Genomic DNA, 56518 nt, shown 5'->3' with positions numbered 1-56518 from the left:
AGCATACGTTTCAGGTAAGCCGATGCAGAAAGATGATCGGCGTGGGCATGGGTCTCAAGCAACCATTGCACCTTGAGACTATGCTCCTGAATAAATGCAATGATCCGGTCAGCCCCATGTGTGCTGGTTCGCCCGGCCTTGGCATCGTAATTCAATACCGAATCAATGATGGCGCATTCCGAACCATCCGCCTCGAATACCACATAGCTGATGGTAGCCGTGTCGGCATCGAAAAATGCCTGTACTAAAGGAGTCATGTCTATTACCTCTCCATCGATCTACCTTTTTACAATATATTGAATTATATATTGTATGAAAATAGACTGATTGGACGCATGACGAGGAAGGGACCAATGGCAACTCAGCTTTCTACCACCGAAGTCGCTCTGCTCAGGGCCTCTGCTTCAAAAGCCTGCACGCTGCTAAAAGCGCTGGCCAACGAAGACCGCCTCCTGCTGCTCTGTCAGCTGACTCAGGGTGAGCGCAATGTGGGCGAGCTGGAAGACCTGACGGGTATCCGCCAACCGACGCTTTCTCAACAGCTGAGCGTCCTTCGGGAAGAAGGACTGGTCAATACGCGTCGCGAAGGCAAGTACATCTATTACGCCCTTGCCAGTTTCGAGGTCGTTTCCGTCATGCAGACACTGTCCAGCCTGTACTGCGGTCAGGCCCTGAAAAGCGTGCAGTAAAGAGTCATCTCTACGTTCAACCTGTCTGCGCTAGCGCCATAGACTTTTTGTTGTTTCCTACGCTGTCTGGAGTTGCCCATGGACCACCCCATCAACCGACTCGATGAAACGTTCGCTACGTGCGGACAGCTACAGCTCGATGACTTGCCTGGCATCGCTCAGCAAGGCTACCGCAGCATCATCTGCAATCGACCGGATCATGAAGGTGGACCAGAACAGCCTCTTAGCGAACAACTTCGGCGCCATGCCGAAGCATTGGGCTTGAGCTTTGTCTATCTCCCTGTCATACCCAGCACCCTTCATGAGGGACAGGCCCAGCAGTTACAGGCGTTACTCAGCACGCTCCCCCATCCGATTCTGGCGTTCTGTCGCACAGGTAACCGCTCTACTCAGCTGTACCGAATGGCGTGCGAGAACGAAGCGGCAAGTAGCCAATACGACGTCGTCATCATGGGCGGTGGGTCAGCTGGTATCGGCGTCGCTGCCAGCCTGCTGCGCCGTGCCCCTGAGCTGAAACTCGCCGTGGTCGAGCCCAGCGATCATCATTACTATCAGCCCGCCTGGACGCTTGTAGGGGGTGGAGCCTACGACGCAGCGGACACGGTTCGCCCGATGGCCAGCGTCATGCCGCACGGTGTCACTTGGATTCAGGCATCGGTCAGCGCGTTCGCCCCGGAGCGCCAGAGCGTGCTGCTCAGCAACGGTAAGCAACTGGGTTATCAGCAACTGATCATCTGTCCCGGTCTGCAACTGGCGTGGGAGCGCATCACTGGGCTGGAAGACACGCTGGGCCAACATGGTGTGACGTCCAATTACCGGTATGACCTGGCCCCTTACACCTGGGAGCTGGTCCGAAACCTGAGGCATGGGAAGGCGCTATTCACTCAACCGGGGATGCCGATCAAATGTGCCGGTGCGCCCCAAAAAGCCATGTACCTATCCTGCGATCACTGGCTGCGACAAGGGGTGCTGAAGAACATCCAGGTCGAATTCAACCTGGCAGGCGCAGCGCTGTTTGGCGTACCGGCCTTTGTCCCACCTCTGATGGCGTATGTAGAGAAATATCAGGCATCACTGGCTTTTCAGTCCAATCTGGTCGCTGTCGACGGCCCTGGCAAAACCGCCTGGTTCGAAGTTACCGCCGATGACGGTAGCGTGAGCCGTCAAGCCAAAGCGTTCGACCTGCTGCATGTGGTGCCACCGCAACAGGCACCTGATGTAGTTCGGCGTAGTACGCTGGCCGATGCGGCGGGCTGGCTTGAGGTCGATCCGGCCACCCTTCAGCATCCTCGTCATCCAGACATATTTGCCTTGGGTGATGTGTGCGGTACCAGCAACGCCAAGACGGCGGCAGCGGCACGCAAGCAGATCGTAGTCGTAGCAGAAAATCTGCTGGCCTTGCGCAAGGGGCACCCCCTGCCAAGCCGATATGATGGTTACGGCTCCTGCCCACTTACCGTCGAAAAAGGCAAGGTGATCCTGGCCGAGTTTGGTTATGGTGGAAAGCTTTTGCCGACCTTTCCCTTTGATCCCAAAGTGCCGCGTAAATCCGCCTGGTTGCTGAAGGCCAGCGTACTGCCCCGCTTCTACTGGAACGGCATGCTCAAGGGCCGCGAGTGGCTTACCCGCTGCGCCCAGAATTAAGGGAACCCGCTTCGTGCTGCTGGCCTCTCTTCTCGGAATCGGTATCGGCCTTGTGTTAGGCCTGACAGGCGCAGGCGGAGGTATCCTGGCGATCCCGGCATTGACGCTTGGTCTGGGCTGGGCCCTCTCTCAGGCTGCTCCCGTTGCGCTGCTTGCAATCGGCACCGCGGCGACCCTGGGTGCGGTGGACGGGCTGCGCAAAGGTCTGGTGCGATATCGGGCGGCGCTACTCATGGCCGCGTTGGGACTTTGCTTTTCGCCACTTGGAAGTCAGCTGGCGCATCACTTACCCAATCGTACCCTCATGCTTTGCTTCTGCCTGATCATGTTGTTTGTTGCCATCCGCATGCTGCTTCAGAGTCGGGCTACGGTAGATCAAGCCTGTACGACTCACGGCCCGCTTCAAAAAAATTGCATGCTGGATCCAACGACCGGACGCCTGCATTGGAATGGCCGATGCCTGGCTACGCTTTCGATCATCGGAAGCCTGTCGGGCATGTTGACCGGTATGCTCGGTGTGGGGGGCGGCTTTCTGATCGTCCCGGCCTTGCGCCAATGCAGCGATATCCGCATGCAGGGCATCGTGGCCACTTCGCTGATGATGGTGGCGCTGATTTCCCTGGGTACCGCAGCCGGTGCGCTTTATCGCGGCGTCACGCTTGGCTTGCAGGCAGAGCTTTTCATAGGTGCCACGCTTGTAGGCATGCTTGCCGGGCGCCTGCTGTGCAAGCATTTACCGGCCCACCTCTTGCAGCGGTCGTTTGCGGTGCTTTGCCTGGGTGTCTGCGTTTACCTGTTCATGACTGTTTTCTAATCAGCTCCGATTAATCTGGTCCTTTAACCGCAAGAGAGGATTCAGTCGATCAAACTGATCTGGGTTTCAGACAGACCCTTACTACCGTAAGACCACGGGAACGCTTAGTACAGCAGACGACTATTTTAGCCAGCACACTTCCACGCTTCACCCATCATTGAGAGCAATAGTTGGCACCAGTAGGATCGATTTCACGCATAGTAGGCGTGTGCGATTCAATGACCTCATCGAAACCAACCACCCCATCGAAGAGGTCATTATCATGAAATACGCCATTGCTACTGCCCTGCTTGCCTCAGCCTTCGCTACCGGCGCGTTTGCTGCAGACTCTCGTTCAGCACAGGACAATATTCCGGTGGAACAGTATCACTACGGCATGAAGATTGATGTCGCCAAAGTCATTTCGATCGAAAAGGCCGACACGAACGACCTCAACAACGCCGAACCTGCCACCATGGTGTATCAGGATCATCAAGGCAACGTGCATAAATTGCAGTACCTGGAAAGCGTTGAACGGCAAAATACGAATGGTTGATACGACCAGTACAAAGCCCCGGCCACGCGGGGCTTTGAGACTTGGCCTGCACCAGCAGCACTCCTTGCTCCCGACTAAGCGCAACGTCCTTATCACACCTTCAGAGCAGATTTCCAGGCGGCTCTGACCTCCCGATCCGGCCATCGGACATCCGATGCTCATCCGCATGGCCTAGCGCTGCGCCCCTTGCGAGTACACACCGCAGCACGATCAACTTGACAGACCTCCCTACCACACCAAAGATTACACAGCGCGTAATCGATTTACGATTTCGACTGATATTTTAATTGATCTCCAGAACTGCCTTTCTCTGGCCGCTAGTTGATCCGCGCGCCCATTTTGCCTGCACAAATAAAAACAAAAGGTATTGGCAATGCAGAACCAAATAACCAGCTTTCGCGATGCTCTCGATTCACATCCCGTATCACGCTATCAATGGCAGATACTGGCGTTGCTGGCGCTCTTGCTCATCAGTGACGGTTATGACGCTCAGCTACTAGGCTACGTGGTGCCATCTATCGCCCAGGAATGGGGACTGGAGAAATCGGCCTTTGGACCGGTCTTCAGTGCAAACCTGATCGGCCTGACCGTTGGCTCTCTGCTCGTTACACCACTTGCGGACCGCGTAGGTATCCGGCGAGTGCTCATGAGCTGCGTTCTGCTGTATGCCTGCCTTACCTTCGTCACCGTCTATATCGACTCGTTGCAGGGACTGGCGATACTGCGCTTTTTTTGTGGCCTGGGGATGGGCGGCGCTATGCCCAGCGCAATGGCACTGATGTCGGACTACTCACCACCCAGGTTGCGTACCCTAATGGTCACATTGGCCGCCTGTGGGTTCTCGTTTGGCGGCGCAGCGGGCGGCTTCGTAGCAGTGGCGTTCATGGATCGTTTCGGCTGGCATGCCGTATTTGTCATAGGAAGTGTAGCCCCGCTGCTGCTCTTACCTTTCCTGCTCATGCTGCTACCTGAGTCTCTGCCACGTCTGCTAAGGGATGCCCCGCCCTACGCCCGGCTGACCGCTGTCACGTCCCGCATGGTTGCCGGTTGGCAGCCGCCAGCACCAACCGTTGACAGTCAACAGGAGCCTGCCTCTGCCATAGCCGTGGTGGATCTCTTTCGCAACGGATACGCGAGACCTACCCTGTTTCTCTGGGCGACGTTTTTTGTCAGCCTGATCCTGCTTTATTTCATGATCAGCTGGTTGCCCTCTCTCCTTCAGGAAAGCGGTATGCAGCGAAACTCGGCAAACCTTGCCACGTCGATGTTTTTGTTTGCCGGTACATTGGGTGCCATGCTCCTGGCATACTTCATGGACCGGGTGGCCAGCAAGGTTCGCTTGCTGAGCTGTATCCTGGCGGGCGCAGCCGCATTTACCGTGCTGCTTGGGCTGACACATCAGTATCAGGCCCTGCTGTTGGTGTTTGTATTTGCCGCAGGCTTTTGCACCATAGGCGGTCAACTGACCTTGAATGCCTTCGCAAGCAATTTCTACCCCGCGCAGGTACGCGCAACTGGCGCAGGTTGGGCGCTGGGCATTGGCCGCTTTGGCTCGATTCTCGGGCCTCTCCTAGGTAGTCTGCTGCTCGGCCTGCATTTGCCAGCCCAAACCATCATTGTGCTGGCTGCTATTCCAGCTATCCTGGCCGCCCTGCTGATTCTCAACGTTAAAACCCCCTCACACAACGCGACGCCCATTAGGCAACATGACCATGGTTCCTCCCTCGGGCCCTTCCAGCGCTCCAGGGATCAACCGCCGGCGCTCAAAGGTGAGGCGCGTCTGTAATCGATCACCTCAAGGTTCCGCTGGGCAGACGACCAACGTCCTGCCCCGCCTGACTTCAGAAAGGCCTTCTCCCCTCCATCCTTGAGTAAAAATCAAAAGTATTCTGAGGATTAAGGGCTTATTCAGATGATATCAACCGATCACACTGAGCTCCGAACCTTTTGCCTGGACGCAGCCGTGTCCCTCCAATCCTTTCGGAGAGCCCGTTATGAGTATTCCTTCCTTTGGCCTTGGTACCTTCCGCCTCACAGGACAGACCGTCATCAACTCGGTACGCCACGCTCTTGACTTGGGCTATCGTGCAATCGATACCGCACAGATCTACAACAACGAAGCAGACATTGGGCAAGCGATTGCCGAAAGCGGTATCGCACGCGACCAACTCTTTATCACGACGAAAATCTGGGTAGACCACTACGCCAAAGACAAACTGATTCCCAGCCTGCAGGAAAGCTTGAAAAAACTCCGGACCGACTTCGTGGATCTGACGTTGATCCACTGGCCCGCCCCGGGTAATGGTGTGGGGCTACCCGAATTTATGGAAGCACTGGCCCAGGCGCAGCACCAGGGCCTGACACGCCAGATCGGTATCTCCAACTTCAACATCGAACTGACCCGACAAGCCATCGACATTGCTGGTACGGATGCCATCGCCACCAACCAGATTGAACTTAGCCCTTACCTGCAGAACCGTAAGCTTGTTCAATATTTGCAGGAGCAGAATATTCCAGTGACCTCCTATATGACTCTGGCCTACGGGAAGGTACTCAAGGACCCTGTCATTAATGCCATTGCCCATAAGCATCAGGCAACGCCAGCGCAGGTTACCCTCTCTTGGGCGTTACAGCAGGGATATGCAGTCATCCCTTCCTCGACCAAGTTAGAGAATCTGGCCAGCAATCTGTTAGCCCAAGAGCTGCGTCTGGATCAGGAGGACATGGCAAAAATCGCCTTACTTGAGCGAAACGCTCGTGAAGTCAGCCCTGAAGGGCTTGCACCCGCTTGGGATTAATCACCTGCATGACCGTAACGTACGGTACTCTTCGAATGCCGTTCTATTGTCTTCAGGCCGTATGCTGACCTGCCCTGTTTCTTTCATGCTAGGAGAATCGCTGTGACCAACGCCTATGCTTCGATCAAGATCGATGTGGATGCTGATCAGATATGGCAACTTATGGGAGGCTTCGGCTCCCTGCCTGACTGGCTGCCGTTTGTAGTCGAAAGTCAGCTGAGTGAAGGGGGTCGGGTCCGACATCTGAAGGATATCGAAGGTAACGTCATCATTGAGCGGCTGTTAAGCTTTAACGAGGCTGAAAAAAGCTACCGCTACACCATCATCGAAGGACCTGCCCCGATCAAGGATTACGACTCTACGCTGCGTGTACTCACGGATGTATCAGGAAAGAGCGCCAAGGTTGAATGGTTCTGTACCTTTACAGCGACCCATATCAGCCAGGCGGAGGCTGAAAGTCTATTCACGCAGTTCTACCAAGATGGGTTGACGGCGCTCAAGCAGGCAGTCGAGGCTCGGTAGCCGCTTGAAAACATAAAAGCAACGATACGCCTGCTTTTGCAACCTCACGGCGGCCCTTCGAGGCCTGCCGTGATAAACCTGAACGGCCCGCTACTCCGCTTCGCTGAACTGCATTTCCGGCGGTTGAGTACGAAACCCGTGCGTGAGTTTGCCTAGGTAGATAACTCCGAGTGCGAGCCAGCTCAGCCCTAATAGAATGGCCATCGAGTCCAGGCTGATCATGAGGTAGAGATCTGCGCTGAGCCCCAGCAACGGGCAGATGAGAAACAACAGGATTTGACGTATACCGCGCTGAGTCGCACCAAGATAAAAGTGAAAGATTACTGCAAGGTTCACCAGGCTGAACGCTAGAAATGCGCCGAAGTTGATGAACGAGGTCGATGTCGCTACATCCAGCTTCAATGCTAGTAACGCAACAACGCCACACAGGGCGAGATTGTTGACTGGCGTACCGAAGCGCCTTGAAAGCTGACCGAAAAACGACTGGGGAAGCACACCGTCACGGCCCATGGCAAACAGTAGCCGTGAGACGCTGGCCTGCGCAGCCATACCAGACGTGAACTGCCCCACAATCAGCCCCATCAGAAACAGCGAAACAAAGATATCGCCGCCAATGTTACGGGCAATCTCATAAGCTGCAGAGTCGACATTGGCGAACGCCATGCCTGGGTGTACCCGCTGGACCCAATAAGATGCCAGGATAAACACCAGTCCGCCGACTAGAGTAACCAGCAGGATTGCCTTGGGTATCGTACGCTCCGCATTCCGGGTTTCCTCCGTCAGGGTACTTACGGCATCGAATCCAAGAAACGAATAGCAGGCTATTGCCGCGCCGCTCATGATCAGCGGCCACTGCAAATGACCGTCCGTAAACGGTGCCAGCGTGAACAACGGCTCGCCAGAGCCCTGTACATAATGGACGCACAGCACCACAAAGGCAGCCAGTACCAGGAATTGAACCAGCATCAAGGCTGTATTAATCGTACTGGCGAGCTTGAGCCCCACTACGTTGATCACCGTAGTAAGTGCGATGAAGCCCAATACCCAAACCGCTTGAGGGACAGCGGGAAATGCGGAACTCAGGTAGGCAGCGCCAATCAGCCAGATCGCCATAGGCAGAAACAGGTAGTCCAGAAGAACCGCCCAGCCGGCGATAAAGCCCAGCTTGGGGCTTATAGCCTTGCGTACATAGGTATACGCGGAACCTGAAACCGGAAACGCCGCCGCCATGCGACCATAACTGATGGCGGTAAACAACATGGCAACCAGCGCTACCAGGTAGGCGGAGGGCACATGCCCACCTGTGTTCTGGGCAAGAATTCCAAACGTGCCGAGCACAATGATGGGCGTCATGTAAGCGATGCCGAACAGCATCACCGCCCCTAACGAAAGGGTGCGTTGCAGATGGGCCATGAACAACTCCGTATAGTGATTGTTGATACCGCGCTTACGCGGTCGGGTGTTGTGGCAGTGCTGAATCAGCAAAAAAGATAATTGTTGTTATACGTTTATTGGCCTAGATAATAAGTTCGCGAATCCCTCCCGGTTGCTCGATCAGCTCTCCCGGCAAACTCAGGCGACGGTCATTGAGATACCGATAATCCTTGCGCACCGCCTGAAGCTGGCTCAGGTCCAGCGATGCGCTCAAGTGCGCCTCTTCCCGACCGGCCTCGACCAGCATGTTTCCAAAGGGATCGACTACCGCACTGCCTCCTGCAAAGGTGAGGTCGCCATCGCCTTCACCCACGCGGTTCACCATCACGGCAAACGCCTGATTTTCGATTGCGCGGGCCATGATCGCGGCTCGGTGTACAGGCCCATAAGGGTCCATGTTGCCGTTGGTTACGATAATGAGCTGTGCACCCAGTTGCGCCAGCGCGCGGGCGGTTTCGGGAAACTCGATGTCATAGCAGATCAGCAGACCGACCCGAACACCGTTCCACAGACAGGTCGCAAAGCGGTCACCAGGCGATAGCACTCCCTGATCCGACGACCACAAGTGCGTCTTCCGGTAACTCAGCGCAATTTCATTCGGGGTAATCAGAAGCGTGGTGTTGTAATAACGCTCGCCATCCGCTTCAGCAAAGCCGATGGCGACCGAGACCTGTCTGGCATGCGCAGCCTGACGAACCCGACTAATCGTCGGGCCATCAATGGGCTCGGCGACATCTGCCACGTTTTCATGGGTTGGAAAACCGCTGAGGTGCGTTTCTGGAAACACAATAAGCTGTGTATCCGGTGCACAGGCTTCGATAGCCGCCAATGCCGTCTGCAGGTTGTAAGCCTTGTCGCCATCACGGCCAGCCACCTGGGCCAGTTCAATCTTCATGAATGCTCCTTGATACATCAGCCGTATCGAACACATTGGTTTGGCAGTATGGTGCCCACGGTTTGGCATGATAATCACGCCGGTGGGTTAACCCTTTTGAGGTAGGCATGGGTATGGAACTAAAGGATATCGCCTGGCATCAGTCGGTTGGTCAACTGATTGATGCGCTCGATGCCCCCAACTTCTGGATCAGGCTGGTACGATTACTGGCGCGCTATCTGCCCTTCGACAGCTGGGTAGCACTGCTTTTCAGTGCTGGCAGGCCCATTGTACTGGCAGAAAGTCCGACCAGTGATGGTGGGCCTGATCCGCTGTTTCAGGACTACATCAACGGCCTGTATCTTCTGGACCCGTTCTACATCGCCTCTCGTGAGCGAGCCCACAATGGCCTGGTTCGGCTTGACGACGTCGCACCAGAATGTTTTGAGCAAACCGATTATTATCGTCTGTACTTTCGGTTGAACGTGGTCGCTGACGAAATCCAGATCAACTGCCAGATCGATGCTGATCAGACGCTTTGCCTGTCCCTTGGCTCGCGCCAGCGTTTCAAACCTGACCAGATAGCCCTGCTCGGTCTTATTCAACCCTGGATAATGGGTCTTATGCGTCAGCGCCTACGCTTCGAACAAGGCGCCACTACGCCCTCTGTTCCAGCGTGGCAACACCGGCTGGAGACAACCAGCCAACGCAGCGAAATGCCATTGACCAGCCGTGAGATGGACGTTGCACGCCTCGTACTGAGTGGCTGCTCCGGCAAGGAAATTGCGCGGAAGCTGGATATTTCTGTCGAGACCGTCAAGGTCCATCGAAAACACATCTATACCAAGCTCAACATCAAATCCCAATCCGAGCTGTTCGCGGTGTTCTTTCAAATCAACTGATGTATACCGGCTGGGTAGCTACCGTGCTGGTAATGCTGAGCCTCATAAACAACCGACAGGAATTACGACAGACGTCGTAATTCTGGAGACCTGTACGTATTCTCCACCCAAGGTTACTCCCAAGCAGAATTGCTATTGATATATGCCCTCGGCGCTTTTAACCGCCGAAGTCGTATCAGCCTGAATAGAGTTTTTGCAGAGGGTATTAGGGGTAAATAAACGTAAGCAGGAGGATTGATTGTACTCAGCCGAGCACGTGACCGGCTCGTTTCGCCCTGCTCCGGTCTGCTTCAATCAACGGTGTGCCAAAGGGCTCTGGCATGCCTCAGACAGCTCACTCTTTTTTCTAGTTATTTTCCTCAAGAAAACCAACGCTATACCGATAGCCTTCTAATGAAAGCCTCCAACTGGCAAACCATGAGACGCCAGGAAGGCACTGCACTCGGGTTGAAGTTTCCGGGCGCACATTCTCATTAGAGGCATTCAGGTCTTGGAAAGGCCTGCTCGAACAGAAGGTATAACGACACATGTCCACCTCAGCACTGGCGCTGATGTTTGTCAGCTGCATCCTTTTATTTTTATTCATGGCCTATGTGGACCAGGTTGCAGACCGTTATCAACTGGATAAGGCTCGTCTGCGAGCAGACCTGAATGACCGGATTTACCGTATCGGCACCTTGTCGGAAACCTTTCCAGCCCAGTTCATGACACCTGAACTCAAACAGCTTCTAGTCAGACTAGAACTCAACCTTATTCAGCGCATCGGCCGCCTGGAAAAACCTACCGAAGCCCTGACGGAGCGCGAGTCTCTCCTGCAGGAGCAGGAAAAACTCGGTCTGGACATTTCGATCGAGAATCAACCATGCCCTCTGTCAAGCGAGGCGGCCTTCAAAGAGGTGAGCTCTCAGCTGGAAACCCTTAATAGTCAGGTTCACCGCGCCGTACAGGATGGCCTGCTTACCAAGGCGGATGCTTCCGGCTGGTTCAAGTCAGTCAGATATTGGCTTGCGCTCAGCAATATCGAAATGTTCGATAACATGGCCACCCAAGCGCTTGAGTCAGACCAGCCCCGCCTGGCAAAGCGCGCTTATGAACGTGGCCTTCAATATATTCGCAACCAATCTGATCAAATGGCGTTTCAAGACCAGCGCGAAGTTTTTGAGAGCGGTATAGAGACCGCTGAGAATGCCATCGAGAAACAGACCCAGGCCGAACAGCAACTCAAGGCGCCTCCTGTTGAAGAAAAGGCACCTGAGCCTGAAGAGGGCAACGAATGGAAAAAGAAGCCGCTCTACGACAAGAGCGAGGTGTGAGCGTTAGGCCAGATATTCGACACAGTCCGCCTCGCTCGGCAGCGGTACTTCCCACCGGCAGAGCATCCGCTGGATATCCTGATTTCGCAATGACGTGTTTCGCCTGGCGTTACGCTGAAGAATGATCCGCTCCGGCTGCTCAAGATAAACGATTCGTATTGAGGCGTTGTATTGGTAGAGCAAATCCAGGGTCTTCTTGCGCATTTGGCCGGACAGATGCGTTGCGTTCCAGACAAAAGCTTCTTTTTTGCGTAACAGCGCCTTGGCGGTATCCACCGCATAATGAGCGACGGCCCCTTCGTTCTTGCCATGGGCAAGCCCCAGTGCGTCCCGTGCATCATCGTAAGAAACGACCGGCAGCCCTGACAGGTTTTCTGCGACCCATGTGTTCTTGCCACTGGCAGGCAGACCCGCCATGACTACCACATCGGAGCCCTCCTGCTCCCGATAATGACTGAACGCCGGATGAATACGGGCACCGCGAAAATAGCTCATCCGCGTGTAATCATCAGGAAAAGCCTTGGCTGAATACAGGCAGCTTTCTTCCTCCGCCAACTGTTGAAACAACACGATATCGTCCAGTACGTGCTGCTTGTTCGGGTAGATACGCCCTTCCATATCCGCGATGGCCATAGCGATCAACATCCAGAGCGGTAGCTCCCAGGACAGGCGATGTGCCAGAAACTCTGGAGAATGTCCTGAGCGATCACCGCTCAACGCCCAGAACGGCACCTGATGCACACTGATGATTCGGCAAATGGTTTCTCGCAACGAGAATGGCACGCCTGCCTTCCAGAGCAATATGCGGGCATCAATTGAACCACGACGAGAGTGTCCCGGTTGGCCGATACGCCCAGTGACCTCATCTATAACAGTAGTGTCCGGCTTGGCAATGTCGTGCAAAAGTGCCGAGTAGAACAGTACGAAACGCTCTTCAGCACTTGCGCGTTCATAGGCACTTCCACCTACCATGGCTTCAACCACCATACAGGTATGGGTCCAGACATCGCCTTCGCCATGATAGGCAGGCTCCTGCGGCGTACTTGCCAACCGAGTCAGTGCCGGTATTGCTTCTACGCACCCCTTGAAGTCGGGCTGCTGGCCTGGTGCAGCAACCAGGCGCTCAAGTGTTTGAAAATCCATATTCCATTTCTCCTTGTTATTGTTTGTTCAAACATTCCCACGTCACGATAGGTACTGGTGCATAGAGATCAACATCGGGCGCAAGCTCATTGGGAATGTAGGGCTGACGCAAGTGATGCTCATTGGCGTCCAGAATGGTCTGCACGAAGTCTGGCCTAACCCACTTCATCCGTGCGACTGTTTCGCAGGCTGTCTCGACTTTCAGGTAAAGCCCTTCCATCAGATCAGAGGTATCGCATTGAGACCATGCCTTACTCAGGTCTAGCCCTTCACGCCGCACTGTATCTTCGAACCGCTCTCTCCACCGATCGGTTCGGGCCCAGGACTTGCCAACCAGTGCCAGCAGGTCTTTGAGCCTTACAGGCGCAGGACCCTCATACAACACAGGTACAGACAGGACAGGCCCGCCGGCTAACAACACGCGGCGCTCAGCGGTTGACAGAAAGATCTGCCTACGACGATCCCAGATGTCGAACTCGAAAAAGACACCCGGCAACTGATCGTAGAAAACCGAATGCTTCTTGCTCATGACCTCGCCAAACATCACGTAGCGATCTTCAAGTCTCTCAAGCAGAAACAGTTCATGGACGCGTGCCCATTGCTTGAACAGGTTGAACTGCTTCTCCCGTGAGCCCCCGATAAGGTAGTGCCCACGTGACTGAAGCAGGAGTTCGGCATTAGCGGAAAAGCTGATTGCCGCATTAGCGCCATCAAGCTTTTCCTCCACCACGATGAATTGATCTTTCAGCGTGCTTAGCTTTACCTGGTCATGATCGCAGTCACCAGGTTGCAGGCGCGACGACTCCAGGTGAGGCGTTCGCGGGTATTTAAATAATTCATGTAATTGCGCATAGACGCGCGGGTCGAGAGTCATGGTCTTCTCCAATCAAACAGGGAAAACCGACAACGCTCAGGAACGATAGATGACAGCTACGCGCAGACCAACCGCTTACCAGGACCGTTGTCGGATCAGATGTAAAGGTTGATGCAGGGCACTGGCTTCACCACGTTGGAAAGGGGGTCAAACGAAGGGCACGAATTAGGCCCGATTAAAGCTTCGTCTGTCAAACATAAAACCAGCTATTCGTTATGTCCGTCAAATAGTGCAAAAAGCCGCCCGAGGGCGGCTCTTGTATAGCTCACGTTATTTCAGCGGCCCGACGGCAGTACAGCTATTGCTACTTTGTACATGCTTTTGCAGCGTAGTCCATTGGGGGCGATCCTGCCCATTTACGGGCTCAACCGACAGCTTGTAACCGCCCCAACCGGGGCCGGCCGCCCAATAAGTGGCTGGAATGCAGTTTTGCTGCAGGTACGAGAGCAGGTTATCCATCAGCGGCAACCAGCGAGCATCATCATCCGGCACGCCAAACTCGGCGATGTAACCCTTTTTGCCATTCTTCTTTAACCAATCCACGAATGGCTTTGCACGATTCACACCCAACATTGCATTGAGCTGGCTAGTATCTTCCGGGCTATAAGTACCACTCCCATCCTTGTCCAGATAGACGTGCGCTGCAAAGATAATGTTATTGGCCGAGTCCTTGAGGCTGAGCAGACTGTCATTGTAATAGGGCCATAGCGATGCGTTGGACCAGGCATTACCTTCCACAATCACCGGGTGAGTATGATCCACTGTTCGTACGCCATCGATTCCGGACTGGGCAGCCTTGAGCCAGTAATTATCCATGTCATGCGGCTTGGCCATGATGTCATACCCATACAGGGCAGGATGGCTGGCCCAGCGGTAAGCAATTCGGTACATCAGGTCCCAGAAATGGGTGTAGGTAACCTGCCCCGCCCCAATGATATTGCCGTTGTAGCGCCCATTGTTATGCACATCCAGGATAACCTTGATGTTGTATTTCTGGGCCAGGTTCATAGTGGTCTGGATCAAGCCAACCTGGTTGGGATCAAGCATTGTGCTGAGCTTAGGCTGTATGCGCTCCCATAAAATAGGAAAGCGGATCAGACGGATCCCTTTCTGATTCCACTGCTTGAAATCCGCCTCTGTGGGATACAGGTAGTCAACACCGTTTTTGCCGGGTACGACGTGTGGAGCAAACGCTGCGCCTGACAAATTCAAGCCGACCAGATCTACCCCGCTGCGTGTGATAGGCGTTACCGGTTGCACGACAGGTTTCGCCGGTTGGCTAGGCGTAGCAGGCTGTGCAGGTGCAGGTGCAGGAGTCGCTGGTTTTGCTGGCATGGCAGGTGTAGCAGGTGCAGTCACGGGTTGACTCGGTGTAGCAGGTGTTGTCGTAACAGGCTTACTCGGCGCAGGAGTGGCAGGCTTTGATGGAGTAGCAGGCTGCGTAGGTACTGCCGGCTGAGCCGGTTTAGCGGGTTGGCTTGGTGCTGTTGCGTCAGTACCGTTTATAGGTCCAAACGCAGTACATCTGGTGTTATTGACGTACTTTTTGAGAGTTGGCCATTGAGGACGCTCAACACCATTTATAGGCTCCACAGACATAAAATAGTTACCCCAGCCCGGACCTGCCGCCCAATAGGTGGCCGGAATACAATTCTGCGCCAGATATGCCAGCATGTTATCCATGATGGTATTCCAGCGAGAGTCATTGTCCGGGATGCCAAACTCACCGATGTAGCCTTTCTTGCCGTGCTTCTTTAGCCATTCGATAAAGGGCTTGACTCGCTCAACGCCATACATGGGGTCAAGCTTGCTGACGTCAACGGACTCGTAATTGCCGCCCGCATTGTTATCAAAGTAGGTGTGCGCAGAAAAGATAAGGTTATTTGAAGGATCCTTGAGATCGAGCAACGTATTATTCCACTGCTCCCAGCGCGTAGCCTCGGCCCACCCGTTGCCTTCGACAATAATGGGGCGAACGGTATCAACCGCACGTACACCATTGATGCCGTATTGAGCTGCCGTGTTCCAATAGTTCAGCGCACCATTAGGCTCATTCATGATGTCGTAGGCATAAAGCGACTTCTGGCTGCTCCAACGCTGCGCGATCTTTGTCATGATCTCCTGATATCGCGCATAAGGCACACCGCTTGTTCCAATGATCTGGCCGCGATATCGAGCATAGTTATGAAGGTCCAGAATGATCTTTACGTTATGCTTTTCTGCATAGCTGAACGTGCTATCGATCAATTGCACATACTTAGCGTCCAGCGCACCGCCAAGCGTAGGCTGCAGCCGCTCCCAGATAATTGGGAAGCGCACCAGTTTTATGCCCTTCTCACTCCACTGCTTGAAGTACGATTCTGTCGGAAATATATAGTTGGTTCCGTTGATGCCGGGCAGCACGTGTGATGCGAAGCCAGCCCCAGACAAGTTCAGCCCCACCAGGTCGACCGATGCCACAGCCGAAGACGAAACCAGTAACGCCGCCAATGGTAGCGCGCATTGCCTCATTACTTTGAAAGCCAGACTACGGGAACGCCTGCTTGAGCTTTTCATGAATTCCCCAATAAACCTAAAGTGTCATTTCTGAAGTGCGCACTTAACGGCCGAACCTAAAAGGCTCGTATCAAGACTGTTATCGTTTTGGTCTTCAGGCAGAACTAACTACCTTGCTTGGTGGCCGAGCGTGGCTGTACTACCGGGGGATTGAGAAAAGCGTGCCACTCAAAAAGCAGTGAAATCAATATCAATATGACACTATTGTTTTTCGTCAATACATATAAAATATATTTAAAATCAATAACTTATAAAAATTTTTCTCTGTATTAAACAGCTGTTTGTGAAACAGTTGTTTTAGGTTTTTCCAAAGAAACACGAATTACTTTCGACAACGTTCACAAAATTTAGGGGTAGAGAAAGCAGTTTTAAAAAATTCATAAAATTTACACGTTTACCAAGCATGAAAGAGTTGACAAAATGCTGTTGGCCAAGCGTAACGGTTTGGGACCAGCAGTGACATTTTTTGTCACAAGGGTCGTGCCTTGAAGACAAATCAGCCTAAGCTGAAGGCGGTCTACCAGAGTCAACGCGTATTGAGACTACTCAGCTAGCGGCGTGCAACAATGCCAAAAAAGGGTGACTCAACATCTGATACGATTTTTTATTAAGAATCTGAATCTGTTTTGCGCACGCCTAGAGCCCTACTGTAGCCACATGGGTAATGCCGGTAGAGAGCTGCTCTAGCAAACACATCCATTCGCTACGATGCCTGTCTCAATGCTTACCCTTCCCTGCTATCGCAAGAGGTTTCAATCATGAGCGACGTATTCTTCATGTCACTGTTTGGCTTTCTGGCCTTCGTTCTACTGGGATGGGGGTTTTACGCTGGCGTACAGCTAAACAAAGATAGAAAGGACGTGCAGAAGAACGACCGCTAATGCATAGAAAGGCCATCAGTGTCTCGACGCAACCGCTTTCAATCTTCTGTTTTAAGTCGTAAGCGCTCGTATAGACACCAATACGGTATAGGCATCAACCACCAGCGCTGCAGCGAAAAGCATGAAACGTTACGAGCGACTTGCTGACGAAATTGCGAACCTGATTCGAACCGGTGTACTTAAGGCGGGTGAAAAAGTCCCATCGGTACGTCATGCCAGTCGTACCTACACGGTCAGCCCTTCGACTGTATTTCAGGCTTATTATCTGCTGGAAGATAAAGGGCTGATCATTGCCCGCGCCCGCTCAGGCTATTACGTACGTGAGCATGCCAAGCGCCCGCTGCATGAGCCTGAAATTACTGGTCACAAGGCTGAAACCACTGAGGTGGATGTCAGCGAACTGGTCTTCTCCATCCTGAACTCTATCAAGGACCCTGCGACCACTCCATTTGGGTCTGCCTTTCCCAGTCCACAATTGTTTCCGCTTCCACGCCTTGCCCGCAGCATGACCCACGCATTAAGACACCTTTCAACCCAGGCCGCTATTGCAGACATGACGGCAGGCAGCAATGAGTTGCGCCGTCAAATAGCCCTTCGTTATAGGGTCAACGGTACTCGTCTCCCGCTTGAGGAGTTGGTTATTACCAACGGGGCGATGGAAGCCTTGAACCTATGCCTGCAAAGTACAACAAGCCCAGGCGACCTGGTTGCAATAGAGGCGCCTGCTTTCTACGCGACGCTTCAGGTATTGGAGCGTCTAAAATTGAAGGCCGTCGAGATCCCCGTTCATCCACGGGAAGGTGTTGATCTTGATGTGCTGGAGCACAGCCTCTCTCATCTTCCTATCAAAGTTTGCTGGCTCATGAGCAGCCTGCAAAATCCTTTGGGCGCCAGCATGAGTTTCGAGAAGAAACAGGCGCTGTACACACTCTTGAAGCAGCATCAGGTTCCATTGATTGAAGACGATGTTTATGCCGAATTGAATTTCTCCAACCAACCGTTACGAGCCGTGAAAAGCTTTGATGATGATGGGCTGGTCATGCATTGCGGTTCGTTTTCGAAATGTCTGGCGCCGGGTTATCGAGTGGGCTGGGTTGCTGGCGGACGCTTCACCGAGGCCATTGATCGCCTCAAGCTCATGACGACCATTTCTCCTTCGGTTCCTGCTGTAGCGGCCATTGCAGACTATCTGCAACATGGTGGCTATGACCGACACCTACGAAAATTGCGCCATGCATTGGAAACCCAGCAGAGCGCCATGCTGGACTCAGCCGCACGGCACTTTCCGAGCGAAACCCGCGTAACCCGCCCAACCGGCGGTTATTTCCTATGGTTTGAATTTCCAGAACGGGTCGATACGCTTCAGTTGCTCCGTATGGCCATCGCTCAGGGTATCAGCCTTGCTCCCGGCCCTATCTTCTCGGCCAGCCAACGGTTTGGAAACTGTGCAAGGCTGAATTATGGCCATCCCTGGACGGCTGAGAGTGAGAAGGCAATGGAAACGCTAGGCTGCATGATCGATACGTTCTAAACAACCCAGCGTCCTTTATCCCACTCTTAGCCTCTGCCTGCTGCAACTGAAAGTTCAACTGCAACAGGCCAATCAGGCCAGGCGTTAGCAATGTAACTGGTCGGGCATTAATTCCATTTCAGGACGGCTTTAACGGTGATTCCCTGCTTGGAATCTTCAAATGCCTGATTGATGTCCTTGAAATCATAAAACCTGACCAGCCTGTCGAACGGAAAGCGACCTGCCTTGTAGTATTCGATCAGCTTGGGAATAAAGAGGCGTGGCACGGCATCACCTTCAATCACACCCATCATGGTCTTTCCTTCCGCCATGATCTCGTTATGAACATCAATAGTCATCTCGGGGGTTACGCCTACAATCGCCGCTTGCCCTAGTGGCCGCAGCGCCTGCAGGCATTGGCGAACAACCGGCGGAACCCCTGTAGTTTCAACCGCGTGGTGCGTACCGCCCAAAGAGACAGCCTTGATTTCCCTGACCACATCAACCTGACTACCGTTGAACACATGCGTAGCACCCAGCTCCTTGGCTAGCTGAAGACGGCTATCATGCACATCGACCGCAAAAATCTGAGCACACCCTGCAATCTTTGCTGCCATAATCGCGCTCAACCCCACAGCACCACAGCCGTAAACGGCAAGGCTATCCCCAAACCCAGGGCGAAGGCGGTTAAATACCGTTCCGCTCCCCGTCTGAATACCGCAACCCAGCGGCCCTAATAACGCGAGGTCCACTTCCTTATCCACCTTGACGACATTACGTGCGCTGGCAATCACGTAGGTGCCAAAGGATGATTGACCAAAAAAGGAAGAGAGCTCGGTATCTCCCTGGCGAAGCCGACAGGTATGGTCCTCCATGCGGCCGCCAAAATTGAGATCGTTAAAGACCCTGCACACCGTAGGATGCCCGGTCAGGCAATTTTCGCATTTACCGCAGTGCGCAAACGACAGGACCACATGATCGCCTATCTCCAGATCACGAACATTACGGCCTACCTGCTCGACAATGCCCGCGCCCTCATGACCAAGGATTACAGGATAAGGCGACAGCCCAAGATCACGCGCGACGGCGTCGGTGTGGCAAACCCCTGTCGCAACGATCCGAATCAGCACTTCGTTAGTGGCAGGGCCTGATAGCGTAACCTCCTCAAGACTAAAAGGCTGTCCTTTGGAGTGCGTAACCGCGGCCATTATTTTCATTGTGGGGCTCCTGGCAAATGTCTGAGCAGAGACGGCTCGCTCAAAGAATAAAAGTGGCGCAAAACCTCCATTCAACATGGCATTTACGCATAAACTTAACAAGCATAACCATCAGACCTCTCACAGGGAGCCTCACTGACTTAGGCCGCTTGACCCACCAAATGCCAAAGCGACTTAAGCCTGCCTAAAAACCTGTAAGAACTGGTTCGTGTTTTTGAGTAACACCCACCTCATCTCTGGCTACTGCGCAAGATTCTGCCACTGGCTTTCGTTTAGCCTGCGGCCATATCTCTAACCGCCAATCCCGCGCATGGGATTAATTTACGCATCTCCAGAAAAGCGACACGCCGCCCGCCTGGACATGACTTGTATACCGAGCAGGAAGCAGAGGAACCAGGATGTTCTCCCCAGCCAACGAAACCCAGTTCATACTTGAGATTCCCGGCGTCTCTCATGATTTTCAGGTGCTGGAATTTGCAGGGCGGGAAGCATTGAATACCGCCTTCCGTTTCGATATTGAATTGATCAGCGAAAGACCCGACTTCGATCTTGAATCCTTACTCAACCAGCCTGCCTTCCTGACACTGGACCAGACGGGTACAGGCTTCAATGGCCTGATTCACAGCGCCGAACAAGGCGAGTCCGGTAAACGCATGACGCGCTATCGTGTCACGCTCGTGCCACGCGTTCATTATCTCTGCCATCGGCATAACCAGCGTATCTTCCAGCACCTTAACGTGCCCGATATCATCGCCACCGTTCTGAAAGAACATGGCATTCTTTCCAATGCCTTTCGCTTTCAGTTGGGCTCAGCCTATCCCGAGCGTGAATACTGTGTTCAGTACGATGAGACTGATCTGCATTTCATCAATCGGCTTTGTGAAGAAGAAGGTATTCATTACCACTTTGAGCATACCCAGACTGAACACATTATGGTCTTTGGTGATGATCAGACTTGCTTCCCCAAGCTGAACCCTGCGCTCTTCCAACAGGACACGGGACTGGTTGCAGATCATCAGGTCATACGAAAGTTTGCAGTCCAGGTTGAAACACGGACATCCAAGGTCAGCCGCCGGGACTATAACTTTGAAAAACCCAAGCTCACCATGGAGGCTTCCCAGACTGGCGAGGCGGCGCCAGAGCTGGAAGATTATGACTACCCTGGCGCGTTCATGGACCGTGCCCGCGGCAAGCAGTTAAGCCAGCGTGCCTTGGAAAGGCATCGCTCGGATTACCAGATCGCCCGCGGTAAAAGTGACCTGCCGACGCTTTTCTCTGGTCACTTCATGCCTCTGACCGAACATCCGCGCAGTGAATGGAACGATCTTTGGTTACTCACCGAAGTAATACATGAAGGCAAACAACCCCAAGTATTAGAAGAATCCATATCCTCGCATGTAGATGACAAGGATGGCTTTCAGCAGGGCTATCGCAACTTCTTTACGGCAGTGCCTTGGGACACGATCTTCAGACCAGCCCTGAAGCACCCTAAGTCAAAAATCCTGGGTAGCCAGACCGCAATTGTCACAGGCCCGGCTGGAGAAGAAATCTACTGCGATCAATACGGCCGCGTCCGCGTGGAATTCCATTGGGATCGATTGGACCAGATGAACGAGCACAGCAGTTGCTGGCTGCGTGTTGCCAGCAACTGGGCCCATGAAGGCTATGGGGCCGTCACGATTCCCCGAATCGGAATGGAAGTACTGGTAACCTTTCTAGAAGGTGACCCAGACCAGCCGCTCATTACAGGCTGCCTGCATCACGCCGCAAACCTGGTGCCGTACAACCTGCCCGCCAACAAGAGCCGGACAGTCTTCAAGACCAGAAGCACGCCTGGCGGCAACGGTTTCAATGAGCTGCGAATCGAAGATAAAGCCGGTGCGGAGCAGATCTACGTACACGGTCAGCGCGACATGGACATTGAAGTGGGCAATTGTGAAACCCACTCCGTAGGGGTTGACCGGACCAAAACCATAGGTCAGGACGAAACGGTAGTCATTGGTCAGAACCGCATGCGCATCGTCAAGGTGGATGACCAGCTGCTGGTAGGCGGCTCGAAGGTGGATAGCGTCAGTTCAACGTATCTCATTGAGGCAGGTGAAGGTATTCGCCTTGTTTGTGGCAAAAGCGTGTTCGAGATGTACGCCAACGGCCTCGTTAATATTTCCTGTGTTGAATTCAATATCAGCGCCAGCGGCGCAGGCCAGATAAACACTGGTGGCACTCTCGACATCAATGTGCCGGGTGGTAAGGCAGGAGCCTCACCGGAGGGGCAAGGAGTGAAGGCCTCAATCGATGCTCAGATCAATGCTGTATTCCACCCTTCATCAGGTACGAATGGCTCAGGCTCTGCCTCCCAGTAATCCAAATTTCGAGAAATCTCATGAGCTATAAGATCAACGAAGGTATTTTAAAACTACCTGCTGGCTTTCAGGATCGCACCATCAATGTATTCGTTCCGGGAGACACGGCCCCCTTTCCGTTCAGCCTTACGGTTTCCCGAGATACCAAACCCTCGGACGAGGCCCTTGATGATTATATTGACCGACAGGTTGAGCTGATCGCCGCAAAACTTGCCAAGTACAAACCTTTGGACAGAAAGCTGGCGCAGCTATCCATGAACGTCCCCATTCAGGGTATCCAAATTGATTCTCGGTACAAGGCAAGCGGCAAAGACGTATATCAGCGTCAGGCTGCTTTTCCAATGGCACCCGAGCGCGTTCTTGTTTTTACCGCCAGCGGACAAGCACCGTTTACATCAGAACAGGATGCACTGTGGGTAGAGCTTTTAAGTAATTTTATTCCGTCTCGTTAACTCGTGAAGCGGAATCAATAAGCATCATCAGGTTTGCTTCGCACGGCGAAAGACAATCCGTGTGACAGGGAGAAGTCAAATGTACGAAGCCGCTCGCATTGACGATGAGATCGTCCATACAAGCGCGTTAGGCGGTTTTCTTGCCGGAGCGGCGATAGGTATTGCCCTTGTAGTAGGAGTAGCGGTAGCAACCGCTACTTGCGGCTTTGGTGTTGCCCTGATGGCGGGCGTACTGGCTGGCTTTGGCGGAGCAGCACTGACTGCGCTCGGCGAAACGATCGGACGATCAATGAGTACCCCCGCCGGAGGGATTGTTTCCGGCTCGCCCAATACCTTTATCAACGGTCTAGCGGCTGCGCGCGTTGAGGCGGACACCGGCGTCTGTGAGAAGCATAGCAAGCCCCCGCAAATTGCCCAAGGCTCAGCCAAGGTCTTCATCAACGGTTTTCCCGCTGCCCGTAAAGGAGATCAACTCACCTGTGGTGCAACGATTGACTCGGGTTCTCCTAATGTAAATGTTGGAGCCGAAACTCAGACCTATCTGCCTATAGATGACGAAGTACCAGCATGGTTACGTACCACAGTTGATGTTCTGATGGCACTCGGTGGCGGTATAGGCAGCCTTGTGAAAATGGCAGCCAAGAATGGCTTGAAAGCCGTTATGCCCTGCGCGCTCAAGTTTGCAGCCACCTTTGCCGCTTCCGAGGCGTTTACACGGGCAGTAGCGGCCCCAGTATTGACGCGTGCTTTCGGCGCACTGTTTGGTCACCCGGTTGACGCGGTAAATGGCCGTAAACTACTGCTGGAAGACAGTGAGATCGATTTTACGCTTCCCGGCCTGCTGCCTATCCATTGGGCACGCTTTTACGCCAGCGACATCGAGCGTGAGGGTATTCTCGGGCGCGGCTGGGTAATGCCCTGGGAGCAAAGCCTACGGCGCGAGAGGGATCGTCTGGTTTTACGCGATAACCAGGGCCGGGAAATTCCGCTCGAACTACTAAATCCTAATGAGCGAGTCTTCTATCCAGCGGAGCAGTTTACGATCGTTTGTACTGAGGGCGGCCATTATCTATTGCAGACCCTCGACTGTACATTTCTCTATTTTGGCGATCTACCAGAGGATGGCACGCCCGCTCCGCTCAAACGCATCGAGGATGCTCACGGTAATTACCTGGCGCTTACGTATCGAGAAGGTCGGCTTACCGATATCCACTCAAAGAGTATGGTACGTATCCATCTCTGCTACAACGAAGCGGGTAACCGCTTGGTGCGTGTAGAGCGTATCGAGGATTGCAAGCCGGTAGAAACCCTTGTTCGCTATGCTTACGATGCGCAGGATCAACTCATTGGCGTCACTAATCGCAATGGTGCTACCAGCCGACGCTTTGCCTATGACCACGGCCTCATGGTCGCGCATGAAAATGCCCTAGGTTTGGTGTGTCATTATCGGTGGGGCAAACTCCCAGACGGCAGCCTGCGAGTAGCAGAGCATTGGACCAGTGATGGTGAGCGCTACAGCTTCAGCTATGATCTGACAGCTCGTACGACATACATTATTGATACCTTAAATCGCAAAGCCATTATTCATTACGATGAAAGCCGTCGTGTCACTTTTGCCCAAGACTTTAGCGGTGAGCAATACCACATTGGCTTAGATGAGTCAGGCAGCATAACGGGTGTGACGCTGCCCGACAGCAATACGCTAGCGTTCGAGTACGATCAGTTTTCAAGACTAGTCAAAGACACCGATCCTATCGGTCGCTCGACGGTATATACCTATCATCTCAATACTGAATTCCTTACCTCACTGACGAGGCCCGATGGCAGCGCACTTAGCTGGGAATACGATGAGGCAGGTAGCTTGCTGGCTCAGACGGATGAGCTTGGCGCAATCACTCGCTATCTTAGTGCCGATAATGGCCTACCCCATACCGTAACGGATGCCTTAGGCAACAATACTTATTACTGGTGGAACGCCCTTGGCCAAGTTACTCGGTATCAGGACTGCTCAGGCAACCACACCCACTATGCCTACGGTGAACACTTACATCTTGCGGCAGTAACCGACGCGCTCGGCCAAACCACCCGACTGCATCGCAAACCCGACGGCGAAGTCCTCCGGGTCGAGCATCCTGACGGCAGTATAGATTCCTATACCTATAATGCGCTTGGGCAGCTACTTACCCATACTGATGCTGATAAGCGAACAACAAGCGTCACTCGTAATGCTCGCGGCCTACCCGTAGAGCGCAAGGACGCCAAAGCCCAGCGGGTTCGCTACCACTATGATCAGGCGCTGCGTCTGGCTGCCCTGGTAAACGAGAACGGGGCGGCCTATCGTTTCGCCTATGACTCTGCCGACCGCTTGATTGAAGAGGTCCGTATAGACGGACTACGCCGCCGTTTCCACTACAACGTATCCGGCGCACTGGTCCGCATGGATGAGCATACCGCTGACCAGGCGGGACTAGGTCAGACACGCTCAAGCGAATTTGAGCGCGACGCTATAGGTCGTTTGCTCAGCAAAGTAACTCGGGATGCTCGCCTGGATTACACCTATGACGAAATGGATCGGGTCGTAGCCATCGAACGGCAGCCCAGCGAGCACGGTAAAGCGCTGGGCATACGGCCGGATTTTCTTAGCTTCAGCTACGACAACGCTGGCCGCCTGGTAGAAGAGCAGTCAGCCTTGGGCGCACTAAGTTACACCTACGATGCGTTAAGCAACCTTACTCAGCTCAGCCTGCCGGATGGCCGCACACTCAATCACCTCTATTATGGCAGCGGCCATCTGCACCAACTGAACCTCGACGGCTTGCTGATCAGCGACTTCGAGCGTGACGCCCTACACAGGGAGACCTTGCGTACCCAAGGCAGCCTAACCAGCCGCTTTGGATACGACAGCTTTGGCCGTAAGCGCTGGCAAGCGGCCGTTGAGTTGCCGCATGAACAGCTCTCGCAACTCAACGCGCAAAAAACAGCCTGCTCGGCCATCCTGAACATCCCGCCACGTTGATTCATCGTCGCTATGAGTACAGCAAGGCAGGCGAGCTCCTGCGGCAGATCGATAAGCACCGTGGTGCTACGGATTACAAATACGATGCCATTGGTCAACTGCGTAGCCGCGAACCACACCACCCTCAGCTCGGTAATGAGGACTTCGGCTACGACCCTGCCGGCAACCTGAGCGCCTCTCAAGCCTTGAGCCCAGACAACCGCCTCAAGGCCTGGAAAGACCTGCGCCTCACCTACGATGCCTGGGGTAACGTGAGCGAGCGGCACAGTTCAAATGGTTATCAGCGTTTTACCTACGACTGCGAAAACCGCCTGGTTAAAGCCGAAACCTATCGCGGCCATGACTCGCTCAGCCAAGCCAGCTACGAATACGATTGCCTTGGCCGCCGTATTGCCAAGCATGTCCTAACAGAGAACAAAACCGAAACGACCCGCTTCATCTGGCAAGGCCTGCGCATGCTGCAGGAGCAAAAAGCGGATCTGTACAGCCTGTATATCTACGAGCAAGGCAGCTACGCCCCGCTTGCCCGGTTAGATACTGATCCGAGCCAGCCTGATCAAAAGCCTAAGCGCTACTATTTTCATACCGACCAGATCGGTACGCCACTTGAGGTCACGGACGATAGCGGACGAATGGTATGGCGCGCCTACTATAGGGCCTGGGGAGCATTGGAGGCCCTAACGCCGAGAGAGATCGAGCAGAACCTGCGCTTTCAGGGACAGTACTACGACGCCGAAACGGGCCTGCACTACAACACGTTTCGTTATTACGATCCGGCTGTAGGCCGCTTTACAGCGCAAGATCCCATAGGGTTGCTTGGCGGAATTAACCTCTATAATTATGGTGACAATCCGGCCGTTTGGATTGATCCTACAGGACTCACCTGTTCCAGTGATGCTCGTAAATTAGCTTCAAACCTAGGACCTAAGCCCATCGGCGGTGGGCAGTATGATGCTCATCACATAATTATGTCTAATTCAAAAGATTGGCGAATGGTTGCCTTGCGCAAAAAAATGGAAGACTTAGGCATCGATATCAATTATAGAAAGAACGGTATTTGGCTGCCAAACACTAGCAAAGCACGAGTACCTGGAACTACAACTACTGCCCACAAAGGCGAAGGGGTTCATAGCAACATTTATAAACAATATGTCTACGATAAACTTATCAATAGAGCTGATAAAAAGTCTTTCCTTACCGAACTTTCGGAAATAAAGTCAAGCCTTAACAAAGGGATGGTATTTAACAAATGATTATTAATGAAACAGAAGTGGCTGACGCTCTTTTAGAAATCAAAGAAATCTTAGCTTCCACTGAGATTAGACCTACTATATTTGATCCTGAGCAAGATGATCTGATTTGGTCGAAATCTTTGCCATTTTTCCCAATACCATTTTTTAATGAGTCTAGGGGAATCAAAACTACTTCTATATTAAAAAGAAAACCAAAAACTCTAAAAAACGTCTACGCGGCAAGAATTACGAAAGAGGGATTCCCTTCTAATATCTTTGACTTCGGCGGACATGGTCGTATAGTTTCCGAGTACATATCCTATCAAAAGGGAGACTCAATTATCACTATCCAGTATGACGATATGGAGGAACCCATCCGTATTTTCAAAGTAAATAAAAAAAACGGAAAATATACATCATCTATAGAATTAAATGAAGATGGAGAATATACGTTCGAGAAATATATTTATTCCGAAGATATAATCTCTGAGGTACTTGTCTGCGGAACAAATCATTTAAAACCATATGCAAGAAAAAAGATTACTTACAACTCAAAAGGCAGCATAGAAAACCTGTATCATGTGTTTAATGGCGAAAAAATATATACATTTAAAGCCAGCTAAATTTACATATTAATTAAACTAATAACACAGCGTGAGAGAGAGTTAAAATAAATAATACATGCAAGATATTCATGGCAGTTGTATATTTTCACATAAATTCGAAACACACTTTTTTCCTTAGTGTATGACACGATTTGGGTTAAAGGAAAAATTTATAATAAATAGTAGTAAACCCAAGCCAGCTACGAATACGACTGCCTGGACTGCCGTATCGCCAAGCATGTTTCTGTAGAGAGCAAGACCGAAACGACCTACTTCCTCTGGCAGGGCCTGGGGTGCACTGGAAGCGCTGGCACCGAGGGAAATCGAGCAGAACCTGCGCTTTCAAGGACAGTACTACGATGCTGAAACGGGTCTGCATTACAATACGTTTGTTATTACGATCCACTGGCGTGGACGATTTACGAGCTTTTTGAGGCTTATGATCGCTTAATGACATTAAAGTATATGTACGCTTATGCAACGGGACTCATATTCTTAGTAAAAATGTAACGCCTGTACAAGCAGTTAACCTTGTAGAAAATTGGCTAAGGAGGCAGGGTTGAGATGAATTTTTTAGACATTAAAGAAAAAATCGAAGCAGATAGCTTTTACGAATCGATTTTTGTAGATAGAGACTGGAATACTGCATTAGATGCCAGAGACCATGAAGAATTTGAATCCGCCTGGTCCTCGGCATTTAAAGAAATAAGAACAATAAATCCAGATGAAAATTTCGAATTTTCATCACTTAGAGAAATAGCATTTAAAAATACTTTTAAGTTAACTCAAAACTCAGAGCTAGCAGGGTATGCATCTGATGATATTGGTCTAATCTCTGAAGCAGCCTTTAATAAGATCGAAAATCATTTTATTGAAAGATTATGGGCTAGCTACATGGCAGGCATTTTTCCGACGCACCCTCTATTTGATTTATAGTCCACAATGATAAATTTACAGCTAGAAAATATATAATTAAATAGTTAAGCCTTCGTTTTTTATAAAATACTTATAGACTGCAAATGAGTAAAATCAAGACAGTAAAGAGAATTGTCCCAACCTCGGACTTAAATAAACATTGTGGTATCACGCTTGGTGGTAGCCAAGCGAAAGTAGAGGCTTGGCCAAAAAATCCTGACCACTTACCGCTTACATTGGTTATGAGTATAAACTGCTCTCTAGCTAGACTTTATTTCTTACCGGACACTATTCCAAACAATGGAATAATCTATATTTTCTCGACCTATCACCCGAGCGAATACTTTCTAGACTTGATAAGCACCTCTGGTAGCATTGAGGATTTACAATTTATTAGTAATGGATACACTCAAGTTATACATAGCGAAGACCTAGAAGCAGAACTTATAAAATCGGAGACATATACTATACCTGAGACATACACCAAAATTGTTGACGAGCATTTTGAGGTGGATGATTTTGTAGTTTGTTCCATGATAACAAGCGAAACCCCAAAACAACTTTCCCTAGAAAAAGACATTGCCAAAAATTACAATGTTGCGCTACAAATTTACTCCTCTGACTTTCCAAGCCCTTATAAAGATATATTCTATCTTACCGACGCAAATGCTTACCTACTAATTCCTAAAGCACAGTCACCAACCACTCTCAAAGGGGTATTTTTTATATCTCCATCTTAATCTTTATTTATAAACTTCAGCATTAGAGATATGGGAAAATAATATCTTTCAAAAATTGGCCAAAATAAATGACCGGTTTTAGAGAACCGGCCATTTAGCACACTCATCATGTAGCTATTTAATTGGTTACTATTCCCGAGCATCCAGCACAATCTTGCCTCGCGTATGGCCTGCCAGGCTTCTCTGTAGCGCATCAGCTGCCCTGGACAAGGACATGGTTTCTACTTCCATGTTAAGTGCTCCCCGGTTAAATAAGTCGGCAATCTGTGCTAGTTGCTTCCCGTCTGAACGGGTAGCGAAGCGTTTGCCTGTTGCTCCTATGCTACGAGCAGCCTCTTCACTCGGCGCGCTGACGGGTGACACCAGCACACCGCCCTTTTTTAACACTGACCAGGAGCGGGCTTGAGTTTCGCCGCCTACAAGGTCGATTACGATATCTATATCCGAAACGACTTTCTCAAAGGCTTCATGGCGGTAATCAATGAGTTGCGTAGCGCCTAGTGCATGTAGGTAATCATGATTATGGGCAGATGCCGTCGCGATGACTTCAGCGCCAGCTATACGAGCCAACTGTACGGCCAAGCTGCCAACCCCGCCCGCCGCTCCCTGGATCAGGACACGTTGGCCTGCCTTAATGGCGGCATGCTCATGCAAGGCTTGCCAAGCCGTCAAGGCTGCCGCCGGCACACCGCTTGCCTCTAGCAATGAAAGGCTGTTGGGCTTTAAGACCAAACGGTCGGCATCCGCTACGGCCTGGGTGGCGTACCCACCTGTAATACCGATAAAGCCAAAAACCTCGTCGCCCAGGCTGAATGTGTCTACGCCTTCACCTAATGCGATAACCGTTCCTGCGACTTCAACCCCTGGCGTATAGGGTAACGGTAAGGGGATAAACTGCTTCATGGCACCGGAGAGGACTTTCCAGTCGATTGGATTTATTCCGCTGCCAGCTAACTGGATCAACACTTGTCCTTTACTCGGCGTCAGATCAGCTACTTCTTCAAGGCGGAGTACGTCGGGGTTCCCATATTGCTGTGCACGTATGGCTTTCATGATGATTTCTCTAGCGAAGGGTTGCAAGTTATGCCAGGCCGCTAGCCTGGCATCTGCCATCAGCTACGACGGGCGTCCAGGCTGTACTGGCCAGCCCCAAGAACCACTACTTGAAGAAGCCCACCGGCCATGGCGATATTCTTGAAGAAATGAATGAACTGATTTTGATCAGCCAGATTGTTATGGAAGGCCAGTGCGGTCACTACGCTAAACAAGGCCAGGAACGCAGCCACTGCTCGTGTCTGATAGCCGAGGACCAACACAATACCGCCTACCACTTCAACCAACACGGCAACTCCGAGGGCGACGGCAGGAAACGGCAAACCGACCGACTCGATATAACCCATGATCATGGCAGGCGCAGTAATTTTGGAAATGCCTGAAAGGATGAAGATTGCGCTGATCAATATCCGGCCCAGCAATGCAGTTGTAGCTGCTGAAGCATTGGAAGCGGCTGTATGCGGAGCAGTTTGAACAAGGTTGGCTGACTGTGACATGAGTAGATCCTCATTTAGGACGCATCACCATGATGTGTCTCGATGGGGAGAAGTCTGCCTGTGGTTTGCTATTCGCAATAGCCGATTAATTTAGACCATTAGATTCGATTTAATCGAACATAATCTGTAGGCCTAACTCTTCTGAGCTTCAAGGTGTGAAGCTCAGGAGATAGCGGGGGCTAGTAGTCTCTGAGTAGGCTCAGAAAAGACAATGCCCGCTCCGAATGGCATCCGGGCGGGCATCAGGATAACGCGATGATGTTTACACAGTGGCTTTTAAACGGATTCGTGTTTCCGGTAACGGGATGAACTCATGCTCTCCAGGTACGCCTGGAAAACGCTGTAAACGCCAGTCTTCGGCAGCTTGCTCGATGCGCTCACGGCGGCTCGATACAAAATTCCAGAAGATATGTCTCTTTTCAGGAAGCGGCTCCCCTCCCAGCAAGATCAACCGAGTCAGTCCCGTTGCACTTAGTACAATCTCGGTTTCTGGTTTGAAGATAACCAGCTGGTCCCGGCCGAAGCGACCATCCTGCCCACTCACCGTAACCTCACCGCTTACGACGTAGATGGCCCTTTCGACATGTTCTTTATGGATGCGATAGCGCGCTCCGGCCTCCAGTACCACGTCGGCGTAGAACAGATCAGAAAACGTGCGTGTAGGTGCCTGTTTATCATGCAACGCGCCAGCTAGTACCCTGACGGTAACCCCCTCGTCCTCTATTACAGGAATCTCTCCTGCGCTGACATGTTGAAAGCCTGGGTCAGCCTCTTCATGGGCTACTGGTAGGGCTAGCCATGACTGAAAGCCGAATACCGTACCGCCTGTTTGGCGGACCGCGTCGGTGCTGCGCTCGGAGTGAACAATTCCTTTACCTGCCGTCATCAGGTTGATTTCGCCCGGCCGTATGGTCTGGACATAGTGCTCGCTGTCGCGATGCAGCATCTCGCCGTCCAGCAGGTAAGTCATGGTCGACAAACCAATATGCGGATGGGGCCGTGTATCAAGCCCCTCGCCTGCCTTGAAAACGGTTGGTCCAAAGCTGTCCAGAAAAATGAAGGGGCCTAAGGTACGTCGCTGTGCAGAAGGTAAGGCGCGGCGTACTTTAAAGCCATCACCCAAGTCTCTCACGGCTGGCAGGATGAGATGCTCAATAGCGGATGCAGAACTCGATAACGTCATGGTTGCGGGCCTCGCAGGGCATAGGTGCAATCGGCGGATTGCAGGCAAAAGACTTCACTCGGAAGTGATTACCAGGCCAGACTAAAACAGATGGGCGTTCAGCAAAATCCAGATAATATGCATTAAAACGTTCGAGGAATTCGAAATGATGTCTGATCCCGGTACGCCTACGCTGGACCAGTTGCGTGTCTTTCTTACTGTTGTTGAGGTGGGGAGTTTTGCCGGGGCTGCTCGTAAGCTACACCGGGCTACGTCTGTTATCAGCTATACCATTGCTAACCTTGAGATGCAGTTGGGCGTGACTCTTTTTGATCGCAAAACTACTCGTAAACCTCAGCTGACAGACGCGGGGCGAACGGTATTAGCCGAAGCGCGCATGGTATATAGCGGCATCAATGGACTGCGTGCCAAGGTAAAAGGACTCCTGCAAGGTCTTGAAGCCGAGATCCATCTGGTGCTGGATGTCATGTTGCCCAGTGCGCGGGTAGTAGATGCCTTGAAGGTATTTCGAGAAACCTTTCCCACGGTTTCCCTCCATCTTCATATAGAAGCATTAGGCGCCGTCACGCAACGGGTACTGAATCGAGGCGCTGCGCTGGGCGTCAGCGGTCCTTTGATCACTAACCTTGACGGTCTGGAGCGGATTGCAGTGGGCAGCGTTGACCTGGTGCCGGTTGCAGCACCCAGCCATCCGTTAGCTTCAGCCAGCGTCAACGCTCCTGGCGCTACCCGTGAGCATGTTCAGCTGGTCCTGACGGACCGCTCCACACTAACCGAGGGGCAGGAATACGCCGTTATGAGCGCCCGCACCTGGCGTCTGGCTGACCTTGGTTCCAAACACATGCTACTCAAGGAAGGTATTGGCTGGGGAAACATGCCGCAGCCCATGGTAGAGAGTGATATTGCCGAAAATAGGCTGGTATTACTGGATTTGCCAGATTGCCCTGGTGGCACGTACGACTTTACCGTAATTTATCGTACCGATTCACCGCCTGGCCCTGCTGCCACATGGTTAATTGAGCGCTTCAAGGCACAGGCCGCACAAAACCTTTGATCGCTACTGTTCGATTTTATCGAACGAACCGGTCGATATTAGCTGGCTATTTTCGAATCTTGAGCCATGCGAAAGTTTCTCCACTGCGGCACTGGCCGCTTATTCCACTCAGGAGACGTCACATGGCTAAGGTTCTGGTTCTGTATTACTCCTCTTACGGTCATATCGAGACCATGGCTGAAGCCGTAGCAGAAGGCGCGCGTGCGGCAGGCGCTGACGTAGATATCAAACGTGTCCCTGAAACGGTACCGGAAGAGATCGCCAGGAGTGCGCATTTCAAGCTTGGCCAAGCAGCACCGGTAGCAACCATTGCCGATCTTGAGCATTACGATGCGATCATTGTGGGCACAGGGACCCGCTTTGGCCGGATGAGCAGCCAGATGGCCGCGTTTCTGGATCAAGCAGGCGGCTTATGGGCACGCGGTGTATTAAATGGCAAAGTGGGCGGTGCCTTTACGGCCTCAGCTACACAGCACGGCGGCCAGGAAACGACCCTTTTCTCCATCATCACCAACTTGTTGCACTTCGGCATGACAATTGTGGGACTCCCCTACAGCCATCAAGGGCAAATGGGTGTTACAGAGGTGGTAGGTGGCGCACCATATGGCGCTACTACCATCACAGCGGGAGACGGCTCACGTCTGCCGAGCGAAACAGAGCTTGAGGGTGCGCGGCACCAGGGTGAATTAACGGCGAGAACCGTTATCAAGCTGTTCGGCTGAGCAGCGCTTTTGTTCTTCACTTACATAATCAGGAGACCGCAATGCGCACTGCAACCGAACTGCTGCAACAACACTTCGAGACATTCGTAGCCAATCAGCCCCAATGGCAAACCTTGATTGCGGATGATCTTTTATGGGAGCTTCCCTTTGCCCCGTCACTAGGGCATCCCGCACAACTGGCGGGGCGTGAAGCGGTGCTTCATCACGTAGGCTGGTTCGTTGGTGCGGTAGAGCAGTTCCGCTTTTATGACCTTAGAATTCATGCCTCGGATAGTCCCGATGAAGCGAGTGCGGAAGTAAAGGCGGAAGGTATTATTACGGCAACGGGTAGGACGTATCGTCAGGACTATGTGCTGTTCGTTCGCGTGAAGGATGGAAAGATTGCATTCATTCGCGAGTACTTTGATCCGGTCAGAGCTGCACTTGCACTTGAGGCTCCCATACCGGGTTTTGAGGTGATCAGTGCTGATTAAAGAGCTTTTGCGTTCATAATGCCTCCGTACGCTGTGCTTTTCAGGCAGACCTACCAGACAGGATGCTTACCATGCGTGGTCAGAATTATGCGGAACTCCAGGCATTCGTGGCGATTGCTGAACGTGGCAGTTTCGTTCGGGCTGCTGAAGAGTTGCAGGTATCCCCTTCTGCACTTAGCCAGACGATACGTAGTTTGGAAGAGCGCATGGGGGTGCGCCTCTTCAATCGCACGACACGCAGCGTAAGTCTGACCATTGCCGGCGAGCACCTGCTTGAGCGGCTTAGACCCGCTCTACAGGAGGTGGCAAGCGCTGTAGAGAACGCCTGTTTATTTGGTGAGAAGCCTTCCGGTCGATTACGTGTGCATGCCCTTCGGTTGGCCTCACGTGTTTTTCTTGAGCCAATCTTCCAGCCTTTCTCGGAGGCCTATCCCGAGATTGAACTGGATGTCGTGCTGGACGATCGACCCGTGGACATCGTTGCAGAGGGATTCGATGCTACCTTGCGCCTGGGCGAGCTGATCGAGCAGGACATGGTGGGGATCAAGCTGGGGCCAGAACTCCGGCAGATTCCAGCCGCCTCGCCGAGTTATCTTGAGCAGTACGGGTATCCAGAAACGCCGTATGACTTGGAAAATCACCGCTGTATCAATTGGCGCTGGCCAGGCCAGATCCATCCGTATCGCTGGGAGTTCAAGCGTGATACTGAGTGGTTCGCCATAGCCGTCAAAGGCCCGCTCATCGTCAACGATCAGCGTGTTGCCATTGAGGCTGCAGTCAACGGCGTGGGTATCGCCTTTTGGTTGGAAGACCAGATGGAGCCCTTTATCAACGCTGGAACATTGGTCCCGCTACTCCAGGAATGGTGCGCGCCGTTTGATGGTTTTTATCTGAGTTACCCTCGTCAGCGCCAACAGCTGGCCTCACTACGGGCATTTATCGATTTTCTGAAAAAAGACTCCGCGCGCAGGCGTTGACGAACCAGCACATGACCATTCACGGCCAGTGAAGCCTTTGCCGGCATTTGAATTTAGCTAACCGACACTAATACGTGTTATGTCTACCGTAGAAGTGGCCGTCCTCTGCGGCCCTTTCATTCCTACCCCATCTACCTCTCGATTATTTAGCCCTCCTTCATAAGACATGAAGAAACGAGGCGATTATCACGCCGGGCAAACTCGATATCGTGATCTCGACTTCAACCACAGCCGCTTACGGCGTTTGATACTTGAGGAGAGACATGATGACTACAACTCCCGTACAAGAACTTGAAGGTAAAGTCGCCATCGTCACCGGTGCAGCGGGTGGAATCGGCGAAGCTGTAGCCACACTGTTTGCTGAGCGTGGCGCATCTGTTGTTGCCGAGGACATCAAGCCATCCGTTGTCGAGCTTGAACAAAAATCAGAGCGCATCGCTGCGCTGGTCGGTGATGTAGCGGATGAAGCAACTGCGCAACGCGCCGTTGCCCTTGCCATGGAGCGCTTTGGCAAGGTTGATATTCTGGTCAATAACGCTGCGATTATCCTCAACATAAACGTTACCGATATGTCTGTCGCGCAGTGGGACAAGGTCATGAACGTCAATGCACGCGGCATGTTCCTGCATGCTCGTGAGGCGATGCGCGTCATGATCGATAACAAGCGCGGCGCCATCGTCAATGTAGGCTCCTATGCCTGTCAGGTAGCGTTTCCTACCATTGGCGCCTATGCCGCGTCGAAAGGTGCGGTTGCTCAGCTCACCAAGGTTCTCGCGCTTGAAGGCGCGCCGCATAACATTCGGGCCAACGTTGTAGCCCCTGGCGATGTGGAGACTGGCATCCTCGATGACATCATGCCTGATGGCCGCGCCTTCCTGCGTGAGCATGCCACTAACGCCCCGATTGGCCGTGTTGCCCAGCCGAGAGAAATCGCTGAAGTAATTGCCTTTGTGGCCTCCGATCGCGCCAGCTTCATGACCGGCTCGGTTGTCATGGCAGACGGTGGCTACACCACCGTTTGAGTCCTTTCGTACGCGTGCTGCTCTATCAGGGCAGCAGGCCCTGGATGACTACGGAGACCTCCCTATGTCTCAGTTTACCAATATCGCTTTCATTCGCGCCCGGTCGGGTAAGACAGAGGTGCTGGGCCAGCAGCTGATGTCATTAATAGCACCCTCACGCCATGAACCGGGTTGCCTCGCCTATACGATTCATCAAGGTCGCGACGAGCCGAACGAGTGGTTTATCCACGAGGTCTGGCGCTCTCCAGAAGACCTCGCCGCTCACCTTGAGCGGCCTTATGTAAAAGCCTTTCTGGCGCAGCTCCCAGCACTTATGGACGGTGAGATTGACATGCGGGCTTTTCAGTTGATCGATCTGGAGCCTGCATAACCCCGTTCTCAACATGACAGGAGAGATCCTATGAATCAGACAGCACACTCCCCCGTATGGTTTGTGACAGGCTGCTCCACTGGGTTTGGCCGTCACATTGCGGAATATGTACTGGCGCAGGGTTACCGTGTAGTGGTAACGGCACGCAAGCCCGAGCAGTTAAAGGACCTTCAAAATAAAGGTGAGGCCCTGGTGCTGCCGCTGGATGTTACAGACCCGCGTCAGGCAAAGATCGCCATTGAGTCAGCCGAAGCTGCTTTCGGCGCTGTAGATGTGCTGGTGAATAATGCCGGCGTTGGGTATTTCGCTTCAGTGGAGGAAAGCGATCTCAACCAGGTACGCCAGATGATGGATGTTAACTTTTATGGTGTTGCGAATATGCTTCAAGCCGCGTTGCCTGGTATGCGCCAACGGCGGCAGGGCATCATCGTCAATCTGACCTCCATCGGCGGGCTCTGCGGCTTTCCTGCGGTAGGATACTACTGCGCCAGCAAATTCGCCGTTGAGGGATTATCAGAAACACTCCGCCAGGAAGTGGCGCCGTTAGGCATTCATGTCATGACGGTAGAGCCCAGTGCGTTTCGTACGGAGTGGGCAGGGTCAGCGCATGAAACGCCGCACACCCATGAAGACTATACACCGACAGCCGGTGCAGCTATCGAAGCCTATCACCAGTCGATTGGCAGGCAATCTGGCGATCCCGCCCGAGCCGCCGCAGCCATTTTTAAAGCAGTTGAAAGCCAGGAAAAACCGGCACGCCTACTGCTGGGCAATAGCGCATTCGAGTGCGCCTTAGGCAAGTTAGATGAACTTGCGCGAGATTTTGGAGACTGGGAGGCCGTTTCGCGCGGTGCCGACGATCCCGGCTGATAGATGACCTTTTGTTTGTTCACCTTGCGAGGAATGAACCATGAATCGATTTGACAAAAAAGTCATTGTTATTACAGGCGGAGGCTCTGGCATCGGCGAAGCAGCGGCCCGCCGCTTTCTTTCAGAGGGCGCTTCGGTTGTTCTCTCTGGACGAAACGCTGAACGCCTTGAAGCAGTAGCCGATGGATTTTCTTCTGACCGGGTAATGACCGAGGTGGCAGATGTGTCGCAACGCGAAGCGTGCGACCGACTGGTCGATCATACTGTGGAACGGTTTGGTCAGTTAGACGCAGTTATTAATGCGGCAGGTATGAATCTGGTCGGCAGCATCAGCGAAACCAGTGATCATCATTGGCGAGCCTGTATGGGCACGGATCTGGATAGCGTATTTTATATCAGCCGTCGTGCAGTGCCACATCTGGCTCGTGCAAAGGGGGTCATAATCAATGTCGGGTCCGTTTCTTCATTGGGTGGCGGCTGGTCGCATGCTGCCTACTGTGCAGCCAAAGCAGCCGTAGCCAACCTTACACGCTCCATCGCCTGTGATTATGGCAAATATGGAGTCCGGGCTAACACGGTGTGTCCCGGTCTTACCCTTACCGGCATGGTAGAAAAGATCATGGATGACGAGGCCTTGCTTGAAAAGGCGTGGGAGCGTATTCCCTTGCGCCGTGCAGCGAAACCGGAAGAAATTGCCGCCGCCATTGCCTTCCTGGCCAGCGAAGAGGCCGCTTACATTACAGGCGTAACGCTACCTGTGGATGGAGGACAAACCGCCACCGATGGCGGGCCTGAATGGGGCAAGTAAGCACTATTAAAAAGGCATCATGTTCTGAAGTCACTAGCTTCCTTCAGAGCATGATGCCGAAATGTTTAACTGGCTTTCCCGTCCTAAAGTCCCTAGTCGGGATAGCATCATATTGATACCAAAGCGGATTATGCCTTTCGCCTGAATTGCCCAATGTGCTTGGCCGGCGATACGCCAAAAAAGCGGCTGTATTCCCGGCTGAACTGCGAGGGACTCTCATAGCCCACTCTGTAACAGGTGCTGGTCACATCCAGACCTTCGGACATCATCAGCCGATGCGCCTCGTTCAAGCGTAACTGCTTCTGATACTGCAAGGGACTCATGGCGGTAACCGCCTTGAAACGATGGTGAAACGCAGATGTACTAAGGTTTACGTGCTTGGCTAAGGCATCGATACTGAGCGGCTCGCAAAAGTGGTTATTCAACCAATCAATCGCACGCGCCACCCGCTGGGCCTGGCTATCCCCAAACGCCACTTCATACAGACGATGCCCGTGCTTACCTTTAAGCAATCGATAGTAGACTTCCTTTATCGCCATGGGCGCAAGCATGGGAATGTCATCTGGAGACTCCAGCAACCGCAACAGGCGCAGCATAGTGTCCAGAATGGACGGATCAATCTGGTCCAGAAACAACCCGCGCTCCGCCGGGCGATCAGGGACAGCGATCGGGCTGGCATCTGAAACCAGCTGAGCGATTTCGCAAGGGTCGAGATCGAGACGAAGACACAGATACGGTTTATCGCTGGTCGCTTCGATCACCTTGCCTGCCAGCGGCAGGGTAACGGAAACCACCAGGTAGTGAAGCGGATCGTAGCGGTAGCATTCTTCCGCCAGCTGAACTTCTTTTGCTCCTTGCACAATGATGCAAAGACCTGGCTTATGAACAGTATGGATGGTCTGTGTCGGCTGATCGCTACGAATCAGATGCAGTGGCTGAATGGCAGTTGGGTGGACACCAAAGTCAGGAGCAAAGCGCTCAACGATACGGACCAGCTCAACGCGACGGGACGTCATAGAGTCCAACGCTTCAGCGTACTCGCTTGCAAGGCTCGTCATCTTGCGGTTCTCCTGCGCAGTAGCCAGTCAGGGATTTAGCCGAAATCAGGTATGTATGTTTTAGCAGCCTGCGCATCGCGAGGAAAGTAATCACTGCTCAGCGTTCGGTATGGACACCATCACCACATGACTCACGCCTCAAATCGTTACGCTCAGGTTAACGATCTGACGGTGAGGTTGATTGAAGGTCCGCCTGAGGAGGTCTAGCGTGAGACCACGACAGCGGACTTCGTGGAGTCATCATGACAATAACCTCTCCTCCACCTCAATGGTCGCGGCGGCGCACCGAAAAGCAGCGGCGAGTCGCCCAGGCAAGTGCCTATGCCGAAGGCGCGGTCATCCGAACCGATCGGATCGTTGAAGCCCTTGAAGCGCTGATTGCTCCCGGTGATCGCGTGGTGCTGGAAGGCAACAATCAGAAACAGGCTGACTTTCTGTCTCGCTCATTGGTAAAGGCCGATCCTGGCAAGCTCCATGATCTGCACATGATCATGCCAAGCGTAGGGCGCGCCGAACACCTGGATCTGTTTGAGCGCGGTATCGCCCATAAACTGGACTTCTCCTTTGCCGGCACACAGAGTCTGCGTATCAGTCAGCTGCTCGAAGACGGACTGCTGGAAGTGGGCGCTATCCATACCTATATCGAACTCTACTCACGGCTGTTGGTGGACTTGATTCCCAACGTTGTGTTGTCCGCTGGCTTCAAGGCAGATCGCCACGGGAATATTTATACCGGCGCCAGCACCGAGGACACACCCGCCCTTATCGAAGCAGGTGCCTTTAGCGATGGCATCGTCATCGTCCAGGTCAACGAACTGGTGAACGACACAAGTGAGCTGCCCCGCGTGGATATCCCTGCCTCGTGGGTCGACTTTGTAGTGGTGGCGGACAAGCCCTTTTACATCGAACCTCTGTTTACCCGAGACCCTCGCCATATCAAGCCCGTCCATGTGCTCATGGCAATGATGGCAATCCGTGGGATCTACGAGAAGCATAACGTGCAATCGCTCAATCACGGGATTGGCTTCAATACGGCTGCGATTGAACTGATCCTGCCTACATACGGTGAACGCCTGGGTCTCAAGGGTAAGATCTGTCGTAACTGGACGCTCAATCCGCATCCCACGCTGATTCCGGCGATTGAAAGCGGCTGGGTAGAAAGCGTGCATTGCTTCGGCACCGAACTGGGCATGGAAAACTACATCGCAGCCCGGCCGGACGTGTTCTTTACCGGGCGCGATGGCTCCATGCGCTCCAATCGAATGATGTGCCAACTGGCAGGCCAATACGCCGTTGACCTGTTCATTGGCGCAACGCTGCAAGTGGATGGTGATGGACACTCCTCCACCGTAACACGTGGACGTTTGGCCGGTTTTGGGGGCGCACCCAACATGGGACATGATCCTCATGGCCGTCGCCACGGCACACCCGCATGGCTCGACATGCGAGTGGAGGAAGGTCCGACCGCCATGCTTGAGCGTGGCCGTAAACTGGTGGTGCAGATGGTCGAGACCTTTCAGGAAGGTGGCAAACCCACGTTCGTCGATAGGCTCGATGCCGTCGATGTAGCCAAGAAAAGCAACATGCCGCTGGCACCGGTGATGATCTACGGTGACGACGTTACTCACCTGTTGACGGAGGAAGGTATTGCCTACCTCTACAAGACCCGCTCTCAAGAGGAGCGTCGGGCATTGATTGCAGCGGTTGCGGGTGTGACTGATATCGGTTTACGCCACGATCCTAAACGATCCGAGCAGATGCGCCGTGACGGCCTGCTGGCTCTGCCGGAAGACTTGGGTATTCGCCGTACCGATGCTACACGTGAACTCCTGGCAGCCAAGAGTATTGCCGATCTTGTCGAGTGGTCAGGCGGCCTCTACACCCCTCCAGCCAAATTCAGGAGTTGGTAATGCGTACCTTGATCGCGGTACCCCTTCCCTCCTCCATCGCCGGGCAGCTGGCGGATCTGGCGGTGCACGTCCTTATCGACGAGGCAGATCTTTCGCCCAAGCCTGGCTTGGTCGATCGCCGCAGCAATGGTGCCCATTCAGACCTGAACCTGGGGTTGATGCACAGCTCGGCCTATGCACTGCGGCAAACCTTTCAAGACATGGCGGAAGCCGCCAGTGCTGCGAAGGACTTGGACCAGTCCTTGCGCGAGACGCTGGGTCAGCTGGGCCGCAAGGGCGAAAGTGTCATGTTGGAAACCACTGGTGGAGTCAATACGCACCGTGGCGCGATCTGGGCCCTGGGCCTGCTGACTGCTGCTGCGGCATTTAAGCCGGAACACTGTTCTCCTGCGGACGTGGCTCACCGCGCTGCTCTGCTGGCGCGGCTGCCTGATCGGTTTGCGCCTGAGGTACAGAATAGTCATGGTCTCAGGGCCTGCGCCCGATACGGTCTTCCCGGCGCCCGTGAACAGGCGCAAGCGGGGTTCCCAGCTGTGGTAGGGCATGGTTTACCACAACTGTTGAAGAGCCGGGCGAAAGGCGCCGGAGAGCAGAATGCGCGGCTGGATGCCCTTATCGCCATCATGGTCGTTTTACCGGATACCTGCATCCTGCATCGGGCGGGCCTTGAAGGCTTGGATGCGCTTCAACAAGGCGCGCAGGCAGTCCTTGCGCAGGATGGCAGCGCAACCCTGGCGGGCAGACGCGCGTTGCGCCAACTGGACGACGCGTTACTACGCCTGAATGCGTCCCCAGGTGGTGCTGCCGATCTGCTGGCCGCCACGCTGTTTCTTGATCGCCTGGAATCCTGCCTGCAGAGGAGCGCTATCTCATGGAAACCTTAACGTTTGAATTTCCGGCCGGCCAGCCCTCTCAGGGTAAAGCCCTGGTGGGCTGTGTTGGCTCGGGAGACCTGGAGGTGCTGCTGGAGCCCGGCGAGGCAGGCACGCTCACGTTGAATGTCGTGACATCAGTGAATGGCAGTGCGGCGCGCTGGCAAAACCTGTTCGAGCGGATGTTTCGTGAGCAGACGCCGCCGGCGTTAAATATCGAAATCCACGACTTTGGTGCGACGCCCGGCGTTGTGCGCTTGCGTCTTGAGCAGGGATTGGAAGAACTACAGCTGGAAGGAGCGCGCCATGACTGATACCGCACGCCTACTCCAACCTCGCAGTTTCATTGAATTGGGTGCCCGGCAGCGGGCTCGCGCCCTGCTTGATCAGGGCAGCTTCCGCGAATTGATCGGCCCGTTTGAACGCATGATGTCGCCTTGGTTACCCAAGCAGGGCATCGTGACGCAAGCGGATGATGGCGTAGTCATTGCCAAGGGTACGATTGACGGCCAGCCTGCTGTAATTGCTGCCATTGAAGGCGCTTTCCAGGGTGGAAGCATGGGTGAAGTGGGCGGAGCCAAGATTGCTGGTGCTCTGGAGCTGGCGGCTGAAGACAACCGTAACGGTATCCCAACCCGCGCCGTGCTTTTGCTGGAGACCGGTGGCGTACGTCTGCAGGAAGCCAACCTGGGACTGGCCGCTATTGCTGAAATCCAGGCGGCTATCGTCGATCTCCGAGAGTATCAACCGGTCGTGGCCGTTATCGCCGGCCCCGTTGGTTGTTTTGGTGGTATGTCTATCGCTGCCGGATTGTGCAGCTATCTGATCGTGACGCAAGAGGCACGGCTGGGCCTTAATGGTCCTCAAGTCATCGAGCAGGAAGCGGGAATCGAAGAATATGACTCTCGGGATCGCCCCTTCATCTGGAGCCTGACCGGGGGTGAGCAGCGCCACGTGACGGGTCTTGTCGACGCCTATGTGCCCGATGATACCGAAACGATCCATGCGCAGATTCGTACCTGTTTCAGACAGGGTAAGCCTGCGCTCGAACGTAGCCGGCGGTACGCCTGGTTTCTTGACCGCCTACACCGTCTTGAACCCGAACAACCCATCGAGGCGGTAACCGTCCGCAACCTATATGCCGCGGGCGATGAAGGAGGTGTGAAATGACCCTCTCTACACGTGGACTGATCTGGTTCAACGCACTTTCACCTAATGCGAAATCCTTTGAGGGTTTGCCCGCCTCGTTGAAGGTTGGCGATACAACACTAGGCAGCTTACCGGCTCGCGTGATTGCAGTGGTCCCCGATGAGCAAAACCCCTTTCCCCGCGCTCGCCACGGTGAGGTGGGGCTGCTCGAAGGCTGGGGCCTGGGTCAGATCATTGATGAAGCCATAGAAGCCGACCGCGATCACGATACCAAACGCGCACTGGTCGCCATCATTGACGTACCAAGCCAGGCGTATGGCCGCCGTGAGGAAGCACTGGGTATCCACCAGGCCCTAGCAGGTGCAGTGGATGCGTATGCACGCGCTCGGCTCGCAGGCCATCCGGTGGTGGGTCTGATTGTGGGCAAGGCGATGTCCGGTGCGTTTCTTGCTCATGGCTATCAGGCCAACCGCCTTGTTGCGCTGCGCGATCCCGGTGTTGAGGTGCATGCAATGGGCAAGGCATCAGCAGCACGCATCACCCTGCGCAGCGTCGACGAGCTGGAAGCGTTGGCGGCAAATATTCCTCCCATGGCATACGACCTCGATAACTATGCCTCGCTGGGCCTTTTGTGGGAGACGCTATCGGTCGAGCGCATCGAACGTCCTACCGAAGGCGATATCAACCGGGTAAGCGAATGCCTGCAACAGGCCGTGGCCGATATTGCGGCAGGATCACATGATCTACGTGGCCGCCTGGACGCCCCAAACCGCAGCGCGTCGCGACGGGTAAGGGAAAAGCTATTGGAGCAATGGTGACTTTAAATGATCACGGAGGCCATATGAAGCAAGCCCCTCGCCCACATGATCTGCTTTGGGGATTTACCCCAGAACAGCTGCCTGCCACAGCACCGCAATGGGCCTTCACAGCAGTCGCGGCTGGGGGGCCGGTCGTTGTCCGGCGTGCCGAGGGCAAACCCGACGTTGTGGCCGTAGGCATACGAGGTCGTGGGCGCGAAGAACGCTTCGGTACCTGGATGGCTTTGGACCATGTCGTTCGTAGCCGGTCACCCGAACAACTGGTTGCGGCCATCAGCAGCCACCCGATTGATCCACCTGCCCTGACAGCCCTGGTATGGGCCAAACCCTGCCTGGATGCTACCGGTCTGGCCTGGGGGGTTACTGGCAGTGCGGGTTTCCAGCTTGCGACGGGTATCCGCACGTTACACGCTGAAAGCGATCTCGATCTGCTCATACGTGCACCCGCACCTCTTTCCCGGTCACAGGCATTAGCCCTGCTGAATAAGCTGGACAAGGCACCGTGCCGCCTGGACATTCAACTGGAAACCCCACAGGGAGGCGTTGCCTTGCGTGAGTGGGCGCAGTCAAGCAGCCGCGTCCTGCTCAAGCGAGCCAGCGGAGCCTGTCTGGTCACTGATCCTTGGCACTTGGCGGAGATCGCTGCGTGAGCAGTCTTTTTCTGTTCCCCGGCCAGGGCGCACAGCAGCCAGGCATGCTGCACACGCTGCCTGACGCCTTGGTTGTACGCGATACCTTGCGGGAGGCTGAAGCCATCCTCAATGTGTCGCTCGACATGCTGGATACCGATGAGGCCTTGCAATCGACACATGCCGTTCAGCTCTGCCTGTTGATTGCAGGCGTTGCCAGTGCACGTCTGTTGTTGGAACAGGCCCCTGCCCCGGACTATGTCGCCGGCCTCTCCATTGGCGCCTACCCAGCCGCCGTGACAGCAAACGCGCTCGACTATACCGATGCGTTAAGGCTGGTGGATCTGCGCGGCAAGCTGATGCAAGAGGCGTTTCCCAACGGGTATGGAATGCTGGCGATGCTGGGGCTACAACGTCATGAGGCTGAATACCTGATAGAGGCTACCTCGACTACCAATGCGCCTGTTTTCCTGGCCAACAGCAATGCCGAACAACAGTTCATCGCGTCCGGTTCGGACGTTGCGCTGGCAGCCCTGGCCGAAAAGGTTCGCTCAGGCGGTACCGGCGTTACACGCCGCTTGGCCGTCAGCGTACCCTCCCATTGCGCTTTATTGACCGAGCCGGCCAATCGGCTCGCCGCCGCCTTCCAGCCGATAACCTTGCGTCGTCCCCAGATACGCTACCTGAGTGGTAGCTCTGCCCGGCTCATCATGGACCCAGCGCGGCTTGCTGATGATTTGGCCTTTAATATGTCCCGCACCGTGGAATGGCATGCGACCTTGCAGAATGCTCAGGAGCGCGGCGTTCGCCTGACCGTTGAGTTGGCGCCCGGTACGGTGCTGACCACGCTTGCCAAACGCGTCATCAACCCCGGAACTGCGGTGGCGTTTCAAGGTACACGGACCGACACCATTACTGCGCTGCTGCGCGAGGAGGCCAATCGCGACCGATAGAGAGATCGCCTAGCGTTTCGAAGCACAAGAACAAGAACTTCGACCCAGAGGACAATAACAATGATTATCTACGGTGTGGCTCTACTCTCCATCTGTACGCTGACCGGCATCTTTATCGGTGAAGTGCTCGGCAAACTAATCGGTGTCCCTGCAAACGTGGGCGGTGTTGGCATCGCCATGCTGATGCTCATCTTTCTAAGTAGCTGGATCGGCAAGCACGGCAAGTTTCATCCCAAGACCGAACAAGGCGTAGAGTTCTGGAGCGCGATCTACATTCCCATCGTCGTGGCCATGGCGGCCCAGCAAAACGTGGCTGGTGCACTCAAGGGCGGCCCGGCGGCTATTCTTGCCGGCTTTCTAGCCATTGCCATCGCGTTTGCCCTGGTGCCAGTACTGAACAAAGTGGGCCGAAAAAAAACGGTAGCACCTGCCCTTGATCAGCTGGCCAGCGTACAACGGTGACTGACATGATTATTGAATCACTGACCAAGGTCACCCAGGCGTACGGCATGATCAGCGCCTTTGCCCTGATAGGCGTTACCATGTGGGTTTCTTATTGGCTCAGCGCCAAGCTGACCAAGGGCCGCCTGCACGGCTCCGCCATTGCAATCTTTTTTGGACTGCTATTGGCTTATATCGGTGGGGTCACGACGGGCGGCCAGAAGGGACTGGTAGATATTCCGCTGCTTTCCGGCCTGGGCATACTGGGCGGCGCCATGCTCAGGGATTTTGCCATTGCCGCCACCGCCTTCGGCGTTAACGTGGACGAGCTCAAGGAGGCGGGTCTTGCCGGCGTGCTGTCACTGTTTGTAGGGGTGGGGACGTCGTTCATTGCAGGGGTTGCCGTGGCGCTTGCCTTTGGCTATACCGACGCCGTAAGCCTGACCACAATTGGCGCCGGTGCCGTCACCTATATCGTTGGCCCTGTCACCGGAGCCGCGATTGGTGCCAGTTCGGAAGTCATGGCGCTTTCCATTGCGGCAGGCCTGGTCAAGGCCATCGTGGCCATGGTCGCGACCCCGTTTGTGGCGCGCTATATTGGCCTGGACAACCCACGCACGGCTGTCATCTTTGGTGGGCTTGTCGGAACGTCTAGCGGCGTGGCTGGGGGACTGGCTGCAACCGACCCGAAACTTGTGCCCTATGGCTGTCTGACGGCCGCATTTTATACAGCGATCGGTTGCCTGCTCGGACCTTCGCTACTCTTTCTCGTCACACGTGCAATCTTTGGCTGAGGTGATGCGGAGCCTTATGGCTCCGCATTCATCTTGCGTGAATACATCCTGCATTCGGCAAGAAACGCCAACAGGTTTGGGTCACGCTCTTTGCTACGCAAGAACACTACGCCGATCCGTTGCTGCAAGCGATACTGAGGAGCAAGTGGTACCAGACGAATGCGGTTTTCATACACCGCCTCGACCCGCCCCGGGAGTAGTGCATACCCTACGCCTGAACTGACCATGCTCATGAGCGAGAAGATATCGTTAACCTGCATGATGACGTCCGGCTCGAAACCAGCTTGATGAAACACCTGCCGTCCATCCCTGAAGGTGGCAAAACCTTCAGTCAACGTCACGAAGGGCACCCCATGCAGGTCACGCAGGTCCACCATATCCTGATGAGTGAACGGGGAGTCTGCAGGCGCGGCCAGATAGATGTCATCGCGAAAGAGCTCAACGCTCTCGCAATCGGGATCAGCCATTCCGTCATCCAGCGCGATGAGCATCGCATCCAGCTTCATGTTCCTGAGCTGGTAGGTCAGATCAGCATTGGAGCCCAGAATCAGGTCGATATTGAGTTCGCTACGTCGAAGCTTGAGCCCCATGATCAGCTGGGGCACGGTCTTGACTGTAAGCGAATACAACGCACCCAGGCGGAAACGGTCGGATGAGAAACCGGCTGCCAGACGCGTCAGCCGTATGGTCTCGGTTAGATCCTGCATGAGCTGTTGTGCCCGTGCTTCCAGAACGAAGGCCCCATCCAGTGGCGTGAGGTTGCGCCCTTTATGCTTGAACAGTGGGCAGCGCAGCGCACTCTCCAGCGAGTGGATAGCCCGGTGGACACTGACATTGCTCGTTCCGAGCTCGGCTGCGGCCCGCCCCAGGTTGCCGCTGCGCATGAATGCCAGAAAGATCTCCAGCTTCTTCAGAGTCAGTTCTTCATCGATCGCCATGAAACGCCTTATCGTTCATTGACAGGGATGGTCCCATTGTTTCACGTCGCAACCGGGCTATGCTGGTACTTGTTTCCTGCCAGGCTATTGCCCTGAATCCACTTCGACTTTTACGCATTGGGGTGCCATTGGATATAGCTCGCAATCAGGCATTACGGCATTTTCCTTATGCGGAGTGCCAGATGGGGCCCAGTCGTAGTTTACCGCCTCTGCCCGGTACACGCGGTTGGTCACATAGCGATCCGTTGGGGCCGACTTGCCAGTGTACGGGCTGATATATTCCCAGACGATCTCCCCCGCGGGCGTGATCTGGAAGAGACGGCCATTCTGACCTTCATTGATAAGAGTGTTGCCGTTAGGCAGGCGGCGGGCATTACTGATAAATGCACTGAAAAAGGTCCAGGGTGCGCGGCCAGACTGTACGGCGGTATATTGCCATACGATTTTGCGGGTCACGGGATCGATCTCGAGAATACGGGACGCTGAAAAAATGCCCTTGCGTGCAGGAGGAAAACCGGCACTGCCCTGATTATCGAACAGCAGGAGGTTGCCAGCACCCGGCAAACCTTCAGGAATGAGGTGGGTGTCGTGCTGGCCTACGATCTGGTCTACAGGTCGTGGCGCCGGACCGGCCAGCTTTACCTCAGGATAATCCGGCCCAAGCCGCCATACGACCTTGCCGGTCTTGCGCTCTACGATAAAGACCACATTGGCGTTGCGAGCGCTAACCATGATGTTGTCAGGCGCAAAGCGAGAATCGCCCTGCTGGTGCCAATGGTTGGCGCCAAGGGGTGCTGCCGTATTGAGATGCAGAAAATCCGGATCATCCGACTCACGAATCAGCGAGAGCTGCTCGGATGTAAATCCCAGCTCATCCAGGTGATCCGATACCCGCCATTGCCAGACCTGTTTTCCAGTTTGATCAATTTGTCGGATCAGATTATCAATCACTTGCGGCGCCGAAAAACCGGCCAACGGGGTCAGTTCACTGGTCAGCATCAAGGTATCGCCATTCGCCAGACGGCGTATGTCATGATGTTGATAGGCTGGGGCTTCACGGCTTCCCCACTGCCAGCGCACCTGTCCATCCCAGCTCACTTCCCCTACTACCTGGTTGTAGAGTCCATTCCCTGATGATGCCAGGGAAACCGGTTTGTCCAGGTTTCCCAACTGCACAAGTACGTGCCCTTTTTCTCCACCAGCCTGCTCCGGCGTCAGCGCAATCGACGGAAAGCCAGGATAACGCCACTGTTTTACCTCATTGCCATTCATGTCGATCAGGTGAGTACGCTGGTCGCTACCATCAAACAGCACAAAGCTGCCATACGCCTTTTGGGGATCATAAAACGTCGTGCCGATTGGCACCGAGCTGGACATGGCTGATGCAGAGCCGCAAGCCAGCAGGCCAGCTAGAAGCAGAAACGATATCTTCGAGCGTATAGTCATTGAACCCTCATCCCCTTAACGTTCGCCATTAAATGGCTCGCCTGTGGATGCATTAGAGAGCAACGCAAGGGTAAGTGCACTGCACGCGCAAGGATGATCGGGAGATAGGCACCTGTGTTGAAGAGGTGAGACCGACTACTGACTCAGCACACGACCAATCACATGGGATAGCCACGCCCGGGCTATGGTATCGTTCACCTTTGAAAGACAGCGCTGTGGAGCTGCAATGAAATTCGTACACCAGCGCGAGCACCTTAACGAAGGTGATATGGTCGTTATCGACTGCTCGCAGACCTGCAATATTCGCCTCATGAACGACGCCAACTTTCGCAGTTTCAAAAACGGCGGTCGGCATACCTATCACGGCGGCGCGTTTGACCGGTTCCCCGCCAAGATCAAGGTTCCAAGCACAGGCTTCTGGAACATTACGCTTGATGTCGTGACGCGGCGCCCAATCAGCGTAACCCGCAAGCCGACGTTTACCCACTCCATTAAGATCGTCCGGAAATCCCCTTCCGATTTTCGTTAGGCAATGACCCTCCGCCTGCTCTGTAGCAAGAGCAGGCGATTCGTGGGCTTTCGGGCCCGCCAGCAGGTGACTGACACTGGCTGACGTGCCCCGGGCTCAACGATCAAACAGACTTTGAAACCAGTCCCAGATACCAAAGGAAAAGTCCGGGAAAAAGTCGATATTCAGAGCTGACTTGAGAATGTAAAGGCAGAAAGTCAGCAGAATGGAGGCGACGGTGAACCAGATCAGCATCAACGAGCCTTTGACAAAGGCCTTGGCAAATAACGAAAGCTCTGATGTTCTTTTCTGCTCGTCTGCATGGCCTTTGCCAGCCACCATTACAAAGTAGTAACGACTACGAAAGAACTTGAACGTAGTCCGGACATCGACCGGGTGTTTGCTCCAGGGGCGAGTACCGAAGGCCAGCTTCAATGAGGCCAGTTGCTCGGCGGTAAAGGTGTCCCGCGTCTCGGCGGGTAGCCGCTCTTTAAGTCCCCGGATAAAGGCGTCTTGATGAATGGTCTTCTGGGTATTGACTGCGTCTTCTTTGCTGACGTAATCACTTAATCCCTGAACAAATGACTCAGGTTGTACGATTGTTTCCTGCATCGCCTTAATCCTTTTAAGTTGCGTATGCCTATCCCACGCTGCATTCCAGCGACTTCTTTAACTGCCAGATTTCTTCCTTACCATGCAGGTACTACTGCTGGGCTTTACGTCGAGCCTCCTCTTGTTCAGATATGACCCTTCTCCATGGGGATGATGAAGCGTCTTGTAACGGCACGCCTGCGTCAGCAGATGCAATACCTCGTTACGAAGATCTACTTCACGAAATAGCATCAATGTGCCATGTAGACAAATCAATGCTATTTAGTTCATGCCAGAAACTTTATTTAGCCCATGTGCAGGCAGTCACAGGCGCCATGTGCGGCACGTTTTGGAAGAAATGAGACGAGGTGCCTTTTTTCAAGGCGGTTCGCAGTCTAACCTTTCTCATGAGGTCATCAGGGCTAGCCCTTCCAAGGCTTCAGGAATTCCAGCAATAGCTCATTAACGCGCTCGGGTCTCTCCTCATGGGGTAAATGACCACACTGGTCGATGGCAACGGTCTTTAGGTCTGTGGCCAGCTCTGCCCATACGGACGGCATATCGAACAACTTGCCTACTGCTTCGAAATTAGCGCCCCAGAGTGACAATGTCGGACAGCTGATTTTCACGTCCGCATCTTCATTATCCTGCGCCAGGTCTTCAGCATTAGCACGGTAATCGGCCATGGCACCTCGGACCGCACCTGGCATTTGATAAGCCTGGACATAATGGTCAAAGGCTTCGCCCGTAATCGTCGTGGGGTCGTAGCACCAATCGGAAAAGAAATGTCGAAGCCATATGTCCTCCTTGCCTGAAATGAGACGTTCTGGAAGATCAGGCACCAGATGAAACATGAAGAACCAATAGTGCTTTGCAATGATTGCATTCATCTGGGTGGAAACCGTTCGTGTTGGCACATTGTCCATAACGACCAGACGTTCGAGCCGCTGTGGATGATCCTTGGCAAAGCGCGTAGCAACACGTGCACCGCGGTCATGGCCTACCAGAGCTATACGCTCTATCCCAAGACTATCCAACAGGGCACACAGGTCATTGGCCATGGTGCGCTTGTCATAGCCTGTCGACGGCTTTTCAGTCTCACCATAACCTCTTAGATCAGGCGCAATAACGCGATAGTGCTGCGCCAGCACCGGGATCTGTTGGCGCCAAGCGTAGGAAGTTTCAGGAAAGCCGTGCAACAGCACGACGGGCGCCCCGCTACCGGCATCCACATAATGCTGGAGAATGCCATTTGCACGCCTCTTGTGATGAGTGACTGCAACCTCTTGCATAGTGAACGCTCCAGCAGTGTTCAAAGGTATGACGTTAAGAACCGCTTTGCCCTGACATCGTTCCGATAGCATCGTCCACTAAATCAAAGGACGGCAGACAACCTCGGTCACCATGTTGCAAGGGTTGAAATGAGCAAACTAGACCATCGCCTGCGGCGTTACTTGTAAAGTGCCCGCCCTCACCCTAGAGCCTTCCCTCTTTGTTTTCTCCTTCAGCGGCACAAAACTCCATGCATCCAGGTGACTTATCAGTCAAAAGCAGGATACTCCTTCACCCTAAAAGGTGCATGAACGCTGGGTTGTAGCCGCATCGTCTGATCACTACTACTTTTGTAGTACAAATATAATTTTGCTACAAAAAAGCATTGACGACCCTTTTAAGGTCATGCAATCTGACCCTGCTTTCGCTAGAAAGAGGCCAAAAAGGCCTTCTGGCTGCGCTCCGGGTAACCCTCGGGCCATCCTTTGTAGTAACTGCCCATAAAGCACTACATAGAGTTGTAACTGTACGGAAACGGTTAGATGACCCCAGCGGTTCGGTCAGCATCAGGTGAACGACCTGATCCAGGGTATTCGTCTTTAGCGGTATCCCTGCAGGGTGTATCACTAGAGATGTCTTGTCTGCTGTTTCGCTTCCTTCAGTCGCACTCGACGTTGAGCCCAGTGCTGCGCTTATACGCGGCACGCAGGTCACGGTAGGAAAAACTGTTCGAAAGTCATTTTCAGCCGAGAAGGATTGACCCCATGTCCGTTTATCAAAATGAAATCAATGCCATCGCAGCCTTGAGAGAAACAGCAGGCAAGAGTTGGAACGCTATCAACCCCGAATATGCCGCCCGGATGCGGATACAAAACCGCTTCAGGACCGGACTGGATATTGCGCGCTATACCGCGGCCATCATGCGCAAAGACATGGCTGAGTACGATGCCGACTCCTCGGCATATACCCAGTCCCTGGGCTGCTGGCACGGCTTTATCGGCCAACAGAAGCTTATCTCCATCAAGAAGCATTTGAAGACCACCAACAAGCGCTACCTGTACCTGTCAGGCTGGATGATTGCGGCGTTGCGCTCGGAGTTCGGCCCACTACCGGACCAGTCCATGCACGAGAAGACGGCTGTTCCGGCTTTGATCGAGGAGCTGTATACCTTTTTGCGTCAGGCAGATGCACGCGAGCTGGGTGGCCTGTTCCGTGAGCTGGATGCTGCCCGTGCAGCCGATGAAAACGCCAAGGCTGCAGCAATCCAGCAACAGATCGACAGCTATGAAACCCATATCGTACCGATCATTGCCGATATCGATGCGGGCTTTGGTAATGCGGAAGCCACCTATTTGCTGGCCAAAAAGATGATCGAGGCCGGAGCCTGCTGTATCCAGCTGGAAAACCAGGTCTCGGATGAAAAGCAGTGCGGTCACCAGGATGGAAAGGTCACGGTACCCCACGAAGATTTTCTGGCCAAGATCAATGCGGTTCGCTACGCATTCCTCGAGTTGGGAGTAGATGACGGCGTTATCGTCGCTCGCACAGACTCCCTGGGCGCCGGGCTGACCAAGCAGATTGCCGTCAGTAAGCAACCGGGCGACCTGGGCGATCAATACAACAGTTTTCTCGATTGTGAAGAGATCAGCCCTGCCGAACTGAAGAACGGAGACGTCATTCTCAACCGTGATGGAAAGCTGCTGCGTCCCAAACGTCTGGCAAGCGGCCTGTTCCAGTTCCGTCAGGGCAGCGGGCAGGATCGCGTTGTACTGGACTGCATCACATCGCTGCAAAATGGGGCAGACCTGCTATGGATTGAAACGGAAAAGCCCCACGTTGGCCAGATCAAAAGCATGGTTGACCGCATCCGCGAGGTCGTTCCAAATGCCAAGCTGGTCTACAACAACAGTCCTTCCTTCAACTGGACGCTGAACTTCAGACAGCAGGTCTTTGACAGTCTGCAAGCTGAAGGCAAGGACGTATCGGCTTATGACCGTACCAAGTTGATGAGCGCAGAGTACGACGAGACCGAACTGGCCCGTATCGCCGATGAGAAAATTCGGACCTTCCAGCGGGACGGCTCCCGGGAAGCAGGGATATTCCATCACCTCATTACCTTGCCAACCTACCACACGGCGGCGCTGTCGACGGATAACCTGGCGAAGGGTTACTTCGCTGATGAAGGCATGCTGGCCTATGTAAAAGGCGTTCAGCGCCAGGAGATTCGCCAGGGAATCGCCTGTGTGAAGCACCAGAACATGGCCGGCTCCGATATCGGGGACGATCACAAGGAATATTTCGCAGGCGAGGCAGCCCTCAAGGCGAGCGGCAAGGACAACACCATGAACCAGTTCCATTGACGAGTAACGTTATTCCGGCCCACCCGGGCCGGTTTTACCGTAAGTGACTTGTTTACCGTTTCCTTCCGAGTGCCACCGGAAGCTGTCTCACGAGGAGCCCAATCATGGATCTCAACAACCCAACCCTTGATGACTTGAAACAACTTTATGCCTCCTGCAAGGACAAAAATGATCACCACATCCTGTGGATTTGCTCATCCGGCAAGGTGCATATCGACCGGCTTCCGGCAAACGTCGACCCGGAAGCCTTCGAGAAGGAAAAACCGAACATGAAGGTTCGCTTCAAGACCTATCATCGTGGTAAAGGCTATGTTGGCAAGACCGCTGCAGCTGACGAGACGTTCATGTCACGTATGTACCGCACGCTTCTCGAACAATGGTCGAAGGCTCAAAGCAGCCCGCGTGTTCAATACATAGAAAAATACTTCTAAGACTATTCGGGCAGCCCTTGCGGCTGCTCTTCTGACATAAAAAAACCAGGGCATGCCCTGGTTTTTTTATGCTGTGATCCGATCGCAAAAAAGCAACCTCCCACAAGGCCGCGTAGCGACTAAAAACTCATCAAGGAGGCGGTGCCAATGCTTCAATGCCTTGTTTGGGCTTGAGGATAAATGGTTTTTCAATCATAAGAAACGTGATCGTCGAAATACCGCACACCAGCAACAGGATAAAAGGTAAAAACGCAAGGTAGCTGGTAACGCTTCCGCCGGTTACGGCAAAGCCATTGCACAGCGTAAAGACAACGTACAGAACGATGCCATGCAGCAGATAGATGCTGTAGCTGATCTCGCCCAAGGTCTTGAGGCCGCGCCGACTAAGCAGGCCAAACAGATCGTTTCCCAACGCCATGATCAGGAAAGCTATGCCCAACATGCTTACTTGCAACAACGAAAAATAGTCATCCAACCCCATGCTGATACCAATCAATACCACGGCAAGCACCGCCGCAGGTTTGCTCCTGAGCTTGGAAATCCAATGAGGACGGTGGTTTTTAACAAGCACCGGTAGGAAACCGGCCAGAAACAGAATGCCTAATGAAGCATCAATAAAGTGAAAATAATGTGCAGGTATTACAGCAAGGGCGACAAGCAGAGAACCAGCCAGATACCAACCATAGCCTTGGCGATTCAAAAGAGCTGCCAATACCGGTAACAGTAAATAGAAAAACCACTCGTATTTTAGTGTCCATTGAACACCTGCCGTGATCAACCAGCTGTCTTCAAATCCATTAAAGGAGGATCCCTTGAATATTCCCCATCGTATTATTTCTTTCACCAGTTGAGGCAAACTGACCAAGTGAAACTGAGTCTGACAAAAACTGACAGCCGCTACGACTAGAACAGCAAAAACGTACAAAGGCATTATTCTTTTGACTCGAGAGCTAAAAACCCTTTTCCAGTCAATACTACTTTTGTTATAAATTTTTCCGAAAAACAGGAATCCGGTGATCATAAAGAACATAGATACGGGAACCGCGCCCATATTGTTCATGATGGTATTATCAGACCTGCCCCACTCTCCCGTTGCCTTCCAGTTATAGGTAACAAAAAAGTGGGAACATACGACCGATGTCGCCAGCAAGCCCCTGAGTGCATCCAGCGGAGAAGATCGTGAAAGCGCTTGACTTGACAGGATAGCGGTCTTGCTGAAGACATGGTCAAGTACGAAGAGCGAAATTATATACAGCGATATAATTCCAAAGGTCATCGTCATTTGGTTGAGTTCTCTTTCAATAATTCCATTTATGATCGGTCAGATAAACGCCATGACAGCCACTACGGCTCATCTGACTTCAGTTTTAACCAGACGCGCGCCATGAAAGCAGTGCGATAGAGCCCTTTATCGTAAAGAAACTCACCCTGCTTAAACAATGATAGCCATTTGACCCATACATCTTATATGCCGCAAAGATAAAGCAGCCCGCTCCCTTACCCTATCCTCTTACTCTTTTTTAAAAGCCAAACCAACGCGAACCAATCAGCTGCTGCGCCTTACATGGTGGCAATCTGATACCTCATTAAAATCGTTGCAACCCATATTGACATCACATAGTTCTAGATATTAAGCGCACATTATTTGTAGTTTACTTTATAAATTAACCACATAGTACATGTCGAATAATTGATCTAATTCTCAAAAAAACTTCTACTCTTTTTTTGCTATGAACTAACTTAGCAGCCGTGAAAGTTCTCATCTCATCGGAGCGTGCTTATTCATGGAAAGGGACTATAGAAGTGACATAGATGGTTTAAGAGCGATAGCGGTATTGCTTGTATTACTTAACCACGTTGGGGTTTCTGGTTTTGGGGGTGGATTTATAGGGGTCGATGTCTTTTTTGTGATTTCAGGTTTTCTGATTACACAAAACATTGCCGCTCAGGCTGAAAGGAGCAGCTTCAGCTTTACCCGTTTTTATTTAAACCGCATCAAGCGTTTAATGCCTGCACTGACAGTAGTCATTTTCTGCACAAGCATTGCCGCTTTTTTTGTTTTATTACCAAATGATTTGATTGGTTTTAGGGAAGGTCTGAAGTAGCCCTGTATTTCCGGTCGACTTCAGCCCTCGCTGCTTTTGAAAGCGGGCCGTCGATCAAAATCGACCAGGTAACCCGCTCAGTTCTCCGTTTTTGGCCGCCGCGAGCACCTCGCAGCAGCCATTTCCCGCATTACAGGCGTACCTCTCCTGCGGTAGTCAGCAAATGTCGGCGCGCCATCCATAGG

The 56518-nt window shown here is 53.3% G+C and carries 55 protein-coding genes and 1 pseudogene (1 of these 56 only partly in view); 40 read left to right on the top strand and 16 right to left on the bottom strand.

Going from position 1 to position 56518, the window contains the following annotated elements; translation table 11 throughout:
- A protein-coding gene (locus tag HMPREF1487_RS22270) for an MBL fold metallo-hydrolase (protein ID WP_010799016.1) crosses the window boundary here: on the bottom strand, positions 1–257 show its start. Its footprint begins 607 nt before the window's first position; only the first 257 of its 864 coding nucleotides appear in the window; its start codon is at positions 255–257; its stop codon lies off the left edge, out of view.
- Between the two features lie 96 nt (positions 258–353).
- On the opposite strand from HMPREF1487_RS22270, the gene HMPREF1487_RS22265 reads away from it, so the two are divergent.
- The 7 genes from HMPREF1487_RS22265 (at position 354) to HMPREF1487_RS22235 (ending at position 7002) form a co-directional block, all read left to right on the top strand.
- Positions 354–689, top strand: a complete 336-nt coding sequence (locus tag HMPREF1487_RS22265; protein WP_010799015.1) for an ArsR/SmtB family transcription factor — start codon at positions 354–356, stop codon at positions 687–689.
- A 78-nt stretch (positions 690–767) separates the two neighbouring features.
- A complete protein-coding gene (locus HMPREF1487_RS22260) occupies positions 768–2333 on the top strand; it encodes a bifunctional protein tyrosine phosphatase family protein/NAD(P)/FAD-dependent oxidoreductase (RefSeq protein ID WP_010799014.1) in 1566 nt (521 codons plus the stop codon).
- A 13-nt stretch (positions 2334–2346) separates the two neighbouring features.
- Positions 2347–3147 carry a sulfite exporter TauE/SafE family protein gene (locus HMPREF1487_RS22255; protein WP_010799013.1) on the top strand — a complete coding sequence of 267 codons (801 nt, stop codon included), beginning with the start codon at positions 2347–2349 and terminating at the stop codon, positions 3145–3147.
- A gap of 262 nt (positions 3148–3409) precedes the next feature.
- Positions 3410–3682: a DUF2790 domain-containing protein gene (locus tag HMPREF1487_RS22250; RefSeq protein WP_010799012.1), complete on the top strand. Its 273-nt coding sequence runs from the start codon at positions 3410–3412 to the stop codon at positions 3680–3682.
- Between the two features lie 373 nt (positions 3683–4055).
- Entirely contained in the window at positions 4056–5468 is a 1413-nt protein-coding gene (locus tag HMPREF1487_RS22245) for an MFS transporter (protein ID WP_010799011.1), read from the top strand.
- 208 nt (positions 5469–5676) lie between these two features.
- Entirely contained in the window at positions 5677–6480 is an 804-nt protein-coding gene (gene dkgB / locus HMPREF1487_RS22240) for a 2,5-didehydrogluconate reductase DkgB (RefSeq protein WP_010799010.1), read from the top strand.
- A 102-nt stretch (positions 6481–6582) separates the two neighbouring features.
- A complete protein-coding gene (locus tag HMPREF1487_RS22235) occupies positions 6583–7002 on the top strand; it encodes an SRPBCC family protein (protein WP_010799009.1) in 420 nt (139 codons plus the stop codon).
- Between the two features lie 90 nt (positions 7003–7092).
- Here the strand turns inward: HMPREF1487_RS22235 and HMPREF1487_RS22230 are convergent, their stop codons facing one another.
- Positions 7093–8415 (bottom strand): APC family permease, encoded by a 1323-nt coding sequence (locus tag HMPREF1487_RS22230; RefSeq protein WP_010799008.1) that lies wholly within the window; start codon positions 8413–8415, stop codon positions 7093–7095.
- Between the two features lie 103 nt (positions 8416–8518).
- The gene (locus HMPREF1487_RS22225; protein ID WP_010799007.1) at positions 8519–9331 is read right to left on the bottom strand and encodes a carbon-nitrogen hydrolase family protein; all 813 of its coding nucleotides are present in this window, start codon (positions 9329–9331) and stop codon (positions 8519–8521) included.
- 107 nt (positions 9332–9438) lie between these two features.
- Between HMPREF1487_RS22225 and HMPREF1487_RS22220 the strand changes: the two genes are divergently transcribed.
- Positions 9439–10212 carry a helix-turn-helix transcriptional regulator gene (locus tag HMPREF1487_RS22220; protein ID WP_010799006.1) on the top strand — a complete coding sequence of 258 codons (774 nt, stop codon included), beginning with the start codon at positions 9439–9441 and terminating at the stop codon, positions 10210–10212.
- Between the two features lie 527 nt (positions 10213–10739).
- A complete protein-coding gene (locus tag HMPREF1487_RS22215) occupies positions 10740–11525 on the top strand; it encodes a hypothetical protein (protein ID WP_010799005.1) in 786 nt (261 codons plus the stop codon).
- A 3-nt stretch (positions 11526–11528) separates the two neighbouring features.
- Here HMPREF1487_RS22215 and HMPREF1487_RS22210 read toward each other — a convergent pair whose 3' ends face one another.
- The 3 genes from HMPREF1487_RS22210 to HMPREF1487_RS22200 all read right to left on the bottom strand — a co-directional run bounded on the left by HMPREF1487_RS22210 (position 11529) and on the right by HMPREF1487_RS22200 (position 16098).
- A complete protein-coding gene (locus HMPREF1487_RS22210) occupies positions 11529–12668 on the bottom strand; it encodes an AAA family ATPase (protein WP_010799004.1) in 1140 nt (379 codons plus the stop codon).
- A 16-nt stretch (positions 12669–12684) separates the two neighbouring features.
- Positions 12685–13542: an RNA ligase family protein gene (locus tag HMPREF1487_RS22205; protein ID WP_010799003.1), complete on the bottom strand. Its 858-nt coding sequence runs from the start codon at positions 13540–13542 to the stop codon at positions 12685–12687.
- A 270-nt stretch (positions 13543–13812) separates the two neighbouring features.
- Positions 13813–16098 carry a glycoside hydrolase family 5 protein gene (locus tag HMPREF1487_RS22200; RefSeq protein ID WP_010799002.1) on the bottom strand — a complete coding sequence of 762 codons (2286 nt, stop codon included), beginning with the start codon at positions 16096–16098 and terminating at the stop codon, positions 13813–13815.
- 758 nt (positions 16099–16856) lie between these two features.
- Here HMPREF1487_RS22200 and HMPREF1487_RS28085 point away from each other — a divergent pair.
- Together HMPREF1487_RS28085 and mapR are read left to right on the top strand one after the other, a co-directional pair.
- Positions 16857–16979, top strand: a complete 123-nt coding sequence (locus HMPREF1487_RS28085) for a hypothetical protein (RefSeq protein ID WP_010799001.1) — start codon at positions 16857–16859, stop codon at positions 16977–16979.
- A gap of 121 nt (positions 16980–17100) precedes the next feature.
- Complete coding sequence (gene mapR / locus HMPREF1487_RS22195; protein WP_010799000.1) at positions 17101–18510, top strand: GntR family transcriptional regulator MpaR; 1410 nt, start codon at positions 17101–17103, stop codon at positions 18508–18510.
- Between the two features lie 107 nt (positions 18511–18617).
- Here mapR and HMPREF1487_RS22190 read toward each other — a convergent pair whose 3' ends face one another.
- The gene (locus tag HMPREF1487_RS22190) at positions 18618–19706 is read right to left on the bottom strand and encodes an NAD(P)-dependent alcohol dehydrogenase (RefSeq protein WP_010798999.1); all 1089 of its coding nucleotides are present in this window, start codon (positions 19704–19706) and stop codon (positions 18618–18620) included.
- Positions 19707–20104: 398 nt separating this feature from the next.
- Between HMPREF1487_RS22190 and HMPREF1487_RS22185 the strand changes: the two genes are divergently transcribed.
- The 8 genes and pseudogenes from HMPREF1487_RS22185 to HMPREF1487_RS22160 all read left to right on the top strand — a co-directional run bounded on the left by HMPREF1487_RS22185 (position 20105) and on the right by HMPREF1487_RS22160 (position 29029).
- Positions 20105–22069: a type VI secretion system Vgr family protein gene (locus HMPREF1487_RS22185; protein WP_010798998.1), complete on the top strand. Its 1965-nt coding sequence runs from the start codon at positions 20105–20107 to the stop codon at positions 22067–22069.
- A gap of 20 nt (positions 22070–22089) precedes the next feature.
- Complete coding sequence (locus HMPREF1487_RS22180) at positions 22090–22521, top strand: DcrB-related protein (RefSeq protein ID WP_010798997.1); 432 nt, start codon at positions 22090–22092, stop codon at positions 22519–22521.
- A gap of 79 nt (positions 22522–22600) precedes the next feature.
- Positions 22601–25537, top strand: a complete 2937-nt coding sequence (locus HMPREF1487_RS22175; protein WP_010798996.1) for a DUF6531 domain-containing protein — start codon at positions 22601–22603, stop codon at positions 25535–25537.
- A complete protein-coding gene (locus tag HMPREF1487_RS28080; RefSeq protein WP_010798995.1) occupies positions 25534–26790 on the top strand; it encodes an RHS repeat-associated core domain-containing protein in 1257 nt (418 codons plus the stop codon). The genes HMPREF1487_RS22175 and HMPREF1487_RS28080 overlap by 4 nt, the downstream gene beginning before the upstream one ends.
- Positions 26787–27392 carry a hypothetical protein gene (locus HMPREF1487_RS22170; RefSeq protein WP_010798994.1) on the top strand — a complete coding sequence of 202 codons (606 nt, stop codon included), beginning with the start codon at positions 26787–26789 and terminating at the stop codon, positions 27390–27392. The genes HMPREF1487_RS28080 and HMPREF1487_RS22170 overlap by 4 nt, the downstream gene beginning before the upstream one ends.
- Before the next feature lie 265 nt (positions 27393–27657).
- A pseudogene (locus HMPREF1487_RS28580) lies at positions 27658–27779 on the top strand (RHS repeat-associated core domain-containing protein); the annotation flags it as partial.
- Between the two features lie 159 nt (positions 27780–27938).
- Positions 27939–28310 (top strand): hypothetical protein, encoded by a 372-nt coding sequence (locus tag HMPREF1487_RS22165; RefSeq protein WP_010798993.1) that lies wholly within the window; start codon positions 27939–27941, stop codon positions 28308–28310.
- A gap of 83 nt (positions 28311–28393) precedes the next feature.
- Entirely contained in the window at positions 28394–29029 is a 636-nt protein-coding gene (locus HMPREF1487_RS22160; RefSeq protein WP_010798992.1) for a DUF1963 domain-containing protein, read from the top strand.
- A 129-nt stretch (positions 29030–29158) separates the two neighbouring features.
- On the opposite strand, the gene HMPREF1487_RS22155 is transcribed toward HMPREF1487_RS22160, so the two are convergent.
- The 3 genes from HMPREF1487_RS22155 to HMPREF1487_RS22145 form a co-directional block, all read right to left on the bottom strand.
- Positions 29159–30082 carry an NADP-dependent oxidoreductase gene (locus tag HMPREF1487_RS22155; protein WP_037031195.1) on the bottom strand — a complete coding sequence of 308 codons (924 nt, stop codon included), beginning with the start codon at positions 30080–30082 and terminating at the stop codon, positions 29159–29161.
- Positions 30083–30141: 59 nt separating this feature from the next.
- Entirely contained in the window at positions 30142–30579 is a 438-nt protein-coding gene (locus tag HMPREF1487_RS22150; protein ID WP_010798990.1) for a DoxX family protein, read from the bottom strand.
- Between the two features lie 262 nt (positions 30580–30841).
- Positions 30842–31762, bottom strand: coding sequence for a pirin family protein (locus tag HMPREF1487_RS22145; protein WP_010798989.1), 921 nt, complete (start codon positions 31760–31762; stop codon positions 30842–30844).
- Between the two features lie 145 nt (positions 31763–31907).
- On the opposite strand from HMPREF1487_RS22145, the gene HMPREF1487_RS22140 reads away from it, so the two are divergent.
- The 8 genes from HMPREF1487_RS22140 to HMPREF1487_RS22105 all read left to right on the top strand — a co-directional run bounded on the left by HMPREF1487_RS22140 (position 31908) and on the right by HMPREF1487_RS22105 (position 38058).
- Positions 31908–32816: a LysR family transcriptional regulator gene (locus HMPREF1487_RS22140; RefSeq protein WP_010798988.1), complete on the top strand. Its 909-nt coding sequence runs from the start codon at positions 31908–31910 to the stop codon at positions 32814–32816.
- A 122-nt stretch (positions 32817–32938) separates the two neighbouring features.
- Entirely contained in the window at positions 32939–33538 is a 600-nt protein-coding gene (wrbA, locus tag HMPREF1487_RS22135) for an NAD(P)H:quinone oxidoreductase (protein WP_010798987.1), read from the top strand.
- Between the two features lie 41 nt (positions 33539–33579).
- On the top strand, positions 33580–34011 hold the full coding sequence (locus tag HMPREF1487_RS22130; RefSeq protein WP_010798986.1) for a nuclear transport factor 2 family protein: 432 nt from the start codon (positions 33580–33582) through the stop codon (positions 34009–34011).
- Positions 34012–34082: 71 nt separating this feature from the next.
- Positions 34083–34988, top strand: a complete 906-nt coding sequence (locus tag HMPREF1487_RS22125) for a LysR family transcriptional regulator (RefSeq protein ID WP_010798985.1) — start codon at positions 34083–34085, stop codon at positions 34986–34988.
- A 263-nt stretch (positions 34989–35251) separates the two neighbouring features.
- Positions 35252–36010, top strand: coding sequence for an SDR family NAD(P)-dependent oxidoreductase (locus HMPREF1487_RS22120; RefSeq protein ID WP_073449936.1), 759 nt, complete (start codon positions 35252–35254; stop codon positions 36008–36010).
- A gap of 64 nt (positions 36011–36074) precedes the next feature.
- Entirely contained in the window at positions 36075–36380 is a 306-nt protein-coding gene (locus HMPREF1487_RS22115; RefSeq protein WP_010798983.1) for a putative quinol monooxygenase, read from the top strand.
- Between the two features lie 30 nt (positions 36381–36410).
- Entirely contained in the window at positions 36411–37250 is an 840-nt protein-coding gene (locus HMPREF1487_RS22110; RefSeq protein WP_010798982.1) for an oxidoreductase, read from the top strand.
- Between the two features lie 40 nt (positions 37251–37290).
- Complete coding sequence (locus HMPREF1487_RS22105; protein WP_010798981.1) at positions 37291–38058, top strand: meso-2,3-butanediol dehydrogenase; 768 nt, start codon at positions 37291–37293, stop codon at positions 38056–38058.
- 128 nt (positions 38059–38186) lie between these two features.
- Here the strand turns inward: HMPREF1487_RS22105 and HMPREF1487_RS22100 are convergent, their stop codons facing one another.
- A complete protein-coding gene (locus HMPREF1487_RS22100; protein ID WP_010798980.1) occupies positions 38187–39116 on the bottom strand; it encodes an AraC family transcriptional regulator in 930 nt (309 codons plus the stop codon).
- A gap of 239 nt (positions 39117–39355) precedes the next feature.
- Here HMPREF1487_RS22100 and mdcA point away from each other — a divergent pair, with 239 nt between their 5' ends.
- Genes mdcA through madM form a run of 9 tightly spaced genes read left to right on the top strand, consistent with a single transcriptional unit; the run spans position 39356 to position 46682 of the window.
- Positions 39356–41026, top strand: a complete 1671-nt coding sequence (gene mdcA / locus HMPREF1487_RS22095; RefSeq protein WP_037031107.1) for a malonate decarboxylase subunit alpha — start codon at positions 39356–39358, stop codon at positions 41024–41026.
- The gene (locus HMPREF1487_RS22090) at positions 41026–41910 is read left to right on the top strand and encodes a triphosphoribosyl-dephospho-CoA synthase (protein ID WP_010798978.1); all 885 of its coding nucleotides are present in this window, start codon (positions 41026–41028) and stop codon (positions 41908–41910) included. Before mdcA ends, HMPREF1487_RS22090 begins: the two co-directional genes overlap by 1 nt.
- On the top strand, positions 41898–42212 hold the full coding sequence (locus tag HMPREF1487_RS22085; protein WP_010798977.1) for a malonate decarboxylase subunit delta: 315 nt from the start codon (positions 41898–41900) through the stop codon (positions 42210–42212). The genes HMPREF1487_RS22090 and HMPREF1487_RS22085 overlap by 13 nt, the downstream gene beginning before the upstream one ends.
- Complete coding sequence (locus HMPREF1487_RS22080) at positions 42205–43068, top strand: biotin-independent malonate decarboxylase subunit beta (RefSeq protein WP_010798976.1); 864 nt, start codon at positions 42205–42207, stop codon at positions 43066–43068. The genes HMPREF1487_RS22085 and HMPREF1487_RS22080 overlap by 8 nt, the downstream gene beginning before the upstream one ends.
- Positions 43065–43865: a biotin-independent malonate decarboxylase subunit gamma gene (gene mdcE / locus HMPREF1487_RS22075; protein ID WP_010798975.1), complete on the top strand. Its 801-nt coding sequence runs from the start codon at positions 43065–43067 to the stop codon at positions 43863–43865. The genes HMPREF1487_RS22080 and mdcE overlap by 4 nt, the downstream gene beginning before the upstream one ends.
- 23 nt (positions 43866–43888) lie before the next feature.
- Positions 43889–44515 (top strand): malonate decarboxylase holo-ACP synthase, encoded by a 627-nt coding sequence (locus HMPREF1487_RS22070; RefSeq protein ID WP_010798974.1) that lies wholly within the window; start codon positions 43889–43891, stop codon positions 44513–44515.
- A complete protein-coding gene (gene mdcH / locus HMPREF1487_RS22065) occupies positions 44512–45447 on the top strand; it encodes a malonate decarboxylase subunit epsilon (protein WP_010798973.1) in 936 nt (311 codons plus the stop codon). Before HMPREF1487_RS22070 ends, mdcH begins: the two co-directional genes overlap by 4 nt.
- A gap of 60 nt (positions 45448–45507) precedes the next feature.
- Positions 45508–45909 carry a malonate transporter subunit MadL gene (gene madL / locus HMPREF1487_RS22060; RefSeq protein WP_010798972.1) on the top strand — a complete coding sequence of 134 codons (402 nt, stop codon included), beginning with the start codon at positions 45508–45510 and terminating at the stop codon, positions 45907–45909.
- Positions 45910–45917: 8 nt separating this feature from the next.
- Positions 45918–46682, top strand: coding sequence for a malonate transporter subunit MadM (gene madM, locus HMPREF1487_RS22055; protein WP_026003682.1), 765 nt, complete (start codon positions 45918–45920; stop codon positions 46680–46682).
- A gap of 14 nt (positions 46683–46696) precedes the next feature.
- On the opposite strand, the gene HMPREF1487_RS22050 is transcribed toward madM, so the two are convergent.
- Positions 46697–47620, bottom strand: coding sequence for a LysR family transcriptional regulator (locus tag HMPREF1487_RS22050; RefSeq protein WP_010798970.1), 924 nt, complete (start codon positions 47618–47620; stop codon positions 46697–46699).
- Positions 47621–47704: 84 nt separating this feature from the next.
- A complete protein-coding gene (locus HMPREF1487_RS22045; RefSeq protein ID WP_010798969.1) occupies positions 47705–49066 on the bottom strand; it encodes an aryl-sulfate sulfotransferase in 1362 nt (453 codons plus the stop codon).
- 184 nt (positions 49067–49250) lie between these two features.
- On the opposite strand from HMPREF1487_RS22045, the gene HMPREF1487_RS22040 reads away from it, so the two are divergent.
- Positions 49251–49595 (top strand): DUF1883 domain-containing protein, encoded by a 345-nt coding sequence (locus tag HMPREF1487_RS22040; protein WP_173869118.1) that lies wholly within the window; start codon positions 49251–49253, stop codon positions 49593–49595.
- 96 nt (positions 49596–49691) lie between these two features.
- On the opposite strand, the gene HMPREF1487_RS22035 is transcribed toward HMPREF1487_RS22040, so the two are convergent.
- Positions 49692–50186 carry a hypothetical protein gene (locus tag HMPREF1487_RS22035; protein ID WP_010798967.1) on the bottom strand — a complete coding sequence of 165 codons (495 nt, stop codon included), beginning with the start codon at positions 50184–50186 and terminating at the stop codon, positions 49692–49694.
- Positions 50187–50587: 401 nt separating this feature from the next.
- The gene (locus HMPREF1487_RS22030; protein WP_010798966.1) at positions 50588–51457 is read right to left on the bottom strand and encodes an alpha/beta fold hydrolase; all 870 of its coding nucleotides are present in this window, start codon (positions 51455–51457) and stop codon (positions 50588–50590) included.
- A 744-nt stretch (positions 51458–52201) separates the two neighbouring features.
- Here HMPREF1487_RS22030 and HMPREF1487_RS22025 point away from each other — a divergent pair.
- Positions 52202–53797 (top strand): isocitrate lyase, encoded by a 1596-nt coding sequence (locus HMPREF1487_RS22025; RefSeq protein ID WP_010798965.1) that lies wholly within the window; start codon positions 52202–52204, stop codon positions 53795–53797.
- Positions 53798–53901: 104 nt separating this feature from the next.
- Positions 53902–54228, top strand: a complete 327-nt coding sequence (locus HMPREF1487_RS22020) for a hypothetical protein (protein ID WP_010798964.1) — start codon at positions 53902–53904, stop codon at positions 54226–54228.
- 130 nt (positions 54229–54358) lie between these two features.
- Here HMPREF1487_RS22020 and HMPREF1487_RS22015 read toward each other — a convergent pair whose 3' ends face one another.
- Positions 54359–55510 (bottom strand): acyltransferase family protein, encoded by a 1152-nt coding sequence (locus HMPREF1487_RS22015; RefSeq protein ID WP_010798963.1) that lies wholly within the window; start codon positions 55508–55510, stop codon positions 54359–54361.
- Between the two features lie 502 nt (positions 55511–56012).
- On the opposite strand from HMPREF1487_RS22015, the gene HMPREF1487_RS22010 reads away from it, so the two are divergent.
- Positions 56013–56333: an acyltransferase family protein gene (locus HMPREF1487_RS22010; protein WP_010798962.1), complete on the top strand. Its 321-nt coding sequence runs from the start codon at positions 56013–56015 to the stop codon at positions 56331–56333.
- Positions 56334–56518 lie beyond the last annotated feature (185 nt).

This window comes from Pseudomonas sp. HPB0071 (assembly GCF_000478505.2).
GTDB lineage: Bacteria > Pseudomonadota > Gammaproteobacteria > Pseudomonadales > Pseudomonadaceae > Chryseomonas > Chryseomonas luteola.
The sequence above is the reverse complement of the archived record's forward strand: the minus strand, read 5'-3'. Positions and strand labels throughout refer to the sequence as shown.

What these genes read in the sequence shown, in the direction of transcription:
- HMPREF1487_RS22265 (WP_010799015.1), top strand. Translation starts at nt 354, where the DNA reads ATGGCAACTCAGCTTTCTACCACCGAAGTCGCTCTGCTCAGGGCCTCT.
- HMPREF1487_RS22260 (WP_010799014.1), top strand. Translation starts at nt 768, where the DNA reads ATGGACCACCCCATCAACCGACTCGATGAAACGTTCGCTACGTGCGGA.
- HMPREF1487_RS22250 (WP_010799012.1), top strand. Translation starts at nt 3,410, where the DNA reads ATGAAATACGCCATTGCTACTGCCCTGCTTGCCTCAGCCTTCGCTACC.
- HMPREF1487_RS22245 (WP_010799011.1), top strand. Translation starts at nt 4,056, where the DNA reads ATGCAGAACCAAATAACCAGCTTTCGCGATGCTCTCGATTCACATCCC.
- dkgB (WP_010799010.1), top strand. Translation starts at nt 5,677, where the DNA reads ATGAGTATTCCTTCCTTTGGCCTTGGTACCTTCCGCCTCACAGGACAG.
- HMPREF1487_RS22230 (WP_010799008.1), bottom strand. Translation starts at nt 8,415, where the DNA reads ATGGCCCATCTGCAACGCACCCTTTCGTTAGGGGCGGTGATGCTGTTC.
- HMPREF1487_RS22225 (WP_010799007.1), bottom strand. Translation starts at nt 9,331, where the DNA reads ATGAAGATTGAACTGGCCCAGGTGGCTGGCCGTGATGGCGACAAGGCT.
- HMPREF1487_RS22220 (WP_010799006.1), top strand. Translation starts at nt 9,439, where the DNA reads ATGGGTATGGAACTAAAGGATATCGCCTGGCATCAGTCGGTTGGTCAA.
- HMPREF1487_RS22215 (WP_010799005.1), top strand. Translation starts at nt 10,740, where the DNA reads ATGTCCACCTCAGCACTGGCGCTGATGTTTGTCAGCTGCATCCTTTTA.
- HMPREF1487_RS22210 (WP_010799004.1), bottom strand. Translation starts at nt 12,668, where the DNA reads ATGGATTTTCAAACACTTGAGCGCCTGGTTGCTGCACCAGGCCAGCAG.
- HMPREF1487_RS22205 (WP_010799003.1), bottom strand. Translation starts at nt 13,542, where the DNA reads ATGACTCTCGACCCGCGCGTCTATGCGCAATTACATGAATTATTTAAA.
- HMPREF1487_RS22200 (WP_010799002.1), bottom strand. Translation starts at nt 16,098, where the DNA reads ATGAAAAGCTCAAGCAGGCGTTCCCGTAGTCTGGCTTTCAAAGTAATG.
- HMPREF1487_RS28085 (WP_010799001.1), top strand. Translation starts at nt 16,857, where the DNA reads ATGAGCGACGTATTCTTCATGTCACTGTTTGGCTTTCTGGCCTTCGTT.
- mapR (WP_010799000.1), top strand. Translation starts at nt 17,101, where the DNA reads ATGAAACGTTACGAGCGACTTGCTGACGAAATTGCGAACCTGATTCGA.
- HMPREF1487_RS22190 (WP_010798999.1), bottom strand. Translation starts at nt 19,706, where the DNA reads ATGAAAATAATGGCCGCGGTTACGCACTCCAAAGGACAGCCTTTTAGT.
- HMPREF1487_RS22185 (WP_010798998.1), top strand. Translation starts at nt 20,105, where the DNA reads ATGTTCTCCCCAGCCAACGAAACCCAGTTCATACTTGAGATTCCCGGC.
- HMPREF1487_RS22180 (WP_010798997.1), top strand. Translation starts at nt 22,090, where the DNA reads ATGAGCTATAAGATCAACGAAGGTATTTTAAAACTACCTGCTGGCTTT.
- HMPREF1487_RS22175 (WP_010798996.1), top strand. Translation starts at nt 22,601, where the DNA reads ATGTACGAAGCCGCTCGCATTGACGATGAGATCGTCCATACAAGCGCG.
- HMPREF1487_RS22170 (WP_010798994.1), top strand. Translation starts at nt 26,787, where the DNA reads ATGATTATTAATGAAACAGAAGTGGCTGACGCTCTTTTAGAAATCAAA.
- HMPREF1487_RS22165 (WP_010798993.1), top strand. Translation starts at nt 27,939, where the DNA reads ATGAATTTTTTAGACATTAAAGAAAAAATCGAAGCAGATAGCTTTTAC.
- HMPREF1487_RS22160 (WP_010798992.1), top strand. Translation starts at nt 28,394, where the DNA reads ATGAGTAAAATCAAGACAGTAAAGAGAATTGTCCCAACCTCGGACTTA.
- HMPREF1487_RS22155 (WP_037031195.1), bottom strand. Translation starts at nt 30,082, where the DNA reads ATGAAAGCCATACGTGCACAGCAATATGGGAACCCCGACGTACTCCGC.
- HMPREF1487_RS22150 (WP_010798990.1), bottom strand. Translation starts at nt 30,579, where the DNA reads ATGTCACAGTCAGCCAACCTTGTTCAAACTGCTCCGCATACAGCCGCT.
- HMPREF1487_RS22145 (WP_010798989.1), bottom strand. Translation starts at nt 31,762, where the DNA reads ATGACGTTATCGAGTTCTGCATCCGCTATTGAGCATCTCATCCTGCCA.
- HMPREF1487_RS22140 (WP_010798988.1), top strand. Translation starts at nt 31,908, where the DNA reads ATGATGTCTGATCCCGGTACGCCTACGCTGGACCAGTTGCGTGTCTTT.
- wrbA (WP_010798987.1), top strand. Translation starts at nt 32,939, where the DNA reads ATGGCTAAGGTTCTGGTTCTGTATTACTCCTCTTACGGTCATATCGAG.
- HMPREF1487_RS22130 (WP_010798986.1), top strand. Translation starts at nt 33,580, where the DNA reads ATGCGCACTGCAACCGAACTGCTGCAACAACACTTCGAGACATTCGTA.
- HMPREF1487_RS22125 (WP_010798985.1), top strand. Translation starts at nt 34,083, where the DNA reads ATGCGTGGTCAGAATTATGCGGAACTCCAGGCATTCGTGGCGATTGCT.
- HMPREF1487_RS22120 (WP_073449936.1), top strand. Translation starts at nt 35,252, where the DNA reads ATGATGACTACAACTCCCGTACAAGAACTTGAAGGTAAAGTCGCCATC.
- HMPREF1487_RS22115 (WP_010798983.1), top strand. Translation starts at nt 36,075, where the DNA reads ATGTCTCAGTTTACCAATATCGCTTTCATTCGCGCCCGGTCGGGTAAG.
- HMPREF1487_RS22110 (WP_010798982.1), top strand. Translation starts at nt 36,411, where the DNA reads ATGAATCAGACAGCACACTCCCCCGTATGGTTTGTGACAGGCTGCTCC.
- HMPREF1487_RS22105 (WP_010798981.1), top strand. Translation starts at nt 37,291, where the DNA reads ATGAATCGATTTGACAAAAAAGTCATTGTTATTACAGGCGGAGGCTCT.
- HMPREF1487_RS22100 (WP_010798980.1), bottom strand. Translation starts at nt 39,116, where the DNA reads ATGACGAGCCTTGCAAGCGAGTACGCTGAAGCGTTGGACTCTATGACG.
- HMPREF1487_RS22090 (WP_010798978.1), top strand. Translation starts at nt 41,026, where the DNA reads ATGCGTACCTTGATCGCGGTACCCCTTCCCTCCTCCATCGCCGGGCAG.
- HMPREF1487_RS22085 (WP_010798977.1), top strand. Translation starts at nt 41,898, where the DNA reads ATGGAAACCTTAACGTTTGAATTTCCGGCCGGCCAGCCCTCTCAGGGT.
- HMPREF1487_RS22080 (WP_010798976.1), top strand. Translation starts at nt 42,205, where the DNA reads ATGACTGATACCGCACGCCTACTCCAACCTCGCAGTTTCATTGAATTG.
- mdcE (WP_010798975.1), top strand. Translation starts at nt 43,065, where the DNA reads ATGACCCTCTCTACACGTGGACTGATCTGGTTCAACGCACTTTCACCT.
- HMPREF1487_RS22070 (WP_010798974.1), top strand. Translation starts at nt 43,889, where the DNA reads ATGAAGCAAGCCCCTCGCCCACATGATCTGCTTTGGGGATTTACCCCA.
- madL (WP_010798972.1), top strand. Translation starts at nt 45,508, where the DNA reads ATGATTATCTACGGTGTGGCTCTACTCTCCATCTGTACGCTGACCGGC.
- HMPREF1487_RS22050 (WP_010798970.1), bottom strand. Translation starts at nt 47,620, where the DNA reads ATGGCGATCGATGAAGAACTGACTCTGAAGAAGCTGGAGATCTTTCTG.
- HMPREF1487_RS22045 (WP_010798969.1), bottom strand. Translation starts at nt 49,066, where the DNA reads ATGACTATACGCTCGAAGATATCGTTTCTGCTTCTAGCTGGCCTGCTG.
- HMPREF1487_RS22040 (WP_173869118.1), top strand. Translation starts at nt 49,251, where the DNA reads ATGGTATCGTTCACCTTTGAAAGACAGCGCTGTGGAGCTGCAATGAAA.
- HMPREF1487_RS22035 (WP_010798967.1), bottom strand. Translation starts at nt 50,186, where the DNA reads ATGCAGGAAACAATCGTACAACCTGAGTCATTTGTTCAGGGATTAAGT.
- HMPREF1487_RS22030 (WP_010798966.1), bottom strand. Translation starts at nt 51,457, where the DNA reads ATGCAAGAGGTTGCAGTCACTCATCACAAGAGGCGTGCAAATGGCATT.
- HMPREF1487_RS22025 (WP_010798965.1), top strand. Translation starts at nt 52,202, where the DNA reads ATGTCCGTTTATCAAAATGAAATCAATGCCATCGCAGCCTTGAGAGAA.
- HMPREF1487_RS22020 (WP_010798964.1), top strand. Translation starts at nt 53,902, where the DNA reads ATGGATCTCAACAACCCAACCCTTGATGACTTGAAACAACTTTATGCC.
- HMPREF1487_RS22015 (WP_010798963.1), bottom strand. Translation starts at nt 55,510, where the DNA reads ATGACGATGACCTTTGGAATTATATCGCTGTATATAATTTCGCTCTTC.
- HMPREF1487_RS22010 (WP_010798962.1), top strand. Translation starts at nt 56,013, where the DNA reads ATGGAAAGGGACTATAGAAGTGACATAGATGGTTTAAGAGCGATAGCG.